The following is a 57,225-nucleotide window of genomic DNA, read 5'->3' on the forward strand; positions in this document are numbered from 1 at the left end:
TGCGGATGCGGATCGCGGACGGGGTGACCTCGACGCACTCGTCCTCGCGGCAGAACTCCAGGGACTGCTCCAGGGAGAGCTTGCGCGGCGGGATCACCTTCTCGGTGTTGTCCGCGCTCGCGGCGCGCATGTTGGTGAGCTTCTTCTCCTTGGTGATGTTGACGTCCATGTCGTCCTCACGGGAGTTCTCACCCACGATCATGCCCTCGTAGACCTCGGTGGTCGGCTCGACGAAGAGCTGGCCGCGCTCCTGGATGTTGATCATCGCGAACGGGGTGACCGCGCCGGACCGGTCGGCCACCAGGGACCCGTTCTGCCGGGTGCGGAGGTCGCCGAACCACGGCTCGTGCGCCTCGTAGAGGTGGTGCATGATGCCGGTGCCGCGGGTCTCGGTGAGGAACTCGGTGCGGAAGCCGATCAGGCCGCGCGCCGGGACCAGCCACTCCATCCGGAGCCAGCCGGTGCCGTGGTTGGTCAGCTGCTCCATCCGGCCCTTGCGGGTGGCCAGCAGCGAGGTGATGGCGCCCATGTACTCGTCCGGGGCGTCGATGGTCAGGCGCTCGACCGGCTCGTGCACCTTGCCGTCGATCACCTTGGTGACCACCTGCGGCTTGCCGACGGTCAGCTCGTAGTTCTCCCGGCGCATCTGCTCGACCAGGATCGCCAGGGCCAGCTCGCCACGGCCCTGCACCTCCCAGGCGTCCGGGCGCTCGGTCGGCAGGACGCGGAGCGAGACGTTGCCGATCAGCTCCTTGTCCAGCCGGTCCTTGACCATGCGCGCGGTGACCTTGGCGCCCTTGACCTTGCCGACCAGCGGCGAGGTGTTGGTGCCGATGACCATCGAGATGGCCGGCTCGTCAACCGTGATCAGCGGCAGCGGGATCGGGTTCTCCGCGTCGGCCAGCGTCTCGCCGATCATGATCTCCGGGATGCCGGCGACGGCCATGATGTCGCCCGGGCCGGCGCTCTCGGCGGGCTTGCGCTCCAGGCCCTCGGTGATGAGCAGCTCGGAGATCCGCACGTTGCTGATCGTGCCGTCGGTCTTGCACCAGGCCACGGTCTGGCCCTTGCGGATGGTGCCCTCGTGCACCCGGCACAGCGCGAGCCGGCCGAGGAACGGGGAGGCGTCCAGGTTGACCACGTGCGCCTGCAGCGGCGCGCCCTCGGTGTAGGTCGGGGCCGGGATGGTGTTCAGAATCGTCGAGAACAGCGGCTCCAGGTCGGCGCTGTCCTCCGGGACGGCGCCGTCGGCCGGCTGGTTCAGCGAGGCGATGCCGTCCCGCGCGCAGGCGTAGATGATCGGGAACTCGATCTGGTCCTCGTCGGCGTCCAGGTCGAAGAAGAGCGCGTACGTGTCGTCCACGACCTCCTTGATCCGGGCGTCCGGCCGGTCCACCTTGTTGATCACCAGGATGATCGGCAGCTTGGCCTGCAGCGCCTTGCGGAGCACGAAGCGGGTCTGCGGCAGCGGACCCTCGGACGCGTCGACCAGCAGCACCACGCCGTCGACCATGGTCAGGCCGCGCTCCACCTCGCCGCCGAAGTCGGCGTGCCCCGGGGTGTCGATGATGTTGATGACGACCGGCGCGCCCTCGGCCGGCTGGTAGCTGATCGCGGTGTTCTTGGCGAGAATGGTGATGCCCTTTTCCCGCTCCAGGTCCATGGAGTCCATGGCGCGCTCGGCCATCTCTCCACGTGCGTGGGACTGACCGCCCTGTCGGAGCATGGCGTCGACCAGGGTGGTTTTGCCATGGTCGACGTGAGCGATGATGGCGACATTACGGAGGTCGGTGCGGGTCTGCATAACCCCATTGTCCCCGGTTCAGGTTGCCGTTCGTGACACGGGGTCAAGTCCGGAACCTTGGCATCCTTTGGGCGGTTTGCCGGTCACCACGCCGTGATCTTCAGTTGTTAGCGTTCTTCTTCGATGTCTCTACGGGGGAGGACTTCGTCGATGAAGGTGCGGTTGTTGGCCGCGGCGGCGGTGCTGGTGATCGCCGCCGGCTGCGGTTTCGGTGGCGGGGACGACGACAAGGCGTCCGGCTCGGCGCCGACGGTGGCGGTGACCTCCGAGTCGCCGGTCCCGGAGGAGTCACCCACCCCGGAGCCGGAGGAGCCGACCGAGGTGCCCACGCCGAAGCCGTCGAAGACCAGCGCCAAGCCGAAGAAGACCACGTCGTCGCCGGAGCCGACCGGTCCGGTGAACAACTTCCAGGCGGCGTCCTGCACCAAGGCGCCGAGCGTGAAGAACGTCTCGAAGGCCAAGGCGAAGGCGGCCCTGAACGCGGCGGCCACCAAGACCTACTGGCCCGGCTCGGCGCCCACCCTGAAGGTGCCGGCCGACCTGATCCGCTCGGTCGCCTGGCACGAGAGCGGCTGGCAGTCGGCGATCGAGAACTGTGACGGCGGTTACGGCCTGATGCAGGTCATGCCGGACACCGAGGCGTTCATCAACCAGCGCTTCGAGCAGTCCTACGACTACAAGGACTACAAGCAGAACGCGGTCATCGGGGCCAACCAGCTGGCCTGGCTGACCAAGTACTTCGGCGAGAAGTACTTCAAGAAGAACTACGACCTGAGCACTTCGAAGTGCAAGACCGACGCCTCGCCGTGCCTGCTGAACCTGGTGATCGACGGCTACAACATGGGCTACGGCACCACCGAGGAGGCGTACCTGGACGGCAAGCGGCTCTCCAACCCGAAGTACGTCCACGTCGTGCGGGCGAACATGCGCTCCTGCTTCTGCGACAACTACTGATCCGGGGTGGTCCCGGGGCTGCCGGGACCGCGAGCTACACTGGTCAGCGGACCCGAGACCCCGCTTACCCAGCCGTTTTGACCCTCTCGTCACAGCGGTAGTAAGGTCTCGGGGTTGTCGTGTGTCGTTGATGCTGGCGAGCTGCGTTTTTTCTCGGCCCGCAGCTCACCCTAAGGAGCCTTACCCGATGCCTCCCAAGAAGAAGACCCATGAGGTAACCCTCGCGCTTGAGGCGGGTAACGCCGCGATGGTCGACCTCGGTAAGATGCTCGGTCCGACCGGTGCCAACATGCGTGCCGTCAAGGTCGAGTACGACGAGGCCACCGCGAAGAACCGGGGCGAGATCATCCCGGTCATCGTGTCGGTCTACGAGGACCGTAGCCACACGCTGGCCTACAAGACCCCGCCGACGAGCTTCCTGATCCGCAAGGCTCTGGGGATCCAGTCGGGCGCGTCGAACCCGCTGACCCAGACCGTCGGCACGCTCAGCGCGCAGCAGGTCAAGGAGATCGCCGAGCGCAAGCTCCCCGACCTCAACGCGAACGACATGGACGCCGCGATTCAGATCGTGAGCGGCACCGCGCGTTCGATGGGCGTCAAGGTCGCCTCCTGATCATCAGGATCTGAGAACGGCCCCGGACCTCGGTCCGGGGCCGTTCTTCTGTCCGGCCGTTTCTCGATTCGGGTCGTTCGCCGCCGCGGGCTTCCGATCCGCTGGTCAGCAGACCGCGACGTTTCCGGTACGCCGTGAGCGCACCCGCCGTCAGCGGGCCTTCGGCGAGATCACCTCGTCCAGCAGCCCGTACTCCAGGGCCTCCGTCGCGTTCAGGCTCCGCCCCACGGACAGGTCGTCCTCGACCCGGCTGCGCGGCTTCCCGGTCACCTCGGCCAGCCGGACCACGACCTCCTCCAGCTCCCGCAGGTGCTGGCCGGCCGCGGCCGCCACCTCGTCGGCGGTCCCGTTCACCCCGGCCGCCCGGGGCTCGGCCAGCTTGAACCGGGCGTGCCGGTAACCGGCGCGGCGGTCGGCGGCGGCCAGCACGGCCAGCGCCGCCCCGCCCGCCTCCGCGGTGACCAGCACGTGCACCGGCGACACCAGGGCGTCGATCACGTCGACCACGGCGAGCGCGGCGCTCAGCTCGCCGCCCGGGCAGGCCACGTGCAGCTGGATCGGGGCCTGACCGGCCGCGTCCAGGGTGAGCAGCGCGGCCGAGATGCCGGTCGCCACGTCGCTGGTCAGCTGGCCACGGATCATCACGATCCGCTGGTCGAAGAGCCGCTCCTCGAGCCAGCCGGGGAACGCCGGGCCGGTCTCCGGCGGCTGGGGCGGCTGCACCGGGAAACCCCATCGGGACGGATCATGTCGCAGGTTCACCAGGCGGCCTCCACGTCATCTCCGGTCTCCCGCCAGCCTACGTGGGAAAGCCGCCGGTGACCGGAATCCGCCGGGCCAGGTGATCACCCGGGCGGGCCGGGGAGACCCGTGTCACAGGGCGAAGCCACCGTCGTGCAACCTGGGACGGCTGGGACACGTCAGGGAGGTGTGACAGCGAAGGAGGACTCGTGAGAAGCGAGCGCGACGAGCAGTTCCACCGCTTCGTGGTGTCCCGGAGATCCAGCCTGGTGCGCACTGCCACTCTGCTCACGGCGGGCGACGCCCATCTGGCGGAAGACCTGGTCCAGTCGGTTCTGACCAAGCTCTACGTGGCCTGGCCGGCGTTCCAGCGGGCGGACAATCCGGACGGCTATCTACGCCGGGTGATGGTCAACGCGTTGACCGACGAGCGGCGGCGCTGGTGGCGCCGGCGGGAGGAGACGATGGCAGACGTGCCGGACCTTCCCGCGGCGGAACCGGGAATCACCGGGGAGGTGGCCGACGGATTGCGCGCGGCCCTGCGGCAACTTCCCCCACGCATGCGGGCGGCGCTGGTCTTCCGCTACTTCTACGACCTCGACGTCGCTGACACCGCCGACGCCCTCGGCTGCTCCGAGGGCACGGTGAAGAGCCAGACGGCCCGGGCGCTGGACCGGCTCCGGGACGTCATCGGTCCATCGCTGACATCCGCCTACCGCTGAAAAGGCATAGCCATGACCACTTTGCGTGACCAGCTCGCCGACCTTGCCGGGTCGCCGGGCGAACCCACCACCGTCCAGGCCGACGCCGACCTGGCCCGCGGCCGCGCCGCCCTGCGCCGCCGCCGGGTCCTGCAGTCGGCCACCGGCTCCGCCCTCGTGGTCGCGGTCGCCGCCGCGGCCGTCGGCCTGACCTCCGGGACCGGGCCGGCCGGCAGCGCGCCGCAGGCCGGCGCCACGGTCGCCGCGACCACCGCCGCCGCCGGGAAGGCCTCGTTCGAGCTGGTCTCCTACACCGGCAAGCAGCCCGCCGGCTTCTCGGTCGACAAGGTCCCGGCCGGCTGGGAGGTGCAGGGCGTCACCGAGGGCTTCATGACCCTGGCCCCGGTCGGCGCCAAGCCGCGCAACAGCGCGGTGCCGCAGGGCGACGTGGCCGACACCGACGCCAACAGCTTCGTCGGCAAGGTCGCCGTGATGCTGCAGTCGGTCGACGAGCACGGCAAGATGCCCGGCAAGCCGGAGAAGGTCACGGTCGGCGACAAGACCGGCTACTTCGTCAAGCGGCCCGGCACCGGTGACGGGATCACCCTCTTCATCAAGCAGCCGAACGGCATCAACCTGGAGATCCAGGTGTGGGACGGCATCGGCTGGTCCCGCGACCAGATCGTCGAGTTCGCCGCCGGCGTCCACGTGAACCCGAACGCCCAGCAGGGCCGCGGCTGACCGGGCACCACCGACGAGGCGCCGGATCCGGACGCGCCAATCGCCCGGATCCGGCGCCTACTACGTCTACCACTCGCGCGCACCTCGCTCTCCCGGCCGCGGGTGTGGTTACCCGGTCCCCACCAGGGAGCGCACGTCCCAGATCTCCACGCCGCCGATCAGCTGTGGCTTGCCCAGCGCGTCGGTCAGCGTGGCGCGCAGCGCCGCCGCGTTCTGTGCCCGCGGGATCAGCACCACCACGGCGGCCCGCCAGTACACCAGGTCGGCGCGGATCCGCTCCCGCTCGGCATCGCTGATCACCGGGCGCAGGCCGGTCGCCTGGACCATGGTGAGCAGCTCGGACGTCGGCCGGGCCGGGGCGCGCCAGGAACCGGTGTGGTTGTCCGGCGGGTCGGCCGGGCCCATGAAGTAGCCGCGCGGGACGGCGAAGTCCAGGTTCTGCAGGGTGGCCCAGCGCTGCGCGGTGCGCCCGGTGGTCACCTCGGGCAGCGGCACCGGGACCAGGGTCCGGCCCTCCGGCACGTACTGCTTCCAGATGCCGGCGGTGAGGAACTCGGGCAGCGGATCGCCCTGGATCGTCGGGACCGGCTTGGGGAAGAGCGGGACCAGCGCCAGCGTCATGCCGATCCAGAACCGGCGGCGGCGCACCGGCGAGGAGCCGTCGATCCGGTCGGCGGCCAGCGCCAGCAGGATCCCGGCGATGATGGCCGGCACCATGGCGAACCGGGTGACGCTCACCAGGTCAATCACCGGGATGTGGCTGATCAGGCCGAACGGCAGCGGGATCGCGGTCTTGACGCCGCCGATCTGCAGGCGCGGGCCCATCGAGGCGAGCAGCAGGACCAGCCCGGCGATCGCCGCGGACCGGGCCGCCGCGTTCTGCCAGAGCATCCGCAGCGCCACCACGATCATGAGCAGGCCGACCGGGCCGAAGAACGTGTTGTCCTCGGTGGCGCTCACGCTCAGCCGCTGGGTCACCGCCTCGATCCCGGCCACCGACTGCCGCGGGTAGGCGCCCAGCGCCAGCAGGTCGGTGACGAAGTCGGTCGGCGCGAACGGCTGCCCGTGGTAGTTGCCCGGGGCGAAGAACTGGTACCACAGCGGATAGCCGGCCAGCGCCAGCGAAACCCCGGCGGCCACCCCGAGCCCGGCCAGGAACCGCCGCGCCACCGCCCGCACCTCGGCCGGCCGCATGATCGCGTAGGACAGCACGAAGACGCCCAGGGTGAGCGCGGTGAAGAGCAGCGTCTCCTCGTTGATGAAGATCTGCAGCAGGATCAGCAGGCCCAGGGTGATCCCGCCACGCACCGCCCGGCCCGGCTCGCGCAGCCGCAGCACCTGCCAGACGATGAACGGCACCAGGTACTGGTTGACGAAGTTCAGATGGCCGTTGGCGTGCGAGATCATCGTCGGCCCGAAGCCGCACCACAGCGCGCCGACCAGCGCGGCCCGCCGGCTGCGCACCAGGTGCCGGGCGAACAACCAGTACCAGGCCGCCGCGGTGCCGGCCAGCCCGAAGGTCAGGATGATCGCGACCGTGACGCCGCCGCCGAGGAAGTGGGTGACCGGGGCGAGCGGCAGGCTCAACGCGAGGATCGCGGTGTTCGCCATCATGTTGACGCCGACCGGCGCGTTCAGATGGTCCTCGAAGAACGGCGGCGCCCCGTCGAAGACCACCCGCTCGCCGTGCGCCAGCATGAACAGGAAGATCCCGTGGTCGTCGTCGTTCCCGTCGAGCACCCGCCCGTTCGGGTCGATCCACAGCCGGATCATCACCAGCACGGCGAGGGCCAGGAAGCCCAGCAGCGCCCAGAGATCGGTCCGCCGCCACCCGGTGAACCCGGTCCGGGCCTCGGTGGCGACCGCCCCGTCCCGCTGCTCGAGCATCTCCTCCGCCGCACGCACCGTCCGGATTCTGCCAGAGCCACCTGGGCTCTCCGGAGCAACCCGGGCAGGCGGCCCCCCACGGTGTGAGGTGCGCTGACCGGCCGCTTGCCGGTTCACACACCCGCGTGACGGTACGACCGGAGCAGCCGCCCGCGATGACGCGGCGTCCCGTGCGGCGCGTGGCCCGGGCGCCGCGGTCGTACCGGAAAGCGGGTCGGGAAAGGACCGGCAGCGGCCGTGCGCCGCCGGTCCTCCCGTGCTCAGTGATGACGCCGGCGGGGGGCCGTCGCCAGACGGACCGAGCGGCGCCGGCTCTCCACCGCCACCTCCCGGTGCAGCTTGCGCCAGCTGGCCAGCCGGCGCGGCGGCAGCGAGCCGTCGGCGAGCGCGGCCTGCACCGCGCACCCCGGCTCGGCGTCGTGCCCGCAGTCGTCGAACCGGCACCGCCCGGCCAGCTCGGCGACGTCGGCGAACGCCCGGTCCAGCCCGGACCCGGTGTCCAGCAGGCCGACACCCCGGATGCCCGGGGTGTCCACGACGCAGCCGCCACCCGGGATGGTGATCAGATTCCGGTACGCCGTGGTGTGCCGGCCTTTGCCGTCCGCGTCGCGGATCGCCTGCACCGGCATGACCGGCGTGCCGGCCAGGGCGTTGGCCAGCGTCGACTTGCCGGCGCCGGACCGGCCGAGCAGGGCCAGGGTGCGGCCCGGGGTGACGAACTCGCGGAGCCGGTCGAGGCCGCAGCCGTGGTGCACGCTGACCGGGACGACCGGGACGCCCGGGGCCAGCTCGGCGAGCTGCCGGGCCACCGCCTCCGGCGTCCGGGTGGTGTCGCTCTTGGTCAGCACCAGCAGCGGCTCGGCGCCGGACTCCCAGGCCAGGGCGAGCAGGCGCTCCACCCGGGCGTCGCTGGGCTCGGGGAAGATCGGCTCGACCACCGCGACGGTGTCCATGTTGGCGGCGAGCACCTGGCCGGAGGCGTCCTTGCCGGCGGTGCGGCGGATCAGTGTGGTGCGCCGGCGGAGCACCAGCTCGAGGGTGACCCGGCGGTCGGGCCAGGTGCGCAGCACCACCCAGTCGCCGGCACAGGGCAGCAGGGCCGGGTCGCGGGCCGCCTCGAGCAGCGCGCTGCCGCCCAGGCTGGCGCGGGTGACGCCGGTCGCGGTGAGGACGGTGCTGATCCCGCGGTCGGCGCGGAGCACCCGGCCGGGGACGGTGTCGGGGCGGTCACAGGGACGGAACGAGGATGCGAAGAACTCGTCCCAGCCGAGCTGGGACAGGTCGAACGACGACATGGGAACCCTTTACGGTCGAGTAGGGGCGAAGGCCCCCGGGTGAAGGGACGCGAGAACGACGAACAGCACGTGCCTCACCTCCTCCGCGGGTTCGATCTGGCGGCGCGTCTCGGGATCGACCGTACGGTCCGGGTCAGCACCGCGAAAGTGAATTCCCCTGGCCTGTGGACAACGGCCCGGGCGCTAGTGTCATTGCTGTGACTATCGACCCGCTGGTCCTGATGACCGACGTGGAGCAGGCCACCGAGACGCTGCTGCGGGCCGTCGAGGGCTTCGACGACGGGGTGGTCGGCGAGCCGTCCGCACTGCCCGGCTGGACCGTCGGCCACGTGCTGACCCATCTGGCGCGCAACGCGGACGCCCTGACCAACCTGCTCACCTGGGCACGGACCGGGGTGGAGACGCCGGCCTACGCGTCCCGCGAGGCCCGTGACGCGGCGATCGAGGCCGGCGCCGGGCGACCCCTCGACGAGCAGATCGCCGACCTGCGGGCCGCGCACGAGCGGTTCGCCGACGCGGCCGCGGCGATGCCGGCCACGGCGTGGACGTTCACGTACCCGGCGATGGTCCCGTCCGCGGCCGTGGTGCCGTGGGCCCGGCTGCGCGAGGTCGAGGTGCACCACGTCGACCTGGGCCGCGGCTACACCCCGGTGGACTGGACCGACGCGTTCGCGCTGCGGTTGCTCCGGGAGATCGCCGGTGACCTGCCGGCCTCGGCGCCGGCCATGGTGCTGCACCCGGCCGGGGTGGAGCACCCGCTCGTGATCGGCTCGGCGGACGGCCCGGCGATCGGCGGCCCGACCCGCTCGCTCGCGGCCTGGCTGGCCGGCCGGGCCGACGGCGCCGACCTGACCGTCTCGCCGGACGGCGAGCTGCCCCAGCCCGTGCGGTGGAAGTGAGGCTGCGATGACCACGGAGTACACCGGCGAGGCCCCCGGCACCCGGGACCTGGGCGGCGGGCTGACCCTGACCAAGGTGTCGGTCGGCCCGATGGACAACAACGCGTACCTGTTGACCGCCGGCCCCGAGCAGCTGCTGATCGACGCCGCCAACGACGCCCCCGAGCTGCTGAAACTCATCGGCGACGGCGGGCTGGCCACGGTGGTGACCACGCACCGGCACCGGGACCACTGGTTCGCGCTGGCCGAGGTGGTCGAGGCGACCGGGGCGGCGTCGCTGGCGCACGAGGCGGACGCCGGCGAGCTGCCGGTGGTCACCCGCACCCTGCGGGACGGCGACACGGTCACCGTCGGCGGGCACACCCTGGAGGTGATCCACGTGGTGGGTCACACGCCCGGGTCGATCGTGCTGGCGTACCGGGAGCCGGACGGCGGCCGGGCACACCTGTTCACCGGCGACAGCCTCTTCCCGGGCGGGGTGGGCAACACCCGGGGCGTCAAGGAGCACTTCGACTCCCTGATCAACGACGTGGAGCGCAAACTCTTCGACCGCTTCCCGGACGACACCTGGTTCTACCCGGGCCACGGCAAGGACTCGACCCTCGGCGCCGAGCGCCCGCACCTGGCGGAGTGGCGCGACCGCGGCTGGTGACCGGGCTCGCGACGCCGCGACCGGCTGACCGGACCGAGGTCACCGGGTCGTTGTCCCGCCCGGCCGGTTCGGACGTCGCCGGCCGGCTCGGCGCGTCGGTGATCCGCCGGCCACGCGGGCTCCGGGCGTACCGGAAGAGGGGTTGAGAGAGCGGGCGGACCTCGCGCGTGCCGGCGGCCCGGTCATGAGCGGACCGCGGGGCCGTGGGCAGGTCGATAGGCTGGATGTCTCGCTGGGCGAGGGTGATCTGCGTCGCTGCCGGTGGGGTCACCCGCGGGAGGGACCTTGCGGCGTCCGTTCTGCGGGAATGTCCGGCATGTGGGCGGCGCTGCACCTGGGCGCACGGAAATTGTCATACCCCGTCGCTAGAGTGTTCGCCGTCTTTCAAACACTTGTACGGAGAGGCTAGTAGTGGCCGACCGACTGACTATTCGTGGCGCTCGCGAGCACAACCTGCGCGACGTCAACCTCGACTTGCCCCGCGACGCCATGATCGTCTTTACCGGTCTCTCCGGTTCGGGCAAGTCCAGCCTCGCCTTCGACACGATCTTCGCCGAGGGCCAGCGGCGTTATGTGGAGTCCCTCTCGTCGTACGCCCGGCAGTTCCTCGGACAGATGGACAAGCCGGACGTCGACTTCATCGAGGGTCTCTCCCCGGCCGTCTCGATCGACCAGAAGTCGACGAGCCGCAACCCGCGCTCGACCGTCGGCACCATCACCGAGGTCTACGACTACCTTCGTCTGCTCTTCGCCCGCACCGGCATCCCGCACTGCCCGGTCTGCGGTGAGCGGATCAGCCGGCAGACCCCGCAGCAGATCGTCGACCGGGTGCTGGCGATGCCCGAGGGCACCCGGTTCATGGTGCTCGCCCCGGTGGTCCGCGGCCGCAAGGGTGAGTATGTCGACCTCTTCGCCGAGCTGCAGGCCAAGGGCTACGCGCGGGCCCGGGTGGACGGGGTGGTCCACCCGCTGACCGAGCCGCCGAAGCTGAAGAAGCAGGAGAAGCACACCATCGAGGTGGTGGTCGACCGGCTCAGCGTCAAGGCGAGCAGCAAGCAGCGGCTCACCGACTCGGTGGAGGCCACCCTGGGGCTGGCCGGCGGCATCGTCCTGCTCGACTTCGTCGACCTGCCGGAGGACGACCCGGAGCGCGAGCGCCGCTTCTCCGAGCACCTGGCCTGTCCGAACGATCACCCGCTGGCGATCGAGGACCTGGAGCCCCGGGTCTTCTCCTTCAACGCGCCCTACGGCGCCTGCCCGGAGTGCACCGGCCTCGGGACGAAAAAGGAGGTCGACCCCGAGCTGATCATCCCGGACGAGGAGAAGAGCCTTCGCGAGGGCGCGATCCAGCCGTGGTCCGGCGGCACCACCCAGGAGTACTTCCTCCGGCTGCTGGAGGCGCTGGCCAAGGCCGAGGGCTTCAAGCTGGACACCCCGTGGCGGGCACTGCCCAGCGCCGTGCAGAAGACCATCCTGTACGGCGCCGAGGACCAGGTGCACGTCCGCTACCGCAACAAGTACGGGCGGGAGCGCTCCTACTACACCGGCTTCGAGGGCGTGGTGCAGTGGATCGAGCGCCGGCACAACGACACCGAGAGTGACTGGTCGCGCGACAAGTACGAGGGCTACATGCGCGACGTGCCCTGCTCGGTCTGCGGCGGCGCCCGGCTCAAGCCGGAGGTGCTCGCGGTCACCGTGGCCGGCAAGAGCATCGCCGAGGTCTGCAACCTGTCCGTCGGCGAGTGTGCCGAGCTGCTGGCCGGCATCGAGCTCGACGACCGGCAGAAGATGATCGCCGAGCGGGTGCTCAAGGAGATCAACGCCCGGCTGCGCTTCCTGGTCGACGTCGGCCTGGACTACCTGTCGCTGGACCGCGGCGCCGGCACCCTGTCCGGCGGCGAGGCGCAGCGCATCCGGCTCGCCACCCAGATCGGCTCCGGCCTGGTCGGCGTGCTCTACGTGCTGGACGAGCCGTCGATCGGGCTGCACCAGCGGGACAACCACCGGCTGATCGAGACCCTGGTCCGGCTGCGCAACCTGGGCAACACGCTGATCGTGGTGGAGCACGACGAGGACACCATCCGGACCGCCGACTGGATCGTCGACATCGGTCCGGGGGCGGGTGAGCACGGCGGCCAGATCGTGCACAGCGGCACCGTCGAGGGCCTGCTGGCGAACGAGAATTCGCCGACCGGCGCCTACCTCTCCGGCCGCAAGGCGATCCCGCTGCCGGCCACCCGCCGCCCGCAGACGCCGGGCCGTGAGGTGGTGGTGCACGGCGCCCGCGAGCACAACCTGCGCAACCTGACGGTCCCGTTCCCGCTGGGTCAGCTGATCGCGGTCACCGGGGTCAGCGGCTCGGGCAAGTCGACCCTGGTCAACGACATCCTGCACACCGTGATGGCGAACCAGATCAACGGCGCCCGGCAGGTTCCCGGCCGGCACACCCGGGTCACCGGCCTGGAGCACGTGGACAAGGTGGTCGGCGTCGACCAGTCGCCGATCGGCCGCACCCCGCGGTCCAACCCGGCGACCTACACCGGCGTCTTCGACCACGTCCGGAAGCTGTTCGCGGAGACCGCCGAGGCCAAGGTGCGCGGGTACGGGCCGGGCCGGTTCTCGTTCAACGTCAAGGGCGGCCGCTGCGAGAACTGCTCGGGTGACGGCACCATCAAGATCGAGATGAACTTCCTGCCGGACGTCTACGTCCCGTGCGAGGTGTGCAAGGGCGCCCGGTACAACCGGGAGACCCTGGAGGTGCACTACAAGGGCAAGACCATCTCCGAGGTGCTGGAGATGCCGATCGAGGAGGCGGCCGGTTTCTTCGAGGCGCTCCCGGCCATCCACCGGCACCTGCGCACCCTGGTCGACGTCGGCCTCGGTTACGTGCGTCTGGGCCAGCCCGCGACCACCCTCTCCGGTGGTGAGGCGCAGCGCGTCAAGCTCGCCTCCGAGCTGCAGAAACGCTCCACCGGCCGGACCGTCTACGTGCTCGACGAGCCGACCACCGGCCTGCACTTCGAGGACATCCGCAAGCTGCTGATCGTGCTCAACGGCCTGGTCGACAAGGGCAACACGGTGATCACCATCGAGCACAACCTCGACGTGATCAAGACCGCCGACTGGCTGATCGACATGGGCCCGGAGGGCGGCAGCAAGGGCGGTCTGGTGCTGGCCGCCGGCACCCCGGAGGAGCTGGCCGAGGTGCCGGAGAGCCACACCGGGCAGTTCCTGCGGCACGTGCTGGGGCTGAGCGGGGAGGCCGCCGGGTCGCCGGCCGCGGTGGCCCGGGCCGCCAAGGCCAACGGCGAGAAGGCGAGCGCGACGAAGGCGGCGGGGACGAAGGCCCGCGCCACCAGGTCACGCGCCAAGGCCGCGGTCTGACCCCATTTCCGGTACGCGGTGCGCGGCGGCCGTCTCCACGCGGAGGCGGCCGCCGCGCGCGTCCGGGTCAGGCTCTCCGTCCGCCGGTCGCCGCGGTGGGGAACCGCGGGGCGCCGGGCGGTGTCTCCCTGTCGTGGGAGCACGATGCGCCACTCCGGGAAAGTTGATTTTAGAAATTTCTTAGGTGACTCATAGCGACGCCGTCATCCCGATCTCCTAGGGTCGACCGGAGCAACCGGGCGTGCGAACCCGTACGAAACGGGGAAAGACGCCGCGCCTCGCGGTGGTTAATCTCGCCGCACGCATGAACCGAACGCGGTGGCGGCCGCGTACTCACGGGCGACTCCGCGTGTCACCCGCGCGCGGACCAGGTACTGGAGGGCGATACATGACTGACGTGCAGACGGGAACCGAAGCCGGAAACCGGGTCGAGGAGGCGGGCACGGCATCCACCCGCCGCGTCGTCCTGCTGGGCGCCGGCGGCCTCGGCGCCGCCGCGGTCCTGGCCGCCTGCGGCACCGACACCACCGGCACCAACCCGAACGGCTCGGACTTCGCCAAGGACCCGGTTCCGGCCGGCAGCGAGGGCCCGGCGGCCGGCGACTCCGGCAGCACCGGTGGCGGGGACAGCGGCGGCGGCGCGGCCGGCGCCTCGCTCGCGCTGGTCGCCGACGTGCCGGCCGGCGGCGGCATCATCTCCGGCGACTACGTCATCACGCAGCCGAAGCAGGGCACCTTCAAGGCGTTCACCAAGATCTGCACCCACCAGGGCTGCGAGGTCAGCGAGATCAAGAACGGCACCATCAACTGCCCGTGCCACGGCGCCAAGTTCTCCATCGAGGACGGCTCGGTGGCCGGCGGGCCGGCGCCGAAGCCGCTGGCCGAGACCAAGGTCAAGGTGGACGGCGACAAGATCGTCGCAGCCTGATCCACGCGACAGCGGGCGCAGGCCGGAGATCCGGCGCCGTGGCGGCGGCACCGGACCTCCGGTCGGGCAATTCTGTCAGTCCCACGCACTACTGTTGTGGTTGTGCCAGACCCGTCCACTTATCGTCCGGCGCCCGGTACCATTCCCGACGCTCCGGGCGTCTACCGCTTCCGCGATCCGGCCGGCCGGGTGATCTACGTCGGCAAGGCCAAGAGCCTGCGTAACCGGCTGAATTCCTACTTCGCCGACACCTGGTCGCTGCACCCGCGCACCCAGCAGATGGTCACCACGGCCGGCTCGGTCGACTGGGTGACGGTCGGCACCGAGGTCGAGGCGCTGCAGCTGGAGTTCTCCTGGATCAAGGAGTTCGACCCCCGCTTCAACGTGAAGTACCGGGACGACAAGTCGTACCCGTTCCTCGCCGTCACGCTCAACGAGGAGTTCCCCCGCCTGCAGGTGATGCGGGGCGCCAAGCGCAAGGGCGTCCGCTACTTCGGGCCGTATTCGCACGCCTGGGCCATCCGGGAGACCCTCGACCTGCTGCTCCGGGTCTTCCCGGCGCGCACCTGCTCGGCCGGCGTCTTCAAACGGTCCGGCCAGGTCGGCCGCCCGTGCCTGCTGGGTTACATCGGCAAGTGCTCGGCCCCGTGCGTCGGCCAGGTCTCCGCCGAGCAGCACCGGGCCATCGTCGACGACTTCTGCGACTTCATGGCCGGTCGCACCGACACCTTCGTGAAACGGCTGGAGCAGGACATGCTGGCCGCCTCCGAGGAGCTGGAGTTCGAGCGGGCGGCCCGGCTGCGCGACGACATCGCGGCGCTGCGCCGGGCCATGGAGAAACAGACCGTGGTGCTCGGCGACGGCACCGACGCCGACGTGGTCGCCTTCGCCGAGGACCCGCTCGAGGCGGCCGTGATGGTCTTCCACGTCCGCGACGGCCGGGTCCGCGGCCAGCGCGGCTGGGTGGTGGAGAAAGTGGAGGACCTGTCCACCGGCGACCTGGTCCACCACTTCTGCACCCAGATGTACGGGGAGTCCGAGGGCGAGGCCGACGTCCCCCGCGAGCTGCTGGTGCCGGCCCTGCCGGAGGACGCCGAGGCGCTGGAGGGCTGGCTGTCGGCCCACCGTGGCAGCCGGGTCAGCCTGCGCGTCCCGCAGCGCGGCGACAAGAGGTCGCTGATGGAGACCGTGGCGCGGAACGCGGGGGAGTCGCTGCAGCGGCACAAGCTGCGCCGGGCCGGCGACCTGACCACCCGCAACAAGGCCCTGGAGGAGATCGCCGAGGCGCTCGGGCTGGACTCCGCGCCGCTGCGCATCGAGTGCTACGACATCTCGCAGATCCAGGGCACCGACGTGGTCGCCTCGATGGTGGTCTTCGAGGACGGCCTGGCCCGCAAGGCGGAATATCGCCGGTTCGCGATCCGCGGCAACCCGGACGGCAGCGGGATGGACGACCTGTCCGCGATGAGCGAGGTGATGCGCCGCCGGTTCGCCCGATACAAGGCGCAGGCCGGGGCGGAGGCGCCGCGCGACCAGCCGGAGCCGGCCGGCGAGGAGACCGGGGAGGCGACCGGCGAGCTGGAGACCGCCGACCTGCCCGGCATCGACCCGCTGACCGGCCGGCCGCGCCGGTTCGCCTATCCGCCGCAGCTGGTCGTGGTGGACGGCGGCCAGCCGCAGGTGAACGCGGCCGCCGCGGTCCTGGCCGAGCTGGGCATCACCGACGTGGCGCTGTGCGGCCTGGCCAAGCGGCTGGAGGAGGTGTGGCTGCCCGGCGACGACTTCCCGGTCATCCTGCCGCGCACCTCGGAGGCGCTCTACCTGCTGCAGCGCGCCCGCGACGAGGCACACCGGTTCGCCATCACGTTCCACCGGCAGCGGCGGGCCAAGCGGATGACCGAGTCGGCGCTGGACACCGTGGCCGGGCTGGGCGAGACCCGGCGCAAGGCGCTGCTGCGGCACTTCGGATCGGTGAAGCGGCTCGCCGCGGCCACCCCGGAGGAGATCATCGAGGTGCCCGGGGTCGGCCGCCGGACCGCCGAGGCGGTGCTGGCCGCGCTGAACCCGGCCACCCCGGAGAAGACCGAGACGAGCCGATGACCGCCGGCGGACACGCTGTCCGGCGGCTGGGAGCCCACCCATCGGCCTACCATGTAGCGTCCGCCCGCGGGGTGCGGGCGCAGCGACGCGGGAGGCGTGCGTGACGGAAGCGATGCCCGGGTTCGGCACCGACGACGTGGTCGACCCGGACGAGGCCGGTACCGATCTGGTGGTGGTCACCGGTCTGTCCGGTGGTGGCCGCAGCACGGTGGCCCGGGCCCTGGAGAATGTCGGGTTCTACGTGGTGGACAACCTGCCACAGGCGCTGATGCTGGAGATGGCCGAGCTGGCCTTCGCGGCCGGCGGCGCGGCCCGGCGCACCGCGATGGTGCTGGACGTGCGCAGCCGCGCGTTCTCCACCGACCTGGCCGGCGCGGTGCGCGCGCTGAAGGAGCGCGGTTTCTCGCCGCGCGTGGTCTTCGTGGACGCCGACGACGAGGTGCTGATCCGGCGCTTCGAGTCGGTGCGCCGCTCGCACCCGCTGCAGGGTGACGGCCGGCTGGCCGACGGGATCGCGGCCGAGCGCAAGCTGCTCGAGGAGGCCCGCGAGCAGGCCGACGTGATCATCGACACCAGCCACCTGAACGTCAACCAGCTGCGCCGCCGGGTGGAGGAGCTGTTCGGCGGGGAGGACGCCCGCAAGCTGCGGATCACCGTGCTCTCCTTCGGCTTCAAGTACGGCCTGCCGCCGGACGCCGACTACGTGCTCGACGCCCGGTTCCTGCCGAACCCGTTCTGGGTGCCGGAGCTGCGCGAGCACACCGGCCTGGAGGAGGGCGTCAGCAGCTACGTGCTGGGCCAGGAGGGCGCCACCGACTTCGTGGCGACCTACGCCGGCCTGATCGCGGCGACCGCGCCCGGCTTCGAGCGGGAGGGCAAGCGATACCTGACTGTCGCGATCGGGTGCACCGGTGGCAAACACCGGAGCGTGGCGATAACCGAGGAGTTGACTTCGCGGCTGAGCGCCATGCGCCTCTCGGCACACGCCTCGCACCGCGACCTGGGGCGCGAGTGACCGCCCCGGCCCGGCCGATCCGGGTCGTGGCCTTCGGCGGCGGTCACGGGCTCGGCGCCTCGCTGCGGGCGCTGCGGCACGCCGCCCGCGAGGTGGAGCTGGACATCACCGCGATCGTCACGGTCGGCGACGACGGGGGCTCCAGCGGGCGTCTGCGGGTCGAGCGGGACGCTCTGCTGCCCCCGGGCGACCTGCGGCAGGCGCTCGCCGCGCTGGCCGACCACGACCCGACCGCGCAGCTCACCGCGCAGGTGATGCAGCACCGGTTCGTGGCGATGTCCGAGCCCGGGGTGAGCCCGGCGCCGCCGGCCGCCCGCGGGCCCCGGCTGGAGCGCCGGGCCGACCGCAGCAAGGACACCCTGGCCGGGCACACGGTGGGCAACCTGCTGCTGCTCGGGCTGATGGAGATGCTCGGCGACCCGGTGCGGGCGCTGGACCACGCGGCCGCGATGGTCGGCGCGCGCGGCCGGGTGCTGCCGATGGCGCTGCACGCGGTCGGCATCGAGGCCGACGTCACCGACGGGTCCGGGCGGCGGTCGACCATCCGGGGTCAGCACTCGGTGGCGGTCGTCGACGGCCGGGTGGAGTCGGTGCGGCTGGAGCCGGCCGACCCGCCGGCCTGCCCGCAGGCCCTGGAGGCGGTCCGCGCCGCCGACTGGCTGATCTTCGGGCCGGGCAGCTGGTACACCAGCGTGCTGCCGCATCTGCTGGTGCCCGGCCTGGCCCGGGAGATCGTGGCGAGCCCGGCCCGCCGGCTGGTCACCCTCAACCTCGGCACGGACAAGGAGACGCACGGGCTGTCGGCGGCCGCGCACCTGGCCACCCTGCACGGTTACCTGCCCCAGCTGCGGGTGGACACGGTGCTGGCCGACGAGAAATGGGCCGGCGAGCCGGAACCGGTCCGAGCCGCTGCCCAGCGGATGGGGGCCGAGCTGGTATTGGCACCCGTCGCCGTTGCGGACGGAAGCCCACGGCATGATCCTGAGGCACTGGGTGTTGCACTGGTGCCAGTATTGGGCGCCGCTCGTTAATTACTGGCGTAAGTGCGGCACACACTGTCCAAGATCCGGCGCATGAGGTGACAACACGATGGCGATGACGGCAGCGGTCAAAGACGAGCTGAGCCGGGTCGACGTGCCCAAGCCCTGCTGTCGCCGGGCGGAGATGGCTTCCCTGCTCCGGTTCGCCGGCGGGCTGCACATCGTCTCCGGCCGGGTCGTCGTCGAGGCCGAGCTGGACACCGGGGCGGTCGCGCGGCGGCTCCGCCGGGAGATCGCCGACGTGTACGGGTACCCCAGCGAGGTGCACGTGCTCGCCTCCGGTGGCCTGCGCAAGGGCAGCCACTACATCGTCCGGATCGTCAAGGACGGCGAGGCCCTGGCCCGGCAGACCGGCCTGCTCGACGTCCGCGGCCGCCCGGTCCGCGGGCTGCCCCCGCACGTCGTCTCGGCGAACGTGTGCTGTGCGGTGGCGGCCTGGCGGGGCGCCTTCATGGCGCACGGCTCGCTCACCGAGCCGGGCCGGTCCAGCGCCCTGGAGATCACCTGCCCGGGGCCGGAGGCGGCGCTGGCGCTGCGCGGCGCGGCCCGCCGGATCGGGATCACCGCCAAGGAGCGCGAGGTGCGCGGCGTGGACCGGGTGGTGATCAAGGACGGCGACGCGATCGCCGCGCTGCTCACCCGGATCGGTGCGCACTCCAGCGTGCTGGCCTGGGAGGAGCGGCGGGTGCGCCGCGAGGTGCGGGCCACCGCCAACCGGCTGGCCAACTTCGACGACGCGAACCTGCGGCGCTCGGCGCGGGCTGCGGTGGCGGCGGCCGCCCGGGTCACCCGGGCGCTGGAGATCCTCTCCGAGGACGCGCCGAACCATCTGACCTCGGCCGGGCGGCTGCGGCTGGAGCACCGGCAGGCGTCGCTGGAGGAGCTGGGCGCGCTGGCCGACCCGCCGCTGACCAAGGACGCCATCGCCGGGCGGATCCGGCGGCTGCTGGCGCTGGCCGACAAGCGCGCCCGCGACCTGGGAATCCCGGACACCGAGGCCGCCGTCACCCCGGAGATGATGGCCTGCTGAGCTGGCTGGCTCCGCTTCGCTCCGCGGCGATTCGCCTTGTAACCGGTGAGATGGGCGCGGTTTTTCCGACGCCGCACACCCCGCGGCGTCGGAAAAACCGAGCCCATCTCACCGGCGGCGAATCGCGGGACATCTCGGGGTGATTCCGGTCACGTGGGGTGGACGGCTCGGTGCGGCCGTGTGCGGCGTGATCTCGTGCTCGGGGCGGGACCTGTGGCCGTACCGGGAAGGGCTGGTGGATCTTGTGGGGATCGGCGTGGGGCGCGCCGGTCACCCGGTGCGGAGGCCGGCCTCGCGATGATCCGGATTAGGTAACGTTCAGGTCGCGCCCCGCTGCGGTCGGGGCGGGGAGTCTCGGCTAGGGTCACTGGTGACGGCGACGGTGCCGGCAGTTCGGCCGAACCCCGCTGTGACGCGCCGCCAATGTGTCTCTGCTGCGGCGACCTCGCTCCTTCGGGCGCGGCGGCCGGACGCCCCCTAGTGCCAGCCCTGACACGGCGGGCACAGACCCTCCGCCGGTCGCAGAATCCGGCGGACCGAAACGAGGAGACCACCTGTGACCATCCGGGTTGGCATCAACGGCTTCGGCCGTATCGGTCGTAACTTCTTCCGGGCGGTTCTCGCCTCCGGAGCCGACATCGAGATCGTCGGTGTGAACGACCTGACCGACAACGCCACTCTTGCCCACCTGCTGAAGTACGACAGCATCCTGGGCCGTCTGCCGCACGAGGTGAAGGCGACCGCCGACGAGATCACCGTCGCCGGCAAGACCTTCAAGGCGTTCGCCGAGCGCGACCCGAACAACCTGCCGTGGGGCGACCTGGGCGCCGACGTCGTGATCGAGTCGACCGGCTTCTTCACCGACGCCACCAAGGCCAAGGCGCACGTGGAGAAGGGCGCCAAGAAGGTCATCATCTCGGCGCCGGCCAAGAACGAGGACATCACGATCGTGATGGGCGTCAACGACAACCTGTACGACGCCGCCAAGCACACGGTCATCTCGAACGCGTCCTGCACCACGAACTGCCTCGCCCCGATGGCGAAGGTCCTGAACGACACGATCGGGATCGAGAAGGGTCTGATGACCACGATCCACGCGTACACCCAGGACCAGAACCTGCAGGACGGCCCGCACAAGGACCTGCGTCGCGCCCGCGCCGCCGCCCTGAACATCGTTCCGACCTCGACCGGCGCGGCGAAGGCCGTCAGCCTGGTCCTGCCGGAGCTGAAGGGCAAGCTGGACGGCTTCGCGCTGCGGGTGCCGATCCCCACCGGCTCGGCCACCGACCTGACCTTCACCGCCTCCCGTGACACCACGGTCGACGAGGTCAACGCCGCGATCAAGGCGGCCGCCGAGGGCCCGCTCAAGGGCATCCTGGTCTACACCGAGGACGAGATCGTGTCGGCCGACATCGTCACCGACCCGGCCTCCTGCATCTTCGACGCCGGCCTGACCAAGGTCATCGGCGGCAACCAGGTCAAGGTCGTCGGCTGGTACGACAACGAGTGGGGCTACTCGAACCGCCTCGTGAACCTGGTTCAGCTCGTCGGGGCCTGATCTTCCATGAAGACTCTCGACGACCTGCTCGGCGAGGGTGTCTCGGGTCGGCGCGTGTTCGTGCGCGCCGACCTGAACGTCCCGTTCGACAAGGCAAACCCGGGTGTCATCAGCGACGACGGCCGCGCCCGCGCGGTGCTGCCGACGCTGATCGCGCTGCGGGACGCGGGCGCCCGGGTGATCGTGGCGTCCCACCTGGGGCGTCCGAAGGGCGCGCCGGACCCGAAGTTCACCCTCGCGCCGGTGGCGACCCGGCTGGGTGAGCTGCTCGGCTCGGACGTGATCTTCGCGACGGACACCGTCGGCGCCTCCGCGTCGGCCGCCGTGGAGTCGCTGCAGGACGGCCAGGTGCTGCTCCTGGAGAACCTGCGGTTCAACGAGGGCGAGACCTCGAAGGACGACGCGGTTCGGGGCGCCTTCGCCGACGAGCTGGCGAAGTTCGCGGACTTCTACGTCGACGACGCCTTCGGTGCGGTGCACCGGAAGCACGCCTCGGTGTACGACGTGCCGGCCCGGCTCCCGCACTACGCGGGTGGCCTGGTCGTCAAGGAGGTCGAGGTCCTGCGCAAGGTCTCCGAGACCCCCGAGAAGCCGTATGTCGTGGTGCTCGGCGGCTCGAAGGTCTCCGACAAGCTCGCCGTGATCCAGGCGCTGCTGCCGAAGGTGGACAAGCTTCTCGTCGGTGGCGGGATGTGCTTCACCTTCCTCAAGGCGCAGGGTCACGAGGTGGGTAAGTCTCTGCTGGAGACCGAGATGATCTCGGTGTGTGCGGACCTTCTCGCGCAGGCCGACGGTCGGATCGTGCTGCCCGTCGACGTGGTCGCGGCGACGGAGTTCTCCGCCGACGCGGATCACGATATTGCAGACATCTCCGAAATTCCGGCTGACCGGCTCGGCCTGGACATCGGTCCCCGCTCCACCGCGCTCTTCGCCGACGCCATCTCCGGTGCCAAGACCGTGTTCTGGAACGGCCCGATGGGCGTCTTCGAGCTGGCCCCGTTCGCCGCGGGCACCCGCGGCGTCGCCGAGGCGATCACCAAGATCGACGGCTTCTCGGTCGTCGGCGGCGGCGACTCGGCGGCGGCGGTCCGCACGCTCGGCCTGGACGAGTCCGCGTTCGGCCACATCTCCACCGGTGGGGGCGCGTCCCTGGAGTACCTCGAAGGCAAGACGCTGCCGGGCGTCGCCGCTCTGGAGAAGTGATGGGTGACGTGACCCGCAAGCCGATCATCGCCGGCAACTGGAAGATGAACCTCAACCACTTCGAGGCGAATCTGCTGGTCCAGAAGCTGGCCGCGAGCCTGAACGCGCAGCAGCTGGAGGCGGTCGAGACCGTCGTGCTGCCGCCGTTCACCGACCTGCGCACCGTGCAGACCGCGATCGAGGGCGACAAGCTCGCGATCGGCTACGGCGCGCAGGACATCTCGCAGCACGCGTCCGGGGCGTACACCGGCGAGATCGCCGGCTCGATGCTGGCGAAGCTCGGCTGCACCTACGTGGTGATCGGGCACTCCGAGCGCCGCGAGTACCACAACGAGAGCGACCAGCTGGTCAACGCGAAGATCAAGGCGGCCTTCGCGGCCGGCCTGACCCCGATCTTCTGCTGCGGCGAGGGCCTGGAGATCCGCGAGGCCGGCAACCAGGTCGAGCACGTGCTCGCCCAGGTCGACGGTGGGCTCGAGGACCTCAAGACCGACCAGATCAAGCAGATCGTGATCGCGTACGAGCCGGTCTGGGCGATCGGCACCGGCAAGACCGCGACGCCGGACGACGCCCAGGAGGTGTGCGGAGCGATCCGTGCCCGGCTGGCCGAGAAGTACGGCAGCGAGGTCGCCGAGGCCGTCCGCATCCAGTACGGCGGGTCGGTCAAGGCGAACAACATCGCGCAGATCATGGCCCAGCCCGACGTGGACGGGGCCCTGGTCGGCGGTGCGGCCCTGGACGCCGAGGGCTTCGCGGCCATCGTGCGTTTCCCGGAGCACGTCGCTCGCTGATCGTCATTGGCGCGTGCCCGGCCGTGGTAAACGGCCGGGCACCCGCTATTGTGGGACCGCTGCTGTGCCCTTCGAGAGGAATGAACCCGACCATGCCGATCGGATTCGCGTACACGTTGATCGTGTTGCTGATCATCACCAGCATCCTGCTGACCCTGCTGATCCTGTTGCACCGGGGCAAGGGCGGCGGCATGTCCAGCATGTTCGGCGGCGGCGTGACCTCCAGCCTGGCCGGTTCCTCGGTCGCGGAGAAGAACCTGGACCGCTACACGCTGCTGGTCGGCATCATCTGGTTCGCCTGCATTGTCGGGCTTGGCTTCTGGCTCAAACTCGCCGTCTCTTCCTGACCCGCGAGTAGCGTCGTACAATCTGCCGCGCGGCCGGTTTCACCGGTCGCGCGGCTTTTTGGCTTCTCTGACCGTTTTGATCTTCCGGCTTCCGAGCCTCCGCCCGCTCTGACAGGAGTGACGTCCGTGTCCAGTGGCAGCGCTATCCGTGGCAGCCGCGTCGGGTCCAGCCCGATGCGCCCCGACGAGCGCACCGAACCGGCCCCTCGCCGCCAGGTGAAATACTTCTGCGCGGCCGGCCATGACAGTCTCATCTGGTTCGCCGCCGAGGCCGCCGCCCCGGAGACCTGGGACTGCCCCCGGTGCGGCCAGCCGGCCGGGCTCGATCAGGAGCGACCGCCCGGGCGGCTGCGGACCGAGCCGTACAAGTCGCATCTGGCCTATGTGAAGGAGCGCCGCAGCGAGGAGGACGCGGCCGCCATCCTGGCCGAGGCGCTGGCCAAGGTGCGCCAGCGCCGCGGCCGCGAGTGACTCACACCGGGCTGGTGTCCCGCCCGAGGTAAAGCGCGCCCGGGTCGTCCAGCGACAGGTCGTGGAAGCCGAGACGGCGGTAGAACGCGTAGGCCCCGGGGTTCTCCGGCGACATGCCGAGGTGCACCCGGGGCACACCGGCCGCGCGCAGCCCGTCCAGGAAGGCGGCCATCAGCCCCCGGCCCTGACCGCGGCCCTGCCACTCGGGCAGCAGGTCGATGTGCAGGTGGGCCGGGTAATCGGCCAGCTCCGGGTGCAGCATCCGCTCCGGGCGCCGGTGCAGGTCCAGCATGATCTCGTCGCGCGGGTCGCCGTCGGTCATCCGGCCGGCGGTGGCCGGCAGCCACTCGGCGCGGTACCGCTCGACGAACTTGGCGGTGTCCGCGGTGCCGATGATGTAACCGACCGGGCGGCCGGTCCCGTCGTCCAGCACGTGCGCGTGCTCCGGCTCCAGGATCACGTAGGGCGCCGCCCAGATGTCCCCGAGCAGGCGGTCCGAGCTGTACTTCCCGCGGGCGTCCTGGCCCGCGTCACCGGTGCGGACACAGATGTCGTAGACGGCGTCCAGGTCGCTCGGCCGGTAGGCGCGGATCATCGGCCCGCTCACCGCTTGCTCGCGGCCGCTTCGTCGAGCAGGAAGAGCGTCTTGCGTACGCCCTGAGCGCGCGCGGCCGGCAGGTCACCCCCACGCAGCACCTCACCGATCGGTCCCGCCTTGTCCGGACCGGCCGCCACCAGCCAGACCTCGTCGGCCTGCCGGATGGTGTCCATGGTCAGGGTGATCCGGGTGGGCGGCGGTTTCGGGCTGTTCCGCACCGCCGCCGTGACACCGGTGGCCCGCGCGTCCGGGTGCCCCGGGAAGAGCGACGCCACATGCCCGTCCTCGCCGACCCCCAGCATCAGCACGTCGAAGCGCAGCGGCCGGCCGCCGGCGGTCAGCTCCGCGGCGTACCGGGCAGCCGCCACGTCCGGGTCGTCGCCGTCCGGGCCGTCGGTGGCCGGCATCGGGTGCACCCGGGCCGGGTCCAGCGGCAGCGCGTCCAGGACCGCCTCGCGCGCCTGGGTCTCGTTGCGGTCCGGGTCGCCGGCCGGCAGGAACCGCTCGTCGCCCCACCACAGGTCCACCCGGGACCAGTCGATCGCCGCGGCGGCCGGCAGCTCCCGCAGCTGGCGCAGCACCTTGGCGGCCACCCGGCCGCCGGTCAGCACCACGCTCGCCGTCCCGTGCACCGCCTGCGCGTCGATGATCCGGATGGTCAGCCGTGCCGCCACCGTGGACGCCAGGATGTCGGCGTCCGGAACCACCACGACCACGGTCTCACTCACTGCGCTCTCCTTTTTAGCTGAAGGGCCGTCCGCCGGTGGCGGACGGCCCTTCTCTGTAGTTGTGTGGCTCAGCCGGCCAGCGCGTCGCTGGTGCTGGCCGCGCGGGCCGCCAGAGCCGGGTCCTTCCAGACGTGCACCCGCATCGACGGGCGGTGGTCCAGACCGGACAGGCCGGCCATCGCGCCCAGCGCCTCCGCGTAGATCTGGTCGGCGTCCAGCCGGCGCAGCTCCTCGGCCAGCTCGTCGCCGACCGGCCGCTTGGGCAGCGGCATGTAGCGGTCCTCCTGGCCGGTCCGGCTGAACAGCGCGGTGCCCTCCTCGCGGGTGACCCGCACGCAGTCGCCGTTCTCGCACTGCAGCTCGACCGAGTGCATCCGCGGGGCCCGGTCGGTGTGCTCCAGCACCGGCTCGACGCCGAGCCGGGACTTGAGCCAGCCGAGCATCAGCCAGGCGGTCGGGTCCTTCTCCGGGGCGACGATCCGGGCGCCGATCACCTTGGCCTCGGTGGTGTCGAAGGCGCCGGCCACCAGCGTCCGCCACAGCGTGATCCGGGTCCAGGTGAGGTCGGTGTCGCCGGGCGCGTAGTCGGCGGCCCGCTGGCGCAGCGCGGCCACCGGGTCGGGCGCCTGCGCGCTGTCGGTGATCCGGCGGTCGGCGACCACGCCGAGGAAGTCGTTGGCGATCGACTCCGGCGGCTCCTCGTGCCACCAGCTGACCACCGGGACGTCCGGGGCGAGCAGCGGGATGACCACCGACTCGGCGTGCAGGGCGAGCCGGCCGTACATCCGCATCACGACCGCCTCGGCCGGGCCCAGCCGGCCGCCGACCACGATCTCCGCGTCCAGCCGGCTGCGGCCGTCCAGGTCGGAGCGGACGACGATCAGCACCCGGCAGGGGTGCGCCGCCGCCGCGATGGTGGCGGCCGCCTCGGCCTCCCGGACCTTCTTCTCCTCGACCACCGCGATCAGGGTGAGCGCCAGGCCGGAGGCGACGCCCCCGGCGCTGCGGCGCTCCGCGGCGAGGGCCTTGACGACCTCGTTACCGGTGGTGTCCCACAGCCCGATCATGCTCGCCTCCAGGCGCGGCCTTCGCGTTCCAGCATCTCGTCCGAGGCCCGCGGGCCCCACTCGCCGGACCGGTAGGGCTCCGGCGTGGTGCCCGCCCAGGCGGCCTCCAGCGGGTCGATGACCCGCCAGGACTGCTCCACCTCGGCCGCGTCCGGGAAGAGCGTGCGGTCGCCGATCAGCACGTCCAGGACGAGCCGTTCGTACGCCTCCGGGCTGGACTCGGTGAACGCCTCGCCGTACTGGAAGTCCATCGCGATGTCGCGGACCTCCATGGCGGTGCCGGGCACCTTGGAGCCGAACTTGAGCACCACGCCCTCGTCCGGCTGGACCCGGATGACCAGCTGGTTGTTACCCAGCATCTCCACGTCGGCCGGGTCGAACGGCAGGTGCGGGGCCTTCTTGAAGAGGATCGCGATCTCGGTGACCCGGCGCGGCATCCGCTTGCCGACCCGGACGTAGAACGGCACGCCCGCCCAGCGCCGGTTCTGGATCCCCAGGCGGACCGCGACGTACGTCTCGGTCGTGGAGTCCGGCGGGATGTTCTTCTCCTCGAGATAGCCCACCGCGCGCTCGCCGGCCACCCAGCCGGGGAGGTACTGCCCGCGCACCGAGCCGGCCGCGATGTCGGCCGGCAGGCTGATCGCCTTGAGCACCTTCAGTTTCTCGGCCCGCACCTCCTGCGGGTCGAAGCTGGTCGGCTCCTCCATCCCGACCAGCGCGAGCAGCTGGAGCAGGTGGTTCTGCAGCACGTCGCGGGCGGCGCCGGACGCGTCGTAGAACGCGGCCCGGGTGCCGATGCCGACGTCCTCGGCCATGGTGATCTGCACCGAGTCGACGTACTTGGAGTTCCACACCGGCTCGAACAGGCTGTTCGCGAAGCGCAGGGCCAGGATGTTCTGGACCGTCTCCTTGCCCAGGTAATGGTCGATCCGGTAGACGTCGGCCGGGTTGAAGACGTCGTCGACGAGCTGGTTCAGCGCGACGGCGGTCTGCAGGTCGTTGCCGAACGGTTTCTCCACCACCACCCGGCGCCAGCCGCCGAGTTTCGCGTTGTCGGCCAGGCCGGTGCGGTTGAGCTGGTTGAGCACCAGCGGGAAGGCGGCCGGCGGGATCGAGAAGTAGAAGGCCGTGTTGCCCTGGATGCCGTTGCGCTCGCGCAGCTCGTCCAGGGTCTCGGCGAGTTTGTCGAAGTCGGCGTCGTCGTCGAACGAGCCGGGCACGAACTGGAACTGGCTCGACAGCCGCTGCCAGACGTCCTCGCGCCACGGGGTCCGGGCGCCCTTCTTGGCGGCGGCGTAGGCCAGCGACTCGAAGTCGCCGTCACCCCAGTCGGCCCGGGCGAAGCCCACCACCACGAAACCGGGCGGCAGCAGACCTCGGTTGGCCAGGTCGTACACGGCCGGGATGAGCTTCTTACGGGACAGGTCACCGGTGACCCCGAAGATCACCAGAGCGCAGGGCTCCGGAATCCGCGGTAGCCGTCGGTCCTGTGCGGTGCGCAGCGGATTACCCACGTTGCCATCCTGCCAGTTTTTCGTGAGGGGAGCGGCCTGTCGCGGAGGGTTCCGCGACAGGCCGCACGGCGTCCGTCAGGCGCCTTCGCCGGTCTTCAGCGACTTCTCGACGTGCTCGAGCAGCTCTTTCCAGCTCGCCTCGAACTTCTCGACGCCCTCCTCCTCGAGGACCTTGACGACGTCGTCGAAGTCGACGCCGACCGCCGCCAGGTCGGCGAAGACCTGCTTGGCGTCGGCGTAGTTGTTCGTGATGCTGCCCGGCTTGGTGGTGCCGTGGTCGGCGAACGCCACGATCACCGACTCCGGCATGGTGTTCACCGTGCCGGGCGCGATCAGCTCCTCGACGTAGATCGTGTCGGGGAAGTCCGGGTTCTTGGTGGACGTGGAGGCCCACAGCGGCCGCTGCGGGTGCGCCCCGGCGGCGGCCAGCGACTTCCACCGCTCCGACCCGAAGACCTCCTCGTACGCCTCGTAGGCCAGCCGGGCGTTGGCGATCGCGGCCTTGCCCTTGAGCGCCTTGGCCTGGTCGCTGCCGATCTTGTCGAGCCGCTTGTCCACCTCGGTGTCCACCCGGGAGACGAAGAACGACGCCACCGAGCCGATCTTGGACAGGTCGTGGCCGTTCGCCTTCGCCTGCTCCAGACCGGCCAGGAACGCGTCCATCACCGCGCGGTAGCGCTCCAGCGAGAAGATCAGCGTCACGTTCACGCTGATCCCGGCCGCCAGGGTCTGCGTGATCGCCGGCAGGCCGGCCAGCGTCGCCGGGATCTTGATGAACAGGTTCGGCCGGTCGACCAGCCACCACAGCGTCTTCGCCTCGGCGACGGTGGACTCGGTCTCGTGCGCCTTGCGCGGGTCGACCTCGATCGAGACCCGGCCGTCCACGCCGTTCGAGGCGTCGTACGCCGGGCGCAGCACGTCGGCCGCGGCGCGCACGTCGGCGGCGGTCATCAGCCGGACCGCCTCCTCGACCGTCACCCGCTGCGCGGCCAGGTCGCGGACCTGCTCGTCGTAGGCGTCCGCGTCGGAGAGCGCCTTCTGGAAGATGCTCGGGTTCGTGGTGACCCCGACCATGTGCTGCTCACGGCGCATCTTGTCGAGCGAGCCGCTGGTCAGCCGCACCCGGGAGAGGTCGTCGAGCCAGACCGCCACACCCTGGGCGGACAGCTCTGCCAGTCTGTCGGTCATTACCTTCAACTCCTGTCAGTTGCCGGTCTTGTGACCGGTGATCTCGCCGACCTTCGCCAGGGAGGCGTTGGCCTTCGCAACGACGTTGTCAGCGGTGAAACCGAACTGCTCGAAGAGGATCTTCGCCGGGGCGCTGGCACCGTAGTGCTCGATGCTGACCGCCTCGCCGGCGTCGCCGATGATCCGGTCCCAGCTCATCCGGATGCCGGCCTCCACCGAGACGCGGGCCTTCACCCCGTGCGGCAGGACCTGCTGCTGGTACGCGGTCTCCTGCTGGAAGAACCACTCCTGGCAGGGCATCGAGACCACCCGGGTGGGGGTGCCCTGGGCCTCCAGGCGCTCCTGCGCGGTGAGCGCGATGGCCACCTCGGAGCCGCTGGCGATCAGGATCACCTGCGGGGTGCCGGTGGACGCCTCGGACAGGATGTAGCCGCCCTTGAGGGTGCCCTCGGCCGACGCGTACTTCGAGCGGTCGAGGGTCGGCAGGTTCTGCCGGGACAGCGCCAGCGCGGTCGGGCGGTCGTGGTGCTCCAGGGCGCCGCGCCAGGCGAACGCGGTCTCGTTGGCGTCGGCCGGGCGGACCACGTCGAGGCCGACGATGGCGCGCAGCGCGGTCAGCGTCTCGATCGGCTGGTGGGTCGGGCCGTCCTCGCCGAGACCGATCGAGTCGTGCGTCCACACGAAGACGACCGGCAGCTTCATCAGCGCGGAGAGCCGGACGGCGCCGCGCATGTAGTCGCTGAAGACCAGGAAGGTGCCACCGTACGGCCGGGTGCCGCCGTGCACCGCGATGCCGTTGAGGATCGAGCCCATGCCGTGCTCACGGATGCCGAAGTGCAGGGTGCGCCCGTACTCGTGGCCGGGGAACTCCTTGGTGGCGTACTCCGCCGGGATGAACGACGGCTCGCCCTTCATCGTGGTGTTGTTGCTCTCCGCCAGGTCGGCGGAACCGCCCCACAGCTCGGGCAGGACCGGGGCGAGCGCCTCCAGGATCTTGCCGGACGCGGCGCGGGTGGCCAGGCCCTTCTCGTCGGCCGGGAACTCGGGCAGCGCGGCGGCCCAGCCGTCCGGCAGCTGCTTGGCGGCGAGCCGGTCGAACAGCTTCTTGCCCTCGGCGTTGCCGGCGGCCCAGGCGTCGAACGCCTTCTGCCACTCGGCGTGCGCCGCCTTGCCGCGCTCGACCGCCTGCTGGGTGTGCTTGACCACCTCGTCGTCGATCGCGAACGGCTCGTCGGTGAAGCCGAGCAGCGCCTTGGTGGCGGTGATCTCGTCCTTGCCCAGCGCCGAGCCGTGGATCTTGCCGGTGTTCTGCTTCTTCGGCGCCGGCCAGCCGATCACCGTCTTGAGGACGATGAACGACGGCTTGTCGGTGACCGCCTTGGCGGCCTGGATCGCCGCCCAGAGCGCCTCGACGTCCTCCACGTACGGGTCCGAGCCGCTCCAGTCGACGGTCTGGACGTGCCAGCCGTACGCCTCGTAGCGGGCGCCGACGTCCTCGGACTTGGCGATCCGGGTGTCGTCCTCGATGGAGATCTGGTTGTCGTCGTAGATCACCGTGAGGTTGCCGAGCTTCTGCACCGAGGCGATCGCACTCGACTCGTGGCTGACGCCCTCCTCGATGTCACCGTCCGAGGCGATCGAGTAGACGTGGTGGTCGAACGGCGACTGGCCGGCCGCGGTGTCCGGGTCGAACAGGCCGCGCTCGCGGCGGGCCGCCATCGCCATGCCGACCGCGTTGCCGATGCCCTGGCCCAGCGGGCCGGTGGTGATCTCGACGCCCGGCGTGTGCCCGAACTCGGGGTGGCCCGGGGTGAGCGAGTCCCACTGGCGCAGCGACTTCAGGTCGTCCAGCGACAGTCCGTAACCGCTGAGGAAGAGCTGAATGTAGAGGGTGAGGCTGGAGTGACCGCAGGACAGCACGAACCGGTCGCGGCCCGCCCAGTGCGGGTCGGTCGGGTCGTGCCGCATGACGCGGTTGAACAGCAGGTAGGCGGCCGGAGCCAGGCTCATGGCCGTGCCGGGGTGGCCGTTGCCGGCCTTCTCGACGGCATCCATGGCCAGCACCCGCACTGTGTCGACCGCCTTGCGGTCGAGGTCGGACCAATTGAGAGCAGGATCTGTGGCACCCACGTCTGTTGTGCTCCTCGGGCAGGATTGTGGAACCCTTTTCGGCTTGACCCTATCCAGTCGGGCTAAACGTCTGCGCAGCGAACGGCACAGGTGCATACGCTGTGAGCGGACACACGGTTGACGGGTGTGACGGCGTCCACCTGTGCCGGGTGGCCCGAGCAGCGGAGACGGTGGCGCGTAGGCTGTCCGGGCGGCTCGGCCGGGTTGATCTCCACCCGGCAGGCGGCCGCGAGTTGGTCCAAATGCCGGAAGGTGGCTGTCCGTGAGCATGATCACCGAGCGTTCCGTCCAGCGACGGTCGCCCGGCGTGGCGGAGCCCGCGCCACGCGAGGAAGCGCGACGCGACCGGATGGCGGTGTTGCGGGGCTACCTGGCGCTGACCAAACCGGCCATCGTCGAGCTGCTGCTGGTCACCACGGTGCCGACCATGATGCTGGCCGCCGGCGGCTGGCCCGACCTGGTCACCTTCTTCGCGGTGCTGGTCGGCGGCGCGCTGGCGGGCGGCGCGGCGAGCGCGCTGAACTGCTACATCGACCGCGACATCGACGTGCTGATGAAGCGGACCAAGCGGCGGCCGCTGCCCACCCACCAGATCACCCCGCGCGCGGTGCTGATCTTCGGGCTCACCCTCGCGGTGGTGTCGGTGGTGCTGATGGCGCTGCTGACCAACTGGCTGGCGACCGCGCTGACCGCGTTCTCGATCTTCTACTACGACGTGGTCTACACGCTCTGGCTGAAGCGGCGCACCCCGGCGAACACGTTCTGGGGCGGCGTCTGCGGCGCCGCGCCGGTGGTCATCGGCTGGGCCGCGGTGACCGGTTCGATCGCGCCGATGGGCTGGGCGCTGTTCGCAGTCGTCTTCTTCTGGCAAATGCCGCACTTCTACGCACTTGCCATCAAGTACAAGGACGACTACGCCCGGGCCGGTGTGCCGATGCTCCCGGTGGTCCGCTCGGTCGCCCGGGTCAACTTCGAGATCGTGCTCTACACCGTGCTCACCGTGGCGTCCTCGCTGATCGCCTGGCCGCTCGGGCGGGACCTGGGGCTGGGCTGGATCTACGGCGCCGCCGCGGTGCTCACCGGCGGGCTCTTCCTGGGCGAGTCGATCCGGCTGGTCTACCAGACCCGCAACGGCGGCATGGTGAAGCCGATGCGGCTGTTCCAGCTCTCGATCACATACCTGACGCTGCTCTTCATGGCGATCGCCGTGGATGCCCTGATCTGAGGTCGCGTTCAGTCAGCGGGTTACGGCCTTGTCGCACACGATGCCCGGATTGTGACCAGTGTCAACTACGTTCCGTCACTCGATCGACGGATTCTGGTGACTGCACAATTCGGGCGAAATTGGTGCATAACTATACGCCGACTGCGGAAACCTGCTGGTAACTCCAATCACAAAAGGCGTCCGGAGTACCCCGCGGCGCGTCGCTGATTGCTTAGGCTGCGAGGCATGGCAGAAGGTTCCGTAATGACGCTGACCTCCGAGATCAAGTCTTTCGCCGCCGGGCACGGCGGCGCCAAGGCGGTCATCGAGTACGTCGGTAAGCGCGGCGCCCGCATCGTCCTGGTCGGTGAGGATGGCGAGTGGTCCGACCAGTTCGCCCAGGACACCGGCGTCGCCCGGGAGGCCTGCGAGCACGCCGGCGTCCAGGTCGAGAACGAGTGGGAGCGCGAGCTCCTGGAGCAGATGCGTCCCAGCAACGACCTGTGGCGGTCGATGGCGCGCCGGAGCATGGCCCGCTGATGGCCGCTCCGGACGCCCGGGTCGCCCTGGTCACCTGCGCCCACTTCCCCGACCTGTGGGAGGACGACCACCCGCTGCGCGACGCGCTGCTCGCGCGCGGGGTCGCCGTCGAGGTGCTGCGCTGGGACGACGCGGACGCGGACTGGTCGCGGTTCGACCTGACCGTGATCCGGTCGCCGTGGGACTACGTCGCCCGCCACGAGCAGTTCGTGGCCTGGGCGCGCAGCGTCCCCCGGCTGGCCAACCCGGGCGACATCATCGCCTGGAACACCGACAAGCGGTACCTGAGCGACCTCGCCGCGGCCGGCGTCCCGGTCATCCCGACCGACTTCGTCGGCCCGGGGGAGACCTGGTCCCCACCGGCCACCGGCGAGTGGGTGGTCAAGCCGACCGTCTCGGCCGGCAGCCAGGACACCGCCCGCTACACCTTCCCCGAGCAGCTCGACCAGGCCCGGGCGCACGTGGCCCGGCTCACCGCGAGCGGCCGCACCGCGATGATCCAGCCCTACCTCGCCGCGGTCGCCACCGCCGGCGAGACCGCGCTGCTCTGCTTCCCGGACGCGGCCGGCGAGCTGAGCTTCAGCCACGCGATCCGCAAGGGCCCGATGCTGCGGCAGACCGGCGAGCACACGATCGACGTGGGCAGCGAGGAGATCACCCCGCGCACCCCGTCGGAGGCCGAGCTGGAGGTCGCCCGCCAGGTCCTCGCCGCGGTCCCGGGCGGCGCCAAGCGCCTGCTCTACGCCCGCGTCGACGTGATCCCGGGCGCGGACGGCAAGCCACAGATGATCGAGCTGGAGCTCACCGAGCCGGCGCTGTTCCTGCGCACGGCCCCGGGCGCCGCCGACCGCCTCGCCGACGCCATCCTGGCTCGCCTCTAACCCCACACCCACGAAAGTCCGGGCCGCGACCTCCGTCGCGGCCCGCTCCTTTTTCCCGCCCTCCCGGCGCTCGTGCGGTGAAGCGCCAGCCGGAACCGCGAGGCGCGCCGCGGCCCGAATCGCAGCGCGCCTCGCGGTGGTCCAGCTGGCTCCCATGGGTGTTTCGAGGGCCGTGAGGCACCCGTGAGGCCCAGCCGGGATCGTGAGGCGGGCCGCGGTCCGGGTCGCAGCGCGCCTTGCGGTGGTTCGGCTGGTTCCCACGGGTGTTTGGAGGGATGTCAGGCACCCGTGAGGCCCAGCCGGGATCGTGAGGCGCGATGCGGTCCGGGTTGCAGCGCGCCTCGCGGTGGCCCGGCTGGGCCTCACGGGTGTTTGGAGGGATGTGAGGCACCCGTGAGGCCCAGCCGGGGTGGTGAGGCGCGCGCCTTGCGGTGGTTCGGCTGGTTCTCACCAACCCGGGCGTGCCGGGACCGGGCTGCGTCCCTGTGGGCGGGGAGTGGCGGGTCAGGAGGCGGGGACGGGCTCCTGGGCCGGCGCCGGATCCGTGGTGGACGCGGCCGGGGCGGTGAGGGCGGGACGTTCGCGCAGGGACCAGAGGACGGCCAGGGTGGCGCACCAGACCAGGCCGGCGCCGAGCATGTGGGCGGCGACCAGGATCACCGGAAGGTGGGTGAAGTACTGGACGAAGCCGATCAGGCCCTGGGCCAGCTCGACGGCGACCAGGACCAGCGCGGCGCGGACCGCGGCCGGCGGGGCCGGGACGGCGCGCAGCGCGAACCACAGGGCCACCGAGAGGCCGATCAGCAGGAAGACCAGGTCGGCGTGGACCTGGGAGATCGCCGCCGGGTCGAGGCCGTTGCGCTTGGCGCCGCGGTCGCCGGAGTGCGGGCCGCTGCCGGTGACGACCACGCCGACCGCGACCACGGCCAGGCTGGCCAGCGCGGTCAGCCGGGCCAGGGCGCGCAGCGGTGCCGGGACCAGCGAGCGGGGGGCGCCGTCGCCCTCGTCGATCCGGCGCCAGAACGCGTAGGCCACCGAGATCAGCGCGATGGAGAGCAGGAAGTGCAGGCCGACCACCCACGGGTTCAGGTGGGTGAGCACGGTGATGCCGCCGACCACGCCCTGCATCGGGATGCCCAGGCCGACCGCGACCGACAGCCAGACCAGCGAGCGGCGGCGGGGCCGGGCCAGCGCGCCGAGGAAGCAGGCGATGGCGAGGCCGGCCAGCACGAAGGTGAGCAGCCGGTTGCCGAACTCGATGACGCCGTGCACGCCCATCGCCGCGGTCGTCGTGTAGGACTCGTCGGTGCACCGCGGCCAGGTCGGGCAGCCGAGGCCGGAGTCGGTGAGCCGGACCGCCGCGCCGGTGACGATCAGCGCGACGTTGGCGACCAGGGACGCGCACGCCAGGGGGCGCAGCCAGGCGGCGAACGGGCGGAACAGCGGCGCGAAGGACTTCACCCGTGGCATCGTACGCCCGAATTTGATCTTGAAAGGAGGCGTCCCCGGCGGCCGGTGTGATGGATCACCCGGGGATCGGTTTGCAGCCTCCCGAGGAAATACGTAACGTTGCCGTAGTGAAAAACCAGGTGCAGCTCGGAGACGGTGCGGTGGCGACAGCCGCCGCGTCGGACGGGCGCACCCGCGATCGGGTCGCCCAGCTGTTGCTGGAGCGCGGCGCGGCCACCGCGGCCGAGCTCGGCGCCTGTCTCGGCCTGAGCCCCGCGGCGATCCGCAAGCACCTGGACGCGATGCTGTCCGACGCGCTCGTCGAGACCCGCGAGGTGCGCCGCACCGGCCCGCGCGGCCGTGGCCGCCCGGCCAAGGCGTTCGTGCTCACCGCCGCCGCCCGGGAGAGCCTGCCGCACCACTACGACAACATCGCCGCCGCGGCGCTCCGCTGGATCGCCCAGCACAACGGGCCGGAGGCGGTCACCGCGTTCGCCGGTTCGCAGATCCAGGCCCTGGAGGACCGCTGCCGCACCGCCCTGGAGGAGGCCGGCACCGATCCGATCGCGCGGGCGGAGGCACTCGCCGACGCGCTGACCGCGGAGGGCTACGCTGCCAGCGCGACCACGATCGCGTCCGGCGGACAGTTGTGCCAGCACCACTGCCCGGTGGCCCACGTGGCTGCCGAGTTCCCTCAGCTGTGCGACGCCGAGACCGAAGTCATCTCCCGGCTCATCGGCACCCACGTGCAGCGCCTCGCCACCATCGCGCACGGCGACGGGGTGTGCACCACGCACATCCCCGCTCGCGGTTCGCGCATCACCGCCACCACGGTTAGGACAGATAGCAATGACTGACCAGATCGTCACTCAGGAAGAGCACCTCGCCGCTCTTGGCAAGTACGAGTACGGCTGGGCCGATGCCGACGTCGCCGGCGCTGCCGCGCAGCGTGGCCTGTCCGAGGCCGTGGTGCGGGACATCTCCGCGAAGAAGAGCGAGCCGCAGTGGATGCTCGACCTGCGGCTCAAGGGCCTGCGCCTGTTCGACCGCAAGCCGATGCCGAACTGGGGCGCCGACCTCACCGGCATCGACTTCCAGAACATCAAGTACTTCGTCCGCTCCACCGAGAAGCAGGCCGCCAGCTGGGAGGACCTGCCGGAGGACATCAAGGCGACGTACGACAAGCTGGGCATCCCGGAGGCGGAGAAGCAGCGTCTGGTGGCCGGCGTCGCCGCGCAGTACGAGTCCGAGGTCGTCTACCACGCGATCCGTGAGGACCTCGAGCAGCAGGGTGTCATCTTCCTGGACACCGACACCGCGCTGAAGCAGCACGAGGACATCTTCAAGGAGTACTTCGGCACGGTCATCCCGGTCGGCGACAACAAGTTCGCCGCGCTGAACACCAGCGTGTGGTCCGGCGGCTCGTTCATCTACGTGCCGAAGGGCGTGCACGTCGACATCCCGCTGCAGGCCTACTTCCGGATCAACACGGAGAACATGGGCCAGTTCGAGCGGACCCTGATCATCGCCGACGAGGGCAGCTACGTGCACTACGTCGAGGGCTGCACGGCGCCGATCTACTCGTCCGACTCGCTGCACTCCGCGGTCGTCGAGATCATCGTGAAGAAGAACGCCCGGGTGCGGTACACGACCATCCAGAACTGGTCGAACAACGTCTACAACCTGGTCACCAAGCGCGCCACCTGCGAGGAGGGCGCGACCATGGAGTGGATCGACGGCAACATCGGCTCCAAGGTGACGATGAAGTACCCGGCGGTCTACATGACCGGCCCGCACGCCAAGGGCGAGGTGCTCTCGATCGCGATGGCCGGTGAGGGCCAGCACCAGGACTCCGGCGCCAAGATGGTGCACGCCGCGCCGTACACGTCCTCGACCATCGTGTCGAAGTCGATCGCCCGGGGCGGTGGCCGCACGTCGTACCGGGGCCTGGTCCAGGTGCTGGAGGGCTCCTCGCACTCGAAGAGCACGGTCAAGTGCGACGCGCTGCTGGTCGACACGGTCTCCCGCTCGGACACGTACCCGTACGTGGACATCCGCGAGGACGACGTGAACATGGGCCACGAGGCGACCGTCTCCAAGGTCAGCGAGGACCAGCTCTTCTACCTGATGAGCCGCGGCCTGACCGAGGACGAGGCGATGGCGATGATCGTGCGTGGCTTCATCGAGCCGATCGCCAAGGAGCTCCCGATGGAGTACGCGCTGGAGCTGAACCGCCTGATCGAGCTGCAGATGGAAGGGGCCGTGGGTTAACCGGCCCGGGGCTCAGCTGACAAGCGCAAAGAAGCGGACATAAGGAAGAAATGACTACCGAGGCCATCGCCCCGCCGAGCACCAAGTCGCAGGTGCTGCGCTCCTTCGACGTCGCCGACTTCCCGGCCCTGACCGGCCTGGAGGAGGAATGGCGTTTCACCCCGCTCAAGCGGCTGCGTGACCTGGTCACGGCCACGTCGCTGGGCGGCGCGGCGCCTTCCGTGGAGTTCGGCGACCTGCCGGCCGGCGTGACGGTCTCGACCGCCGACGACGTCGACCCGGTGCTCACCCCGTTCGACCGGATCAGCGCCCTGGCCTACGGCTCGGCCGCCGGCGTCACCGTGATCGAGGTGGCGGCCGAGGCGGTGCCCGCCGAGGCGGCGGTGATCCGGCTGGTCGGCAAGGGCGGCGCGGCCGCGGCCGCCCGCACCGTGGTCAGGGTCGGCCAGTTCGCCAAGGCCACCGTCGTGCTGGAGCAGACCGGCACGGTCACCCTGGCCGACAACGTCGAGGTGATCATCGGCGACGGCGCCCAGCTCACCTTCGTGACGCTGGCCGAGTGGGACCACGACGCGGTGCAGGCCCAGCACGTCAAGTTCCGGGTCGGCAAGGACGCCCGGGTGCAGCACGTGCAGGTGACCCTGGGCGGCGACCTGGTCCGCCAGTTCACCAGCGTCGACTACGCCGGCCGCGGCGGCGACGCCGAGCTGTGGGGCCTCTACTTCGCCGACGCCGGGCAGCACCACGAGCACCGCCAGCTGGTCGACCACTCGGTGCCGGACTGCCGCAGCTACGTCGGTTACCGGGGCGCCCTGCAGGGCAAGTCCGCGCACACCGTCTGGGTCGGCGACGTGCTGATCCGGGCCGCCGCCACCGGCACCGACACGTACGAGATCAACCGGAACCTGGTGCTGACCGACGGCGCCCGCGCCGACTCGGTCCCCAACCTGGAGATCGAGACCGGCGAGGTGGCCGGCGCCGGCCACGCGAGCGCCACCGGCCGCTTCGACGACGAGCAGCTGTTCTACCTGATGGCCCGCGGCATCCCCGAGGGGGACGCGCGCAAGCTGGTGGTCCGCGGCTTCTTCGCCGAGCTGATCAACAAGATCCCGGTCGAGGAGCTGCGCGAGCGGCTCGGCGACGCGATCGAGGCCCGCCTGGCCGAGGCCGGTCAGTGACCACGTTCGAGAACGTCGGACCGGCGTCCGACATCGCGAAGGGCACGTCGCTCCAGGTGGAGGTCGACGGCGTCGAGATCGCGGTGGTGCACGCCGACGACGACAACTTCTACGCGGTCCGGGACGAGTGCAGCCACGCCTCGGTGGCGCTCTCCGAGGGCGAGGTCGACGGGTGCACGCTGGAGTGCTGGCTGCACGGCTCGCGCTTCGACCTGCGTACCGGTGAGCCCTCCGGACCGCCCGCCATCGACCCGGTGGCGGTCTACCCCGTCGAGATCCGCGACGGAGACATCTACGTTTCGACGACACCGAGCAATGGAGTAGAGCCGTGAGCACCCTGGAGATCCGCGACCTGCAGGTTTCGGTGAAGCTGCCCGATGGCGAGCTGAAGCCGATCCTGGCCGGGGTCGACCTCACCATCAAGTCGGGCGAGACGCACGCCATCATGGGCCCGAACGGCTCCGGCAAGTCGACCCTGGCGTACTCCATCGCCGGCCACCCGAAGTACGAGATCACCGGCGGCTCGGTGACCCTGGACGGTCAGGACGTGCTGGAGCTGAGCGTGGACGAGCGCGCCCGGGCCGGCCTCTTCCTGGCCATGCAGTACCCGGTCGAGGTCCCCGGCGTCTCGGTGGCCAACTTCCTGCGCACCGCGAAGACCGCGATCGACGGCGAGGCGCCGAAACTGCGCACCTGGGCCGGCGAGCTGCGCGGCGCCATGGAGAAACTGCAGATGGACCCGGCCTTCGCGCAGCGCAACGTGAACGAGGGCTTCTCCGGCGGGGAGAAGAAGCGGCACGAGATCATGCAGCTCGAGCTGCTCAAGCCGAAGATGGCGATCCTCGACGAGACCGACTCCGGCCTGGACATCGACGCGCTGCGGATCGTCAGCGAGGGCGTCAACCGGGTCCGCGAGACCGGTGCCACCGGCTTCCTGCTGATCACCCACTACACCCGGATCCTGCGCTACATCAAGCCGGACTTCGTGCACGTCTTCGTCGGCGGCAAGATCGTCGAGGAGGGCGGCCCGGAGCTGGCCGAGGAACTCGAGGTGTCGGGCTACGAGAAGTTCCTCGCCAAGGCATAAGGACCAGATCATGAGCTTCGACGTCGCGCGGGTGCGCAAGGACTTCCCGATCTTCGAGCGGGAGGTGAACGGCCACCCGCTGGTCTACCTGGACAGCGCCAACACCTCGCAGAAGCCGGTGCAGGTGCTCGACGTCATGCGCCTGCACCAGGAGAAACACAACGGGAACGTGTCGCGCTCGGTGCACACCCTGGGCACCGAGTCGACCGAGATGTACGAGGCCGCCCGCGCCAAGATCGCCGCGTTCATCGGCGCGGGCACCCCGGACGAGGTGGTGTTCACCAAGAACTCCACCGAGGCGATCAACCTGGTCGCGCACGCGGCCGGGTCGTTCCTGCGGCTCGGCCCGGGCGACGAGATCGTCATCTCCGAGATGGAGCACCACTCCAACCTGGTGCCCTGGCAGCTGCTCTGCGAGCGGACCGGCGCCACGCTGCGCTGGTTCGGCATCACCGACGAGGGCCGGCTCGACGAGTCGCAGCTGGACGAGCTGGTCAACGAGCGCACCAAGCTGGTCTCGGTGGTGCACATGTCCAACGTGCTCGGCACCATCAACGACGTGACCCGGCTGGTCGAGCGGGCCCGTCAGGTCGGCGCGCTGGTCATGCTGGACGCCTCGCAGTCGGTGCCGCACCTGCCGATCGACGTACGGCAGCTCGGTGTCGACTTCATCGCCTTCACCGGGCACAAGATGCTCGGCCCGACCGGCATCGGCGCGCTCTGGGGGCGGTTCGAGCTGCTCGCCGAGATGCCGCCGTTCCTGGCCGGCGGGTCGATGATCGAGACTGTCTCGATGGCGAAGACGACGTACGCTCCGCCGCCGGCCCGCTTCGAGGCCGGCACCCCGCCGATCACCGAGGCGATCGGGCTGGGCGCGGCGGTCGACTACCTGACCGGGCTCGGGATGGAGAACATCCACCGGCACGAGCAGGAGATCACGGCGTACGCGCTGGAGCAGCTCGCCGCGGTCCCCGGCGTCCGGATCTTCGGCCCGGCCTCGCCTCTCAACCGGGGCGGCACCGTGTCGTTCGGTGTGGACGGGGTACACCCGCACGATGTGGGACAGATCCTGGACGCGCTCGGCGTCGAGGTCCGGGTCGGCCACCACTGCGCCCGGCCGGTCTGCGTGCGGTTCGCGGTGCCGGCGATGACCCGGGCCTCGTTCTACCTCTACACGACCACGGAGGAGATCGACGCCCTGGCGCGCGGTCTCGACCAGGTCCGGAAGGTGTTCGGCTGATGATGCTCGACGGGCTGTACCAGGAGATCATCCTGGACCACTACAAGAACCCGCACGGGCGTGGCCTGCGCGACCCCTTCGACGGCGAAGCGCACCACGTCAACCCGACCTGCGGCGACGAGATCACCGTACGGGTCAGCTCGGACCTCTCCGAGATCTCGTACGACGGTCTCGGCTGCTCGATCAGCCAGGCGTCCGCCTCGGTGCTGCACGAGCTGCTGCAGGGCAAGGACCGGCACGACGCCGCCGAGATCCACCACGCGTTCGTGGAGCTGATGCAGAGCCGCGGCCAGGTGGAACCGGACGAGGACGTGCTCGGCGACGGGATCGCCTTCGCCGGCGTGGCGAAATTCCCCGCCCGGGTGAAGTGTGCCCTGCTGCCGTGGATGGCATTCAAGGACGCCGCGGCGCGTGCCGGCGTCGACGTGGGCGCGAGCCCGGAGGTGAAGGCATGACCGACAAGACCGACGAGGTTCCCGCGTGGCTCGCCGAGGAGCGCGCCGCAGCTGAAGAGGCCGGCGAGCCGGTCGAGGTTCCCGAGGCCAGCGTCTCGGAGGCGGCCGACAAGCCGGCCGTGACCAAGAAGGCGTCCGTCGACGACGTCGAAGAGGCGATGAAGGACGTCGTCGACCCGGAGCTCGGGATCAACGTCGTCGACCTCGGCCTGGTCTACGGCGTGCACGTCGACGACGACAACGTCGTCACCCTGGACATGACGCTGACCTCGGCGGCCTGCCCGCTGACCGACGTCATCGAGGACCAGACCCGGCAGGCGCTGACCACCGGCCCGGGTGGCGGGCTGGTGCAGGACTTCCGGATCAACTGGGTGTGGCTGCCGCCGTGGGGCCCCGACAAGATCACCGACGACGGGCGCGAGCAGCTGCGGGCGCTCGGCTTCAACGTCTGATCCGGCGAGGCGTCTGATCCGGCGAGGCGTCGGATTTCGTACGTCGAAAAGGCGGTGCGCAACAAGCGCGCCGCCTTTTTGTCATCTCCCGATGGTAGAAACCGGACATGACTCCGACTTCGCCCTTCCCCGACCTGGTCGCCCTGGTCGAGGAGCGCTCGACCGCCCTGCGCGAGGCCGCCGCCACGGCGCCCGACCCGGCCGTCCGGGTGCCGGGCTGCCCCGACTGGTCGCTGCGTGACCTGGTCGCCCACCTCGGCGAGGTGCAGCGTTTCTGGGCGCTGGTGGTGACCGAGGCGGACCCGTCCGGCCCGCCGTCCCGGGAGCGGCACGGCAGCACCGTCCCGCAGAGCGACCTGCTGGCCTGGTCCGCCGAGTCGACCCGGATGCTCGGCACCGCGCTGCGCGCGGCCGGCCCGGAGACACCGTGCTGGGCGTGGTGGCCGTCGACGGCCGCGCCGCACACCGCCGGGGCGGTGGCCCGGCACCAGGTGCAGGAGGCGGCGGTGCACGCCTACGACGCGCTGGAGTCGCTGGGCAAGCCGGAGCCGCTGCCCGCCGCGGTCGCCGTCGACGGCGTGCACGAGTTCCTCAGCACCGGCCTGGGCGCACTCGGCGCCTGGCCGCACCGCCCGGCCCGGGTGCTCTACCAGGCGATCGAGGGGCCGTCCTGGACCGTCGACCTGTCCCCGGCCGGCGCCACCGCCGACCCGGCGGCCAGCGGTGAACCGGTCACCCGGATCCACGGCACCGCCAGCGACCTGGTGCTGCTGCTGCACCGCAGGATCCCGCTGCACGCGGTCCGGATCGACGGCGACCGCGAGGTCGCCGCCCAGATCCGCGACTGGACCGGTGACTAGCCAGCTAGCTCCAGGACCGATCGAGAGCCACCGCGAGCCGGCGCAGCCACGGCTGCTCGTGCGGCTCGGTGACCAGCTCCGGATAGTCCCGGAAGAAGTTGTCCCACTCCACGTCCGGCCAGCTCAGCACCGACTCGGCGGTGAACCGGCCGGCCTCGTCGCCCAGCTCCGGCCGCATCAGCTCGCGGACCAGCGCCAGGTCGACGGTGGCCCGCTCGGCGAGCAGCACCGCGTCGTACAGATCCTTGCCCTGCGGATAGCAGTCGGTGGCCAGCCACAACAGCTTCCACGCCAGGGACAGGCCGGCGGTGACGGCCAGGACCGGCCGGTCCTGGCCGGGCAGCAGCAGCGGCTCCGGCGCGATCGGCAGCTCCTCGCCGAACACGATGTCGACCTGCACGGCGCCCTCCGGGATCCGCGACCCGGTGAAGGGGATCACCAGGCGCCGGCCGTCGGCCCGCTCGTAGGTCCAGATCGCGGACTGCTCGACCCGCTCCGGGCGCAGGCCGGCGCCGGGACGCGCGGCCAGCTCGGCGACGATGCCGTCGAGCAGCGCCCGAGCCTCCGCGCTGTCGCTGGTCATCGAGGCCGGGATGACCACGAAGTCGAGGTCGCCGGGCTCGCGGGCGGCCGGACCGGCCCAGGCCGGCATCGTGACGCTGCCGCGCAGCACCAGCGAACGCCCCCAGGAGCCGCCGGCCAGCACCGTCAGCACGTGGTCCAGCGCGGCGCGCCGGGCGGCCCGCCAGCGGTCCCCCTCGACCGGGTTGTCGAAGATCGGCTCACCGGCCCGGTAGGCATTCTCGTGCTGCTTGAGCGCCGGGTCGAAGACCAGCCCCTGCAGGGTGCCGGCGACCGGATGGTAGGTGGCCGGGAAGTCCCGGCGTTGCCGCGGGGCGACCCGGTCGAGGTGCGGCGTCCGGCTCACGGCGGCGCGGGCCGGCTCGGCGCGAGGCAGCCAGCCGTCGTCCAGCCGCAGGTTGTCGTCGTGCACCACATACTCCTGCTCGACCGAGACGATCTCGTGGCCGTCCTCGCGCAGCGCGGTGACCAGCCGGTCGAGACGCTCCGACGCGGTGGCCCGGCCGGCCCGGTGGCAGCGCTGATTGACGAACCGGATCTCGGAACCGTCCGCCGACCGCTTCCGCGCATTGCGCGACAGGCGGGCGCCGTGCGGCTCGACCAGGTCGGTGATCGCGATCAGATCGGCCACCCCGGCCGGCAGGCGCAGCTTGATGTGATGCTCGAAATAGCGGTGGGCCGGCTCGTCGCGGGCGGCCTCGTCGGACTGCGGCACCCCAGCCGCCCACGGGGTGGCCTCGATCTTGCTGCGGATCGGATCCATCCCGGCCACCCGCAGCCAGCCGCACCAGTCCCGCACCGTGGCCAGCTGCTCGGTGAGCGTGCCGCTGCCGTGCAGGGTCAGCATCGGCTGGGACGCCGAGGTGCCCCGGTCCAGCTCGATGTGCAGGAACTTGACACCGTGCTCGGCGGCGAACGCGGCCAGGCCCTCGGCCTGCCCGGGATAGACCGTCAGGTGTATCTCGAAGTCCCCGGTAATCTCAGTCACGGCCGTCAGGGTAGTCAGCGGGCCCGACATTTCCCGGCCATTTATCGAGGCTCACGCATAGGATCCGGGCGTGGAAAGCTTCGACGCCCCCGACGGAACCTCCCTCGCGCTGCATCGTTCCGGCGCCGGCGAGCCCCTGGTCTGCCTGCCCGGCGGCCCGATGCAGGCCGCCGCCTATCTGGGTGACCTCGGTGGGCTCGCCGCCGATCGGCAGCTCGTCATCCCGGACCTGCGCGGCACCGGCGCGTCGGCGGTCCCGGCCGACCCGGCCACCTACCGCTGCGACCATCAGGTCGGCGACGTCGAGGCCCTCCGCGAGCACGCCGGCCTGGACCGCTTCGACCTGCTCGGCCACTCGGCCGGCGCGACGATCGCGCTGCTCTACGCGGCCCGCCACCCGGACCGGATCCGCCGCCTGGTCCTGGTCAACGCGAGCCCGCGCGTGGTCGGCCTGGAGATCACCGACCTGGACCGGCGGCAGGTCGCCGAGGAACGCCGCGGCGAGCCGTGGTTCCCGGAGGCCTTCGCCGCCCTGGAACGCGTCCAGTCCGGCCAGGCGACCCCGGCCGACGGCCGGGCGCTGGCCCCGTTCATCTACGGCCGCTGGGACGCCGAGACCCAGGCCTATTCGGCCCGCGAGGCAGGCCAGAAGAACAGGTTGGCGGCCGCGACCTACTACGCCGACGGCGCCTTCGACCCCTTGACGGTACGAACGGAGCTGGCTGCCCTGCCGGCCCCGGTGCTCCTGATCGCCGGCGAGGCCGACCTCCAGCTGCCGCCGAAGAGCGCCGCGGAGTACGCCGGTCTCTTCGCGCAGGCCGAGCTGGCCATGGTCCCGGGTGGCGGTCACTTCGCCTGGCTGGACGACGCCGACTGGTTCCGCCAGCAGGTCACCGGCTTCCTCCAGCACCCCTGACAACCTCACGACCAGCCCAACCCCAAGATCCTCAGACCCCGCCCTTCCCAAGGGGGAGCCCCCGCTGGTCAGTGTGGCCGAAAAAGGGCGTCGGCGGAGGGTGGCCTGTGGACGGAACGGCATTGTGGATGACCGGCGCGGTGAGCTAGGCGCGTCGCCAGGGGCGCGAGCGGTCGCGGGTGCCGGATGCCAGGCGCAAGGCGCTGGGTGCTCGATGCCGAGTGCCGAGTGCCGAGTGCCGAGTGCCGAGTGGCGAGTGGCGAGTGGCGAGTGCCGAGTGCCGAGCGGCGAGTGCCGAGTGCCGAGCGGCGACTGGTGAGTGGCCAGTGGCGAGTGGCGACTGCCGAGTGGCGAGTGGCCAGTGCCGAGTGGCGAGTGCCGAGCGGCGAGTGCCGAGCGGCGAGTGGCGAGTGGCGAGTGCCGAGCGGTGAGTGGCGAGTGGCCAGTGCCGAGTGCCGAATGCGAAGTGCCGAACGGCGAGTGGTGAGTGGCCCCAGTGGCGCGAGTGGCGCGAGTGGCCAGTGGCGAGTGGCGAGCGGCGAGCGGCGAGCGCCGAGCGCAGTGGCGAGCGCCGAGTGGCGATTGCTGGGTGGCGAGTGCCGGGTGCCGAGTGGTGAGTGCCCAGTGGCGAGTGGCGAGTGCCCGGTGGCGAGTGGCGAGTGCCCGGTGGCGAGTGCCGAGCGCCGGTGACGGGGGTGCGGTGCTGGGTGTGCGCTGGTCGGCTGGGGTGTGCGGCCAGGGTCCTCTCATTTGGCGGTGACCAGGGTCTTGGCTGGGGCCGCGCGGTGCTCGTCGAGGGAGCGCCAGACCGAGAACAGGAACGGGGAGAGGGTGACCGTCAGGTAGCCGATGGCGGCGAGCAGGGCGCCGGTGCGCAGGCCGAGCTCGTCGGCTGCCCAGCCGCCGAGGACGCCGCCGAGGGGGATGCCGGCCCAGGAGAAGGCGATCAGGACGCTCATCACCCGGCCCTGGACGCGGACCGGGATGCGTTCGTAGACGGCGGCCAGCAGGATCGGGTTGATCGTCGACATCAGCGCGCCGGCCAGCGCGGCCGCCGCCAGGACCAGCCACAACCGGTCGGTCAGGGCGAGGGCGAAGAGCTGCGCCGGGCCGCCGGCCAGGAAGCAGACGGCGAACGTGGTGCGGCGCGGCAGGCGCGGCGCGATCACCGTCCAGAGCAGGTTGCCGGCCACCGCGCCGATGCCGAAGGCGCTGCCCAGCACGCCCAGGGCGGCCGGGCCGTGCGGGCTCTCGCGCACCCACACCGGCACGAAGACGGTGGCGAACGCCTGGTCGAAGAGGTTCGTGGCGAACAGCATCGACATGATCCCGATGATCAGGCGGTCCTGCCGGACGTACCGGAAACCGCAGCGCAGGGCCGCGGCGTACCCGCCCTCCTCGTCCTCGGCGGGGTGGTGGCCGGTGGCGCCGGCCGTGACGTAGACGGTGATCAGCAGCGCGCACAGGCCGAACGTGGCGGCGTCGACCAGCAGCACCCGGGCCGGGCCGACCGCGGCCACCAGCAGCCCGGCCAGCGGCAGGCCGAGCAGCGTGGCGGCCCGGCTGATCCCGTCGTAGAGGGTGGTGCCGCGCTCGGTGGTCAGCCCGGCGTCGGCGATCACCCGGGGCAGCAGGGCGCGCTTGGCGGTGTCGCCGAAGCCGCGCAGCGCGCCGGCGAGCGCGATCAGGCCGAGCAGGGTGTGGTAGCGAACCGTGTCGGTGGTGGTGACGATCGCGATGCCGGAGACCGCGAGCAGGCTGGCCGCGTCGGCGGCCACCGCGGTCGGCCGCGGCCCGACCCGGTCCACGATCGGGCCGCCGAGCAGGCCGGCCAGCACGTAGGGGAGCATCTCGGCGAAACCGGCCAGTCCGGCCCGGAGCGCCGAATCGGTGCTGGTCAGCACCAGCCAGGGCAGCGCCACGAAGGTGATCCGGCTGCCCAGCAGTGAGATCGCCTCGGCCGCGAGCAGGCCGGCCAGCCCGCGCCTCACCGCTTATCCAGAGGTCGGGAGGGCATCGACCCAACCTATCCACCACGAAGAATTCGCGGAAGACGCCGGTCGATATGTTTTCCCGCGGCCGGTCAGGCCGGTGGCAGGTGGTCGATCACGTTGTAGCGGTCGAGTTCCAGCTTGTTCTCACCGTTGCGCAGGAAACGGCTGATCGAGGCGTTCCGGACGCTGCCCGCGGATTTCTCCACGGCCGCCACCCCGTCCCAGTCGAGATCCTCCAGAACGGCGCGGAACATCAGCACCACCGAATCGTGCGCGACCACCACCACACGCCGATCGGCGTGCTCCGCGTGCAGATCTTCGAGAAAGGACGACAACCGGATCCGGATGTCGCCGAACGACTCGCCGCCGGGCGGCCGGTATTCGTAGAGGCCGGCCTCGGCGAGCCGGGCCGCCTCGCCGGGGAACCGGGCGGCGACCGCGGCCCGGGTGAGCATCTCCAGATCGCCCAGCAGCCGATCGACAAGACGATCATCGGTACGCGGGGCCGGCAGGGGCAGCCCGGCGGCCTCGGCGGCGATCCGCCAGGTCTCCCGGGCCCGCAGGTACGGCGAGGTGATCACCACCTCGGGACGGTGCCCGGCGGGCAGCGCGGCCAGCCACGCGCCGACCGCCTCGGCCTGCTCGACACCGAGCTCGGAGAGCGGGACCTCGGCGTCCCGCCCGCTCAGCTCGACCTCCAGCAGGCCTTTCGCGTCGGCGGCCGGGAAGGCGACGTTGGCCAGGCTCTGCCCGTGCCGGATCAGGATCAGTTCGGCGACCACACCCATGATCTGGACCCTAGCGGCGACCGCCGAGGCGCGCAGAGCGGCGTTAGCATCCGTCGGGTGACCAGGTTGATCGTGCTGAACGGGCCGGCCGGGTGCGGCAAGTCCACCCTCGCCCGCCGGTTCGCCGAGGAGCATCCGCTGACGCTGAACCTGGACGTCGACCGGGTCCGGGACCTGATCGGCGGGTGGCGGGACCGGCCGGCCGAGGCCGGGCTGCTGGCCCGGGCGGCGGCGCTGGCCGCGGCCCGGGCGCACCTGCTCGCCGGGCACCCGGTGATCGTGCCGCAGCTGCTGGCCCGGCCGGAGTTCCTGAACCAGGCCGCGGCGCTGGCGGCCGAGGTGGGCGCCGGATTCCACCACCTGGTGCTGATGGACGGCCGGGAGAGCGCGCTGCGCCGGTGGGCGGCCCGCGAGGGCCGGCCGGTCACCGACGCGGAGCGGGCCGAGGTGGCGGCGCTCTATGACCGGCTGCTGACCCTGCTCGCGTCGCGCCCGGAGGCCCGGTTCGTGACCAGCCGGGAGGGCCGGATCGACCGGACATACCAGGAGGTTCTCGCGGCGCTCGGGTGACCGCGAAATTCGGTGGCCGGGGTCGCGGCGGATCGCAATGATGGCGGCGTGACCGAGCTGATGGCCTTCCTCGCTGTCCCTGTCGCCGCGGCCGATCGGGCCGGGCGACAGCAGAAGGCCGTCCGGGGAACGGCGGTGCGCAAGCAGCGGCCATGAGCGCCCCGTTCCTGGCCGGCGTGGTCGCCGGCTACGGGATCGCGGTGCCGGTCGGCGCGATCGGGGCGCTGATCGCCGGGCTGAGCGCGCGCACGTCGCTGCGGGTCGGCGCGGCCGCCGGGATGGGCGCGGCCACCGCGGACGGGATCTACGCCGCGGTCGCGGTGGCCGGGGGCGCCGCGGTCGCCGGGGTGATCGCGCCGGTCGCTGGGCCGCTGCGCTGGGCCGGAGCGCTGGTGTTGCTGGCGCTGGCCGGCTGGACCGCCTGGGGCGCGCTGCGCGGCCCGGGCTCCGGGGCGCGGGACGAGCGGCCCACCACGGCCTGGCGGGCCTACGCCGGGATCCTCGGGCTGACCCTGCTCAACCCGGCCACGGTGATCTATTTCGCGGCGCTGGTGCTGGGCAACGGGGGCGCCGGGGGCGGGATCTGGTTCGTGGCCGGGGCGTTCCTCGCGTCGGCCAGCTGGCAACTGCTGATCGCCGGGGGCGGCTCGCTGATCGGGCGGCTGCTGACCGGGCCACGGGGGCGGCTGGTGACCGCGCTGACGTCCAGCGCGGTGATCGCGGTCCTCGCCGTGCGCCTGCTCCTGGACACCTGACAACCCACATGTCCGTCGAGGCCACCGGCTCCCCGGGCCGGTGGCCTCCGGTCGTGCGGGGGCGCGGAACCGGGTCACGGCGGGCTCCGGCCCGTACCGAAAAGGGTCAGAGGTGTTTGGCGGCCTCGCGGACCGACAACGGTGACAGGCGGGCGGACTCGGCGGTGAGGTAGGCCCGGACCGCGTCCGGGTCGGTGCGGGCGTAGTGCCGCAGCGCCCAGCCGATCGCCTTGCGGACGAAGAAGTCCGGGTGGCCGGCCTGCCGGGAGCAGTAGTGGAACAGGCGCGTGGTGTCGGTGGCCGGGCCGTAGTGCAGCTGGTGCAGGATCGCGGTGCGGACCAGCCACCGGTCGGCGGACCCGGACCACTCGTCCATCCGGGCGGCCAGGCCGGGGTGGCGGCGGACCAGGCCGCCGACGACGTGGGTGGCGAGCGGGTCGACGGTGTCCCACCAGGATCTCGTGGTGATCAGCTCGGCGGCGACGTCGAGGAAGCCGGGACCGGGCACCCGCGGGTGCGCCATCAGGTAGTCGCAGGCGAACTGCTGGAACTCCCGCTCGTCGCGGGCCCAGCAGGCGCGGGCGACCTCGGCCAGATCGGTCTCGGCGGGCGTGGGCAGACCGGCCAGCGCGACCCGGGCGGCGGCCCGCCGGGTGGCGGCGGACAGGCCCAGGAACGGGAACTGGTCCCGCATGTAGGCCGCCATCGCGGGCGCGCGGGCCGCGTCGCGCCGGGCCTGGAAGCCGGCGGTCAGCCGGGCCAGCAGCGTCTCGGAGAGCCGGTCAGTCATGCCGCGGATCCTGCCACCGTAGTCTGACAAGAATGGGCGAACGGGCGGCCGCCGGCGGCGGGAAATGGGTGGATGTCGCGCCGGAGCGGCTGCCCCGGTGGCTGGCGAACTTCGCCACCCGGCACGGGGAGTACCGCGCGGACGGGCTGCTCCTGGTCGCGGCGGACGGGGCGGAGGCGACCCTGCACGCGCCGCCCGGCGTGACCGGGGCCGCGACGGTGACCGAGCTCATCGAGGCGGCGCGGGCGCCGCGCCGGCTCGGGCTGCTGCTGGCCCGCAAGGGCGCGGTCGCGGTCGGCGTGGCGGACGGCACCGAGCTGGTCGCCTCCAAGGTGGACACCCACTACGTGCAGGGCCGGACCGCGGCCGGCGGCTGGTCGCAGCAGCGCTTCGCCCGCCGCCGGGACAACCAGGCGAAGGCGGCCGCCGCCGACGGCGCCGGGATCGTCGGCCGGTTGCTGCTTCCCGCGGTACGGACGATGGCCGCGCTGGTCACCGGCGGCGACCGGACCGCGGTCGACGCGATCCTCGCGGACCGTGCCCTGGCGCCGGTGGCCGCGCTCCGCGCCGGGCGGCTGCTGGAGGTGCCGGAGCCCCGGCACGCCGTGCTGGTCTCCGCGGTGGCGATGGCCCGCGCGGTGCCGATCCTGATCCGGGAGCCCTGATCCGGGAGCCCTGACCCGGGAGCCCTGACCCCGGGACGGCATCCGGGAGCCGGGGACGGCTCCGGCCGCCGTCCCGCGCCAGGTGCGGGTCGGCGGCCGGATGTCAGGGGCGGAGGCGGTCAGTCGCCCTGGTTGACCGCACCCGGCGCGAACGTGTCGCACTGCGTCGGGTCACCCGAGTCGTACCCGGTCCGGAACCACTTCTGCCGGTCCGCGGACGTGCCGTGGGTGAACTCCGCCGGATTGATGGTGCCACCGCCGCGTTGCTGGAGGGTGTCGTCGCCGATCTGGCCGGCGGTCTGGATGCCCTCCTGGATGTCGGCGTCGGACAGGCTCTTGAAGATCTTGTTGCCCTTGGCGTCGGTGGTGCCGGTCGCGCCCTTCGCCCAGGCCCCGGCGTAGCAGTCGGCCTGCAGCTCGAGCCGGACCGACTGCAGGTTGGCCGAGTCCGGGTCGGCCTGCTGCGCGCGTCGCATCTTGGCCTCGGTGCCGAGCAGATCCTGCACGTGGTGACCGTACTCGTGGGCGAGCACGTAGGGCTGCGCGAACTCGCCCGGCGCGCCGAGCTCCTTGGCCAGCTGCTGGTAGAAGCTCAGGTCGATGTAGACCTTGTTGTCGGCCGGGCAGTAGAACGGCCCGACGCCGGAGTCGGCGGCGCCGCACCCGGTGTTCACCCGGCTCTGGAAGATCTTGGTGGTCGACTTCTCGTACTGCTTGCCGAAGGCCTGCGGCAGCTCCTTGGCCCAGTACGCCTGGATCGAGTTGATGTAGAGCACGTTCCGGCAGTCGAGCTGCTTGACCGCGTCCTGCTGCTGGCACTCGGTGGCGAGATTGGTGTTGTTGCTGGGCGTCTCACCGCCGCCACCACCGAGGTTGTTGATCCCGAAGTAGCCGCCGACCAGCGCGAGCAGCACCGTGACCACGATGCCGGCGAGCCCGCCGCCACCGATCGGGATGGGCAGCCCGCCGAAGCCCCCGCCGCCACCCGAACCACGGGCATCCTCCACCTGACTGGTGTCGATCTCGGCGTTCTCGTTGAGTTCCATCCGTTCCTCCTGCGCCACGGTTGCACCGCGTTTACCCGATGATCTTGCGGACTAATCGGTTGGGAGGTGCTCCGCTGCCCCGGGTAGTATGGCCCGGTGCTGCTCCGCGAAGGCTGACCTGCCGATTTGATTGCGCCCCGAGTCAGCCCGATCCCCGAGAGCGAGAAGCTTCTTTATGATCACCGCCACCGGACTGGAACTCCGCGCCGGCGCGCGCATCCTGCTGTCCCCGACCACGCTGCGGGTGCAGCCCGGCGACCGGATCGGCCTGGTCGGCCGCAACGGCGCGGGCAAGACCACCACGCTGAAGGTGCTGGCCGGCGAGGGCATCCCGTACGCCGGGCAGGTCGAGCGGACCAGTGAGATCGGTTACCTGCCGCAGGACCCGCGCACCGGCGATCTGAACGTGACCGGGCGCGACCGGGTGCTCTCCGCCCGCGGGCTGGACAGCATCCTGGCCGAGATGCAGAAGCTCGAGGTGCAGCTGGAGGAGAGCTCGGAGGAGAAGCTGGTCCGGCGCTACGGGCAGCTGGAGGACCAGTTCTCCGCCCTGGGTGGCTACGGCGCCGAGGCCGAGGCCGCCCGGATCTGCGCGAACCTGGGGCTGCCCGACCGCGCGCTGGCCCAGACCATCGGCACCCTCTCCGGCGGTCAGCGCCGCCGGATCGAGCTGGCCCGCATCCTGTTCGCCAACTCGGGGCAGAACGGCAAGGGCATCCTGCTGCTCGACGAGCCGACCAACCACCTCGACCAGGACTCGATCGCCTGGCTGCGCGGCTACATGGCGCAGCACAAGGGCGGCCTCATCGTGATCAGCCACGACGTCGAGCTGCTCGACGCCGCGGTCAACAAGGTGTGGTACCTCGACGCCAACCGCTCGGTCGTCGACATGTACAACATGGGCTGGAAGACCTACCTCGAGGCGCGGGAGACCGACGAGCGGCGGCGCCGCCGGGAGCGGGCCAACGCGGAGAAGAAGGCCGGCGCCCTGATGGCCCAGGCCGACAAGATGCGGGCCAAGGCGACCAAGACGGTGGCCGCGCAGAACATGGCGAAGCGGGCCGAGAAACTGCTCGGCGGCCTGGAGGAGGTGCGAAGCTCGGACAAGGTGGCCAAGGTCCGCTTCCCGAGTCCGGCCCCGTGCGGCAAGACCCCGCTGACCGCGCAGGGCCTGTCGAAGTCGTACGGGTCGCTGGAGATCTTCGCGGACGTCGACGTGGCGGTGGACCGCGGCTCCCGGGTCGCCATCCTCGGGCTCAACGGCGCCGGCAAGACCACCCTGCTGCGGATCCTCGGCGGCCTGCTCCAGTCGGACACCGGCGAGGTGCGGCCCGGGCACGGCCTGCGGCTGGGCTACTACGCCCAGGAGCACGAGACGCTGGACGTGGACCGGACGATCCTGGACCACATGCGCAGCGCCGCCTCCGAGCAGACCGACACCGAGCTGCGCAAGATCCTGGGCGCGTTCCTGTTCTCCGGCGATGACGTGGACAAGCCTGCGGGCGTGCTCTCCGGCGGCGAGAAGACCCGGCTGGCGCTGGCCACCCTGGTCTGCTCGGGGGCGAACGTGCTGCTGCTCGACGAGCCGACCAACAACCTCGACCCGATCAGCCGGGAGCAGGTGCTGGACGCGATCGCCAACTACCCGGGCGCGATCGTGCTGGTCACCCACGACGCCGGGTGCGTGCAGGCGCTGAAGCCGGACCGGGCGATCCTGCTGCCCGACGGCGACGAGGACGCCTGGAGCGACGACCTGCTGGAACTCGTCGAACTGGCCTGAGTTTCAGAAGGTGCCGGAGATCCAGGATCATCGGCATCGTCAGTTGTCAACTGGTGCCCACACAGACAGTGCGATGTTCGGGCGTTTGCGGGCAGGTCGGACTTGCTCCCGTACGCGCCCGACGTCCCGTCCCGGCCCGGCCCGCCCCGCATGCGGTCCTCCGGCGCCGTCCCGGCGGGGTGCTCCTCGATCGAGTGTTTCTGCAGGTGATCGATGGTCTTGGTGAGCCTCGCGGGACGGGCGTGACGCGCCGGAAATGTCGCTCCGGCCGACGTCACCAAACGGTCTGACATTGATGCACTTGGTAACCGTCAAGTTCCTGACAGTAATAAATGGGCACGTTCTTCGACGCGAGATGCCTGGCGCATGATCGTTGGAGGCGGTGTAATAGGTGGGACCGTATCTGACCGCACTGTCTGCGACGTGAGGATTCAAGATGGCAGCCACTGGCACAGCTACCAGTACTGAGAAGGGTCGTCGAATCGTCGGTAGCGAGCGGCAGTCGCTCGCCAAGGACCTGGTGAAGCGTTACACCTCCGGCGAGAGCATCCGGGCGCTCGCTGCTTCCACCGGCCGTTCCTATGGATTCGTCCACCGCGTGCTCACCGAATCGGGCGTGCAGTTGCGCCAGCGTGGCGGCGCCCGCCGCCGCAAGAAGGCGTGACGTCCGACAACGCCGGGCCGGTATCCGCGGCTGATCCTGCTGACGCGGTAGCCACCGACGAGGTAGGCGTTCGCTACGAACAGGCCGGGCCGGTCGCAACGGTCACGTTGTGCCGGCCCGACGTTCTCAATGCACAGACTCCGGCCATGTGGGCGGAGCTCAGTGACATTTCCCGGAAATTGCCTGGCGACGTGCGCGTCGTCATTGTGCGAGCCGAAGGCCGCGCGTTTTCCGCCGGCCTGGATCTGTCAGTCGCCCGCGGCGACGGCGATTCTTCACTGGCTCGTCTGGCACAGTTGTCCGCCGCTGACAGCGCCGATCGGATCGCCGTCTTCCAGACCGCGTTCACCTGGTTGCGCAGTCCGTCCATCGTGTCCATCGCGGCGGTCCAGGGCCATGCGATCGGCGCCGGTTTCCAGCTCGCGCTGAACTGCGACATGCGCGTGCTGGCCGATGACGCACGGTTCTCGATGGCCGAGGTCACTCTCGGTCTGGTGCCCGATCTGGGCGGGACGAAACGGCTCACCGAGCTGGTCGGTCCGTCCCGGGCGCTGGAGATCTGCGTCACCGGGCGGCGGATCCCGGCCGACGAGGCGGACCGGATCGGTCTCGCCACCGCGGTGGTCCCGCGGGCCGACCTGGACGCGGCGGTCGCCGACCTGACCGCGGCCATCCTGGCCGGCCCCGTGGGCGCGGTGTCCGAGATCAAGGGACTGCTGGCCGGGGCGCCCAGCCGTTCCTACGCCGAGCAGGACCGGGCCGAGCGGGAGGCACAGACCCGCCGGCTCGCCGACCTGCTGGGCACCGGGGAGTAACCACCCGCCGGTCCGCTCCGGGAAGCGTTGCGGACCGGCGGGCTGGAATAGCGCCTTCGCCGTCCAGGTTGTCGTACCCACCCGGCAGACTCTGTTCTGCCCGTGGCGCGACACCCGGAGGTGACGAATGAGCATGCCGAGCTGGAACATGCTGCGCTCGATCCAGAGCGCCGACCGGGTGGCGTCCCATCAGGTCAAGCCCGGCACGATGCGGCGGATCCTGCGGTTCGCCCGGCCCTACCGCCGCGACATCGTGGTGTTCCTGATCGCCGTGGTGGTGGCCGCCGGGATCGGCGTGGCCACCCCGCTGCTGGCCGGCGACGTGATCAACACGATCACCCGCGGCGGTGCCGACGCGGCCGGCGCGGTGATCCGGATCGCCCTGCTGATCGCCGGGCTGGCGGTCGCCGACGCGCTGCTCTCCCTCGCCCAGCGGTGGTACTCGGCCCGCATCGGTGAGGGGATCATCCTCGACCTGCGCACCCGGGTCTACGACCACGTGCAGCGGATGCCGCTGCAGTTCTTCACCCGGACCCAGACCGGCGCCCTGGTCAGCCGGCTCAACAACGACGTGGTCGGCGCCCAGCGGGCGTTCACCTCCACCCTGTCCGGGGTGCTCAGCAACGTCATCCAGCTGGTGCTCACCGCGGTGGTGATGTTCAGCCTGTCCTGGCCGATCACCGTGCTCTCGCTGCTGCTCCTGCCGGTCTTCATCATCCCGGCGCGGCGGGTCGGCGCCCGGCTCGCCGAGATCACCCGGGAGTCGTACAACCTGGACGCCAAGATGAACGCGACGATGACCGAGCGGTTCAACGTCTCCGGCGCGTTGCTGGTCAAGCTGTTCGGCCGGCCCGACGCCGAGGCGGCGCGATTCGGCGAGCGGGCCGAGCGGGTCCGCGACATCGGCGTGCAGCAGGCGATGTTCTCCCGCACCTTCTTCGTGGCGATGCTGCTGGTCGCCTCGCTGGCCCAGGCGCTGACCTACGGTCTGGGCGGCTGGCTCGCGGTGCACGGGCAGGTCTCGGCCGGCACCGTGGTCACCCTGGCGCTGCTGCTCACCCGGCTCTACGGGCCGCTGACCGCGTTGAGCAACGTGCGGGTCGACGTGATGAGCGCGCTGGTCTCGTTCGACCGGGTCTTCGAGGTGCTCGACCTGGCGCCGGGCATCGCCGAGAGACCGGACGCCGCGCCGATCCCGCCGGGCGCCGGCCGGATCGAGTTCCGCGACGTGCGGTTCCGCTACCCGAGCGCGTCCGAGGTGTCGCTGGCCACCCTGGAGGACGTGAGCACGCTGGACCGCACGGAGAACACGCCGGTCCTGCACGGCGTCGACTTCACCGTCGAGCCGGGGCAGCTGGTCGCGCTGGTCGGCCCGTCCGGCGCCGGCAAGTCCACCATCTCCATGCTGGTCTCCCGGATCTATGACGTCACCGGTGGCGCGGTGCTGGTCGGCGGCGTCGACGTGCGCGACACGACGCTCGACTCACTGCGCGACACGGTCGGCGTGGTCACCCAGGACTCGCACCTGTTCCACGAGACCATCGCGGAGAATCTGCGGTACGCGCGGCCCGGCGCCACCGAGGCGGAGATGTGGGCCGCGCTGGACGGCGCGCAGGTCGGTGACCTGGTCCGGGCCCTGCCGGACGGCCTGGAGACGGTGGTCGGGGAGCGCGGCTATCGGTTCTCCGGCGGCGAGAAACAGCGCATCGCGATCGCCCGGCTGCTGCTCAAACAGCCGTCGATCGTGATCCTCGACGAGGCCACCGCGCACCTGGACAGCGAGTCCGAGGCTGCCGTGCAGCGAGCCCTGTCGGTGGCCCTGGAGAACCGGACGGCGCTGGTCATCGCGCACCGGCTGTCCACCATCCGGGAGGCC

General features: G+C 71.2%; 53 protein-coding genes (2 of these 53 cut by a window edge). 37 read left to right on the forward strand and 16 right to left on the reverse strand.

What is annotated here, in order from left to right:
- Positions 1 to 1,804, reverse strand: partial view of a translational GTPase TypA gene (typA, locus tag BJY16_RS16910; RefSeq protein WP_185040377.1) — the 5' portion only. The gene continues 62 nt to the left of window position 1, outside the view; only the first 1,804 of its 1,866 coding nucleotides appear in the window; the start codon lies at positions 1,802 to 1,804; its stop codon lies beyond the left edge, outside the window.
- Positions 1,805 to 1,954: 150 nt separating this feature from the next.
- On the opposite strand from typA, the gene BJY16_RS16915 reads away from it, so the two are divergent.
- Both BJY16_RS16915 and BJY16_RS16920 read left to right on the forward strand, forming a co-directional pair.
- The gene (locus BJY16_RS16915) at positions 1,955 to 2,758 is read left to right on the forward strand and encodes a transglycosylase SLT domain-containing protein (RefSeq protein ID WP_239176561.1); all 804 of its coding nucleotides are present in this window, start codon (positions 1,955 to 1,957) and stop codon (positions 2,756 to 2,758) included.
- A 187-nt stretch (positions 2,759 to 2,945) separates the two neighbouring features.
- Entirely contained in the window at positions 2,946 to 3,371 is a 426-nt protein-coding gene (locus BJY16_RS16920) for an uL11 family ribosomal protein (protein WP_185040379.1), read from the forward strand.
- A 150-nt stretch (positions 3,372 to 3,521) separates the two neighbouring features.
- Here the strand turns inward: BJY16_RS16920 and BJY16_RS16925 are convergent, their stop codons facing one another.
- Entirely contained in the window at positions 3,522 to 4,133 is a 612-nt protein-coding gene (locus tag BJY16_RS16925) for an ATP-dependent Clp protease proteolytic subunit (RefSeq protein ID WP_185040380.1), read from the reverse strand.
- Between the two features lie 188 nt (positions 4,134 to 4,321).
- Between BJY16_RS16925 and BJY16_RS16930 the strand changes: the two genes are divergently transcribed.
- Both BJY16_RS16930 and BJY16_RS16935 read left to right on the forward strand, forming a co-directional pair.
- Positions 4,322 to 4,834, forward strand: coding sequence for a SigE family RNA polymerase sigma factor (locus tag BJY16_RS16930; protein ID WP_185040381.1), 513 nt, complete (start codon positions 4,322 to 4,324; stop codon positions 4,832 to 4,834).
- A gap of 12 nt (positions 4,835 to 4,846) precedes the next feature.
- The gene (locus tag BJY16_RS16935; protein WP_185040382.1) at positions 4,847 to 5,554 is read left to right on the forward strand and encodes a hypothetical protein; all 708 of its coding nucleotides are present in this window, start codon (positions 4,847 to 4,849) and stop codon (positions 5,552 to 5,554) included.
- A gap of 108 nt (positions 5,555 to 5,662) precedes the next feature.
- Here the strand turns inward: BJY16_RS16935 and BJY16_RS16940 are convergent, their stop codons facing one another.
- Together BJY16_RS16940 and rsgA are read right to left on the reverse strand one after the other, a co-directional pair.
- Positions 5,663 to 7,459, reverse strand: a complete 1,797-nt coding sequence (locus tag BJY16_RS16940) for a glycosyltransferase family protein (protein WP_185040383.1) — start codon at positions 7,457 to 7,459, stop codon at positions 5,663 to 5,665.
- Between the two features lie 242 nt (positions 7,460 to 7,701).
- Complete coding sequence (gene rsgA, locus BJY16_RS16945) at positions 7,702 to 8,736, reverse strand: ribosome small subunit-dependent GTPase A (protein ID WP_185040384.1); 1,035 nt, start codon at positions 8,734 to 8,736, stop codon at positions 7,702 to 7,704.
- Between the two features lie 197 nt (positions 8,737 to 8,933).
- On the opposite strand from rsgA, the gene BJY16_RS16950 reads away from it, so the two are divergent.
- From BJY16_RS16950 to BJY16_RS17010, 13 genes are all read left to right on the forward strand, one after another.
- Positions 8,934 to 9,635, forward strand: a complete 702-nt coding sequence (locus BJY16_RS16950) for a maleylpyruvate isomerase family mycothiol-dependent enzyme (RefSeq protein ID WP_185040385.1) — start codon at positions 8,934 to 8,936, stop codon at positions 9,633 to 9,635.
- Between the two features lie 7 nt (positions 9,636 to 9,642).
- Positions 9,643 to 10,287 (forward strand): MBL fold metallo-hydrolase, encoded by a 645-nt coding sequence (locus BJY16_RS16955; RefSeq protein ID WP_185040386.1) that lies wholly within the window; start codon positions 9,643 to 9,645, stop codon positions 10,285 to 10,287.
- Between the two features lie 411 nt (positions 10,288 to 10,698).
- Positions 10,699 to 13,671 carry an excinuclease ABC subunit UvrA gene (gene uvrA / locus BJY16_RS16960; protein ID WP_185040387.1) on the forward strand — a complete coding sequence of 991 codons (2,973 nt, stop codon included), beginning with the start codon at positions 10,699 to 10,701 and terminating at the stop codon, positions 13,669 to 13,671.
- A 388-nt stretch (positions 13,672 to 14,059) separates the two neighbouring features.
- Positions 14,060 to 14,599, forward strand: a complete 540-nt coding sequence (locus BJY16_RS16965; RefSeq protein ID WP_185040388.1) for a Rieske (2Fe-2S) protein — start codon at positions 14,060 to 14,062, stop codon at positions 14,597 to 14,599.
- Positions 14,600 to 14,701: 102 nt separating this feature from the next.
- A complete protein-coding gene (uvrC, locus tag BJY16_RS16970) occupies positions 14,702 to 16,699 on the forward strand; it encodes an excinuclease ABC subunit UvrC (protein ID WP_185040389.1) in 1,998 nt (665 codons plus the stop codon).
- Between the two features lie 112 nt (positions 16,700 to 16,811).
- On the forward strand, positions 16,812 to 17,714 hold the full coding sequence (gene rapZ, locus BJY16_RS16975; RefSeq protein ID WP_185046494.1) for an RNase adapter RapZ: 903 nt from the start codon (positions 16,812 to 16,814) through the stop codon (positions 17,712 to 17,714).
- Positions 17,711 to 18,745, forward strand: a complete 1,035-nt coding sequence (locus BJY16_RS16980) for a gluconeogenesis factor YvcK family protein (RefSeq protein WP_239176563.1) — start codon at positions 17,711 to 17,713, stop codon at positions 18,743 to 18,745. The genes rapZ and BJY16_RS16980 overlap by 4 nt, the downstream gene beginning before the upstream one ends.
- 58 nt (positions 18,746 to 18,803) lie before the next feature.
- A complete protein-coding gene (gene whiA / locus BJY16_RS16985) occupies positions 18,804 to 19,784 on the forward strand; it encodes a DNA-binding protein WhiA (RefSeq protein WP_185040390.1) in 981 nt (326 codons plus the stop codon).
- Between the two features lie 556 nt (positions 19,785 to 20,340).
- Entirely contained in the window at positions 20,341 to 21,342 is a 1,002-nt protein-coding gene (gene gap, locus BJY16_RS16990) for a type I glyceraldehyde-3-phosphate dehydrogenase (protein ID WP_185040391.1), read from the forward strand.
- A gap of 6 nt (positions 21,343 to 21,348) precedes the next feature.
- The gene (locus BJY16_RS16995) at positions 21,349 to 22,545 is read left to right on the forward strand and encodes a phosphoglycerate kinase (protein ID WP_185040392.1); all 1,197 of its coding nucleotides are present in this window, start codon (positions 21,349 to 21,351) and stop codon (positions 22,543 to 22,545) included.
- The gene (tpiA, locus tag BJY16_RS17000; RefSeq protein ID WP_185040393.1) at positions 22,545 to 23,336 is read left to right on the forward strand and encodes a triose-phosphate isomerase; all 792 of its coding nucleotides are present in this window, start codon (positions 22,545 to 22,547) and stop codon (positions 23,334 to 23,336) included. The genes BJY16_RS16995 and tpiA overlap by 1 nt, the downstream gene beginning before the upstream one ends.
- A gap of 92 nt (positions 23,337 to 23,428) precedes the next feature.
- Entirely contained in the window at positions 23,429 to 23,683 is a 255-nt protein-coding gene (gene secG, locus BJY16_RS17005) for a preprotein translocase subunit SecG (protein WP_185040394.1), read from the forward strand.
- A gap of 126 nt (positions 23,684 to 23,809) precedes the next feature.
- Positions 23,810 to 24,154: an RNA polymerase-binding protein RbpA gene (locus BJY16_RS17010; protein WP_185040395.1), complete on the forward strand. Its 345-nt coding sequence runs from the start codon at positions 23,810 to 23,812 to the stop codon at positions 24,152 to 24,154.
- Position 24,155: 1 nt separating this feature from the next.
- Here the strand turns inward: BJY16_RS17010 and BJY16_RS17015 are convergent, their stop codons facing one another.
- The 6 genes from BJY16_RS17015 to tkt all read right to left on the reverse strand — a co-directional run bounded on the left by BJY16_RS17015 (position 24,156) and on the right by tkt (position 31,379).
- Entirely contained in the window at positions 24,156 to 24,761 is a 606-nt protein-coding gene (locus BJY16_RS17015) for a GNAT family N-acetyltransferase (protein ID WP_307835693.1), read from the reverse strand.
- Positions 24,758 to 25,480, reverse strand: coding sequence for a 6-phosphogluconolactonase (gene pgl / locus BJY16_RS17020; protein WP_185040396.1), 723 nt, complete (start codon positions 25,478 to 25,480; stop codon positions 24,758 to 24,760). The genes BJY16_RS17015 and pgl overlap by 4 nt, the downstream gene beginning before the upstream one ends.
- Before the next feature lie 68 nt (positions 25,481 to 25,548).
- Positions 25,549 to 26,547 carry a glucose-6-phosphate dehydrogenase assembly protein OpcA gene (locus BJY16_RS17025; protein WP_185040397.1) on the reverse strand — a complete coding sequence of 333 codons (999 nt, stop codon included), beginning with the start codon at positions 26,545 to 26,547 and terminating at the stop codon, positions 25,549 to 25,551.
- Positions 26,544 to 28,061, reverse strand: coding sequence for a glucose-6-phosphate dehydrogenase (gene zwf, locus BJY16_RS17030; protein ID WP_185040398.1), 1,518 nt, complete (start codon positions 28,059 to 28,061; stop codon positions 26,544 to 26,546). The genes BJY16_RS17025 and zwf overlap by 4 nt, the downstream gene beginning before the upstream one ends.
- Positions 28,062 to 28,136: 75 nt before the next feature.
- Entirely contained in the window at positions 28,137 to 29,249 is a 1,113-nt protein-coding gene (gene tal / locus BJY16_RS17035) for a transaldolase (RefSeq protein WP_185040399.1), read from the reverse strand.
- Positions 29,250 to 29,264: 15 nt separating this feature from the next.
- Entirely contained in the window at positions 29,265 to 31,379 is a 2,115-nt protein-coding gene (tkt, locus tag BJY16_RS17040; protein WP_185040400.1) for a transketolase, read from the reverse strand.
- A gap of 268 nt (positions 31,380 to 31,647) precedes the next feature.
- On the opposite strand from tkt, the gene BJY16_RS17045 reads away from it, so the two are divergent.
- The 3 genes from BJY16_RS17045 (at position 31,648) to BJY16_RS17055 (ending at position 34,004) form a co-directional block, all read left to right on the forward strand.
- Positions 31,648 to 32,604 carry a heme o synthase gene (locus BJY16_RS17045; RefSeq protein WP_185046497.1) on the forward strand — a complete coding sequence of 319 codons (957 nt, stop codon included), beginning with the start codon at positions 31,648 to 31,650 and terminating at the stop codon, positions 32,602 to 32,604.
- A 225-nt stretch (positions 32,605 to 32,829) separates the two neighbouring features.
- Positions 32,830 to 33,123, forward strand: a complete 294-nt coding sequence (locus tag BJY16_RS17050; protein WP_185040401.1) for a hypothetical protein — start codon at positions 32,830 to 32,832, stop codon at positions 33,121 to 33,123.
- Positions 33,123 to 34,004 (forward strand): ATP-grasp domain-containing protein, encoded by an 882-nt coding sequence (locus BJY16_RS17055; RefSeq protein WP_185040402.1) that lies wholly within the window; start codon positions 33,123 to 33,125, stop codon positions 34,002 to 34,004. The genes BJY16_RS17050 and BJY16_RS17055 overlap by 1 nt, the downstream gene beginning before the upstream one ends.
- Before the next feature lie 504 nt (positions 34,005 to 34,508).
- On the opposite strand, the gene BJY16_RS17060 is transcribed toward BJY16_RS17055, so the two are convergent.
- Entirely contained in the window at positions 34,509 to 35,465 is a 957-nt protein-coding gene (locus BJY16_RS17060) for a COX15/CtaA family protein (protein WP_373873408.1), read from the reverse strand.
- A 116-nt stretch (positions 35,466 to 35,581) separates the two neighbouring features.
- On the opposite strand from BJY16_RS17060, the gene BJY16_RS17065 reads away from it, so the two are divergent.
- The 9 genes from BJY16_RS17065 to BJY16_RS17105 all read left to right on the forward strand — a co-directional run bounded on the left by BJY16_RS17065 (position 35,582) and on the right by BJY16_RS17105 (position 42,996).
- On the forward strand, positions 35,582 to 36,310 hold the full coding sequence (locus BJY16_RS17065) for a helix-turn-helix transcriptional regulator (protein WP_185040404.1): 729 nt from the start codon (positions 35,582 to 35,584) through the stop codon (positions 36,308 to 36,310).
- The gene (gene sufB, locus BJY16_RS17070) at positions 36,303 to 37,724 is read left to right on the forward strand and encodes a Fe-S cluster assembly protein SufB (RefSeq protein ID WP_185040405.1); all 1,422 of its coding nucleotides are present in this window, start codon (positions 36,303 to 36,305) and stop codon (positions 37,722 to 37,724) included. Before BJY16_RS17065 ends, sufB begins: the two co-directional genes overlap by 8 nt.
- 50 nt (positions 37,725 to 37,774) lie before the next feature.
- Positions 37,775 to 38,902 (forward strand): Fe-S cluster assembly protein SufD, encoded by a 1,128-nt coding sequence (sufD, locus tag BJY16_RS17075; protein WP_185040406.1) that lies wholly within the window; start codon positions 37,775 to 37,777, stop codon positions 38,900 to 38,902.
- Positions 38,899 to 39,234: a non-heme iron oxygenase ferredoxin subunit gene (locus BJY16_RS17080; protein WP_185040407.1), complete on the forward strand. Its 336-nt coding sequence runs from the start codon at positions 38,899 to 38,901 to the stop codon at positions 39,232 to 39,234. Before sufD ends, BJY16_RS17080 begins: the two co-directional genes overlap by 4 nt.
- Positions 39,231 to 39,989 carry a Fe-S cluster assembly ATPase SufC gene (gene sufC / locus BJY16_RS17085; protein WP_185040408.1) on the forward strand — a complete coding sequence of 253 codons (759 nt, stop codon included), beginning with the start codon at positions 39,231 to 39,233 and terminating at the stop codon, positions 39,987 to 39,989. The genes BJY16_RS17080 and sufC overlap by 4 nt, the downstream gene beginning before the upstream one ends.
- A 10-nt stretch (positions 39,990 to 39,999) precedes the next feature.
- Positions 40,000 to 41,229, forward strand: coding sequence for a cysteine desulfurase (locus BJY16_RS17090; protein WP_185040409.1), 1,230 nt, complete (start codon positions 40,000 to 40,002; stop codon positions 41,227 to 41,229).
- Positions 41,229 to 41,684, forward strand: coding sequence for a Fe-S cluster assembly sulfur transfer protein SufU (gene sufU, locus BJY16_RS17095; protein ID WP_185040410.1), 456 nt, complete (start codon positions 41,229 to 41,231; stop codon positions 41,682 to 41,684). Before BJY16_RS17090 ends, sufU begins: the two co-directional genes overlap by 1 nt.
- On the forward strand, positions 41,681 to 42,136 hold the full coding sequence (locus tag BJY16_RS17100) for a metal-sulfur cluster assembly factor (protein ID WP_185040411.1): 456 nt from the start codon (positions 41,681 to 41,683) through the stop codon (positions 42,134 to 42,136). Before sufU ends, BJY16_RS17100 begins: the two co-directional genes overlap by 4 nt.
- A 107-nt stretch (positions 42,137 to 42,243) precedes the next feature.
- Entirely contained in the window at positions 42,244 to 42,996 is a 753-nt protein-coding gene (locus BJY16_RS17105) for a maleylpyruvate isomerase family mycothiol-dependent enzyme (RefSeq protein ID WP_185040412.1), read from the forward strand.
- 4 nt (positions 42,997 to 43,000) lie between these two features.
- On the opposite strand, the gene BJY16_RS17110 is transcribed toward BJY16_RS17105, so the two are convergent.
- Positions 43,001 to 44,566 (reverse strand): nucleotidyl transferase AbiEii/AbiGii toxin family protein, encoded by a 1,566-nt coding sequence (locus BJY16_RS17110; RefSeq protein WP_239176567.1) that lies wholly within the window; start codon positions 44,564 to 44,566, stop codon positions 43,001 to 43,003.
- A gap of 70 nt (positions 44,567 to 44,636) precedes the next feature.
- Between BJY16_RS17110 and BJY16_RS17115 the strand changes: the two genes are divergently transcribed.
- Positions 44,637 to 45,482: an alpha/beta fold hydrolase gene (locus tag BJY16_RS17115; RefSeq protein WP_185040414.1), complete on the forward strand. Its 846-nt coding sequence runs from the start codon at positions 44,637 to 44,639 to the stop codon at positions 45,480 to 45,482.
- Between the two features lie 746 nt (positions 45,483 to 46,228).
- Here BJY16_RS17115 and BJY16_RS17120 read toward each other — a convergent pair.
- Together BJY16_RS17120 and BJY16_RS17125 are read right to left on the reverse strand one after the other, a co-directional pair.
- The gene (locus tag BJY16_RS17120; protein ID WP_185040415.1) at positions 46,229 to 47,473 is read right to left on the reverse strand and encodes an MFS transporter; all 1,245 of its coding nucleotides are present in this window, start codon (positions 47,471 to 47,473) and stop codon (positions 46,229 to 46,231) included.
- Between the two features lie 92 nt (positions 47,474 to 47,565).
- Positions 47,566 to 48,264, reverse strand: coding sequence for a histidine phosphatase family protein (locus BJY16_RS17125; protein ID WP_185040416.1), 699 nt, complete (start codon positions 48,262 to 48,264; stop codon positions 47,566 to 47,568).
- 57 nt (positions 48,265 to 48,321) lie between these two features.
- Between BJY16_RS17125 and BJY16_RS17130 the strand changes: the two genes are divergently transcribed.
- On the forward strand, positions 48,322 to 48,834 hold the full coding sequence (locus BJY16_RS17130) for an AAA family ATPase (RefSeq protein ID WP_185040417.1): 513 nt from the start codon (positions 48,322 to 48,324) through the stop codon (positions 48,832 to 48,834).
- A gap of 152 nt (positions 48,835 to 48,986) precedes the next feature.
- Entirely contained in the window at positions 48,987 to 49,589 is a 603-nt protein-coding gene (locus BJY16_RS17135; protein WP_185040418.1) for a LysE family transporter, read from the forward strand.
- Between the two features lie 106 nt (positions 49,590 to 49,695).
- On the opposite strand, the gene BJY16_RS17140 is transcribed toward BJY16_RS17135, so the two are convergent.
- Entirely contained in the window at positions 49,696 to 50,379 is a 684-nt protein-coding gene (locus tag BJY16_RS17140) for a DNA alkylation repair protein (protein WP_185040419.1), read from the reverse strand.
- Between the two features lie 32 nt (positions 50,380 to 50,411).
- On the opposite strand from BJY16_RS17140, the gene BJY16_RS17145 reads away from it, so the two are divergent.
- The gene (locus BJY16_RS17145) at positions 50,412 to 51,044 is read left to right on the forward strand and encodes an acVLRF1 family peptidyl-tRNA hydrolase (protein WP_185040420.1); all 633 of its coding nucleotides are present in this window, start codon (positions 50,412 to 50,414) and stop codon (positions 51,042 to 51,044) included.
- 119 nt (positions 51,045 to 51,163) lie between these two features.
- Here the strand turns inward: BJY16_RS17145 and ypfJ are convergent, their stop codons facing one another.
- Positions 51,164 to 52,090: a KPN_02809 family neutral zinc metallopeptidase gene (ypfJ, locus tag BJY16_RS17150; protein ID WP_185040421.1), complete on the reverse strand. Its 927-nt coding sequence runs from the start codon at positions 52,088 to 52,090 to the stop codon at positions 51,164 to 51,166.
- A 175-nt stretch (positions 52,091 to 52,265) separates the two neighbouring features.
- Between ypfJ and BJY16_RS17155 the strand changes: the two genes are divergently transcribed.
- The 4 genes from BJY16_RS17155 to BJY16_RS17170 form a co-directional block, all read left to right on the forward strand.
- Positions 52,266 to 53,870: an ABC-F family ATP-binding cassette domain-containing protein gene (locus BJY16_RS17155; protein WP_185040422.1), complete on the forward strand. Its 1,605-nt coding sequence runs from the start codon at positions 52,266 to 52,268 to the stop codon at positions 53,868 to 53,870.
- 436 nt (positions 53,871 to 54,306) lie between these two features.
- Positions 54,307 to 54,534 carry a helix-turn-helix domain-containing protein gene (locus BJY16_RS17160; RefSeq protein WP_014441759.1) on the forward strand — a complete coding sequence of 76 codons (228 nt, stop codon included), beginning with the start codon at positions 54,307 to 54,309 and terminating at the stop codon, positions 54,532 to 54,534.
- 107 nt (positions 54,535 to 54,641) lie between these two features.
- A complete protein-coding gene (locus BJY16_RS17165; RefSeq protein ID WP_221502775.1) occupies positions 54,642 to 55,349 on the forward strand; it encodes an enoyl-CoA hydratase/isomerase family protein in 708 nt (235 codons plus the stop codon).
- A gap of 127 nt (positions 55,350 to 55,476) precedes the next feature.
- Positions 55,477 to 57,225, forward strand: the 5' portion of a protein-coding gene (locus BJY16_RS17170; RefSeq protein ID WP_185040424.1) for an ABC transporter ATP-binding protein. The gene runs 189 nt beyond the window's last position; 1,749 of the gene's 1,938 nt are visible here — the first part of the coding sequence; the start codon lies at positions 55,477 to 55,479; its stop codon lies off the right edge, out of view.

Origin of the sequence: Actinoplanes octamycinicus (assembly GCF_014205225.1) — a bacterium.
In the GTDB taxonomy this organism is placed as follows: domain Bacteria; phylum Actinomycetota; class Actinomycetes; order Mycobacteriales; family Micromonosporaceae; genus Actinoplanes; species Actinoplanes octamycinicus.

Bases quoted from the DNA above. Each gene is read 5' to 3' on its own strand.
- BJY16_RS16915 (WP_239176561.1), top strand. From the start codon at position 1,955: ATGAAGGTGCGGTTGTTGGCCGCGGCGGCGGTGCTGGTGATCGCCGCC.
- BJY16_RS16920 (WP_185040379.1), top strand. From the start codon at position 2,946: ATGCCTCCCAAGAAGAAGACCCATGAGGTAACCCTCGCGCTTGAGGCG.
- BJY16_RS16935 (WP_185040382.1), top strand. From the start codon at position 4,847: ATGACCACTTTGCGTGACCAGCTCGCCGACCTTGCCGGGTCGCCGGGC.
- rsgA (WP_185040384.1), bottom strand. From the start codon at position 8,736: ATGTCGTCGTTCGACCTGTCCCAGCTCGGCTGGGACGAGTTCTTCGCA.
- BJY16_RS16955 (WP_185040386.1), top strand. From the start codon at position 9,643: ATGACCACGGAGTACACCGGCGAGGCCCCCGGCACCCGGGACCTGGGC.
- BJY16_RS16965 (WP_185040388.1), top strand. From the start codon at position 14,060: ATGACTGACGTGCAGACGGGAACCGAAGCCGGAAACCGGGTCGAGGAG.
- rapZ (WP_185046494.1), top strand. From the start codon at position 16,812: ATGCCCGGGTTCGGCACCGACGACGTGGTCGACCCGGACGAGGCCGGT.
- whiA (WP_185040390.1), top strand. From the start codon at position 18,804: ATGGCGATGACGGCAGCGGTCAAAGACGAGCTGAGCCGGGTCGACGTG.
- BJY16_RS16995 (WP_185040392.1), top strand. From the start codon at position 21,349: ATGAAGACTCTCGACGACCTGCTCGGCGAGGGTGTCTCGGGTCGGCGC.
- tpiA (WP_185040393.1), top strand. From the start codon at position 22,545: ATGGGTGACGTGACCCGCAAGCCGATCATCGCCGGCAACTGGAAGATG.
- secG (WP_185040394.1), top strand. From the start codon at position 23,429: ATGCCGATCGGATTCGCGTACACGTTGATCGTGTTGCTGATCATCACC.
- BJY16_RS17025 (WP_185040397.1), bottom strand. From the start codon at position 26,547: ATGATCGGGCTGTGGGACACCACCGGTAACGAGGTCGTCAAGGCCCTC.
- tal (WP_185040399.1), bottom strand. From the start codon at position 29,249: ATGACCGACAGACTGGCAGAGCTGTCCGCCCAGGGTGTGGCGGTCTGG.
- BJY16_RS17045 (WP_185046497.1), top strand. From the start codon at position 31,648: ATGATCACCGAGCGTTCCGTCCAGCGACGGTCGCCCGGCGTGGCGGAG.
- BJY16_RS17050 (WP_185040401.1), top strand. From the start codon at position 32,830: ATGGCAGAAGGTTCCGTAATGACGCTGACCTCCGAGATCAAGTCTTTC.
- BJY16_RS17055 (WP_185040402.1), top strand. From the start codon at position 33,123: ATGGCCGCTCCGGACGCCCGGGTCGCCCTGGTCACCTGCGCCCACTTC.
- sufB (WP_185040405.1), top strand. From the start codon at position 36,303: ATGACTGACCAGATCGTCACTCAGGAAGAGCACCTCGCCGCTCTTGGC.
- sufD (WP_185040406.1), top strand. From the start codon at position 37,775: ATGACTACCGAGGCCATCGCCCCGCCGAGCACCAAGTCGCAGGTGCTG.
- BJY16_RS17090 (WP_185040409.1), top strand. From the start codon at position 40,000: ATGAGCTTCGACGTCGCGCGGGTGCGCAAGGACTTCCCGATCTTCGAG.
- sufU (WP_185040410.1), top strand. From the start codon at position 41,229: ATGATGCTCGACGGGCTGTACCAGGAGATCATCCTGGACCACTACAAG.
- BJY16_RS17100 (WP_185040411.1), top strand. From the start codon at position 41,681: ATGACCGACAAGACCGACGAGGTTCCCGCGTGGCTCGCCGAGGAGCGC.
- BJY16_RS17105 (WP_185040412.1), top strand. From the start codon at position 42,244: ATGACTCCGACTTCGCCCTTCCCCGACCTGGTCGCCCTGGTCGAGGAG.
- BJY16_RS17125 (WP_185040416.1), bottom strand. From the start codon at position 48,264: ATGGGTGTGGTCGCCGAACTGATCCTGATCCGGCACGGGCAGAGCCTG.
- BJY16_RS17135 (WP_185040418.1), top strand. From the start codon at position 48,987: ATGAGCGCCCCGTTCCTGGCCGGCGTGGTCGCCGGCTACGGGATCGCG.
- BJY16_RS17140 (WP_185040419.1), bottom strand. From the start codon at position 50,379: ATGACTGACCGGCTCTCCGAGACGCTGCTGGCCCGGCTGACCGCCGGC.
- BJY16_RS17145 (WP_185040420.1), top strand. From the start codon at position 50,412: ATGGGCGAACGGGCGGCCGCCGGCGGCGGGAAATGGGTGGATGTCGCG.
- ypfJ (WP_185040421.1), bottom strand. From the start codon at position 52,090: ATGGAACTCAACGAGAACGCCGAGATCGACACCAGTCAGGTGGAGGAT.
- BJY16_RS17155 (WP_185040422.1), top strand. From the start codon at position 52,266: ATGATCACCGCCACCGGACTGGAACTCCGCGCCGGCGCGCGCATCCTG.
- BJY16_RS17160 (WP_014441759.1), top strand. From the start codon at position 54,307: ATGGCAGCCACTGGCACAGCTACCAGTACTGAGAAGGGTCGTCGAATC.